Raw genomic sequence first — 41,504 nt, forward strand, 5'->3', positions numbered from 1 at the left:
GAGGTAACTTTGATATATCAGGTACAGGTCAGTGGGCTTATTTTACTGACATGAAAAACTATTAAAAAATTGTTCCCCACCTAGGCTTATTGAGGACAGTTTGTTCTTGGGGGCTGCCCTTTTTGTCCTCAAGACGCCTTATTGAGGACAATTTGTTCTTTGCGGCTACCACTTTTGTCCTCAAGACGCCTTATTGAGGACAATTTGTTCTTGGCGGCTACCACTTTGTCTTCAAGACGCCTTATTGAGGACAATTTGCTCGTTGTGGTTACCCTTATTGTCCTCAAGACATCTCGCTATAAAACTGACTAGTCGGTTAAAAAATATCCAAATAAAATAACCCACTCTCTCCAGCTACTTTGCCACCCTCTTCAATGGCGTAGCCTCATTCTTCCCCTCAGTTTGCAGGGTATATCCAATTCCCCAGACCGTTTTGATCATCAAGTCGATATGATACTGCTTGAACTTTTTTCGGATCCGGTTGAGATGAGTGTCAATCATTCGGTCGTCTTCCAGATGAGCATAGCTCCATACGCCTTTGATTAAATCTTCGCGCGAGACTACAGATCCCTGTTTTTCAGCCAAATACCAAAGAATAGAAAATTCTTTTTTGGTAAAACCAAGTTCCTTATCTTCGTATTCAACCTTAAAGTTCTCCTTGCGCAAAACGAGTTCACCAACTCGATACTCGCCGGCTTCATCAATTTTATGATGGGATTCTAGATTTAACATAACATTGATTTTACAGTGTAAAATGGCATAATTCAGCTGGTTCCCCAGATAAACATCATTTGCACCAGCTCGATAGTATTTAACGATATCCTCATCGCCCAAATCATCACCGACGATGATAATAATAGTATTCAGCTGTTGACGGATCGAGCGGCATAATTCCAGGCTATTCACATTCAACAAAGAATGGTTAATCACAACAACACTTGGTCGCAATTCGACTGCACTAATTAGTCCTTGCAAACCATTGGTGTGTAAATCAATCATGAAATATGGTTCAAAAAACTGCAAGAATTTCTTGCAGTTTTGCCTATTTTCGTCGATTAGTACAATACCTTTTTTCATAAAATCTTACCTCCTAAACTACTATGATAGAGGGAAATGACAGGCCACATACTGACCGCTGCCAGTTTTCGCAAATTCAGGTGCAACTTCACGGCACTTCGGCTGCGCATATGGACAGCGCGTGTGGAAATAGCAGCCAGATGGTGGATTAATCGGACTCGGAACATCACCTTGTAAGATGATTTTCGGCTTATCGCGTAATCTTGGATTGGCAATTGGATTGGCCGAAATTAAAGCTTGAGTGTATGGGTGCTTTGGTGCCTCAAATAACGTATCTGAATCGGCTAGCTCAACCATTTTTCCTAAATACATTACGCCTACCCGGTCGCTTATATGACGAACAATGTTGAGACCATGTGATACGAATAGGTAAGTTAACCCTAATTGTTCCTGGAGATCCTCCAATAAATTGACAACCTGTGATTGGATGGAAACGTCTAGTGCCGAAACTGGTTCATCCAAGACGATAAGCTTCGGATTTAACACCAATGCTCGAGCGATTCCAATCCGCTGTCTTTGCCCACCGCTGAATTCGTGCGGATAACGTCTAGCATGGAAAGCGCTAAGACCAACTAGCTCAAGTATTTCTTTAATTCGCTGCTCCCGTTCAACCTTTGTGCCTAGGCCATGAATTTTTAAAACACGATCTAAAGTTTCCCCAACGCTTAATCGCGGATTCAAGGAAGAAAATGGATCCTGGAAAATCAGTTGCATTTCCCGTCTTGCTGCCCGTAACTCTGCAGAAGTTAATTTGTATATATCCTTGTCATCAAAGGTCACACTACCGCTAGTTGCTTCTAAAAGACGGAGCAAAGTTCGACCAGTTGTCGATTTTCCACAGCCACTTTCGCCCACTAACCCTAATGTTTCACCTTTGAAAATATCGAAACTTACCCCGTCGACCGCTTTTACATGGCCAACCGTTCGGCCTAACAGCCCGCCTTTGATTGGAAAGTGCATTTTGATATTTTGAACACTTAGCAAAACTTCTTTTTCATTGATTACTTTTTTGGTTTCTTCTCGTTCTAATACTGCCATGGCCATTTCCTACGCCTCCCACCGGTCTGTGTATTTCCAACAACGGACAACTTCTTCATTTGCTAATTCTTGAATTTCCGGCATTTCCTGATGGCAAAGAGCTGTTGCGTATTCACATCGATCAGCGAATCGGCAACCGACTGGTAGGTTTAAAGGGTTAGGAACGACTCCATCAATCGCGTAAAGTTTACCGATACGTTTTTCAGCACTTGGCATCGATTTTAATAGGCCTTCAGTGTATGGGTGTTTTGGATTTTCGAAGATGGTAAAAACATCACCTTGTTCGACCACTTGGCCGGAATACATCACCACGACTCGATCGGCCATTTCGGCAACAACTCCAAGATCATGGGTAATTAGCATAATCGACATATTTGATTTTGTTTTTAACGTTCTCATTAATTGCAGGATTTGATTTTGGATGGTTACATCCAAGGCTGTCGTTGGCTCATCGGCAATTAATAGCTCTGGACGACAGGCAAGGGCAATTGCAATCATGACACGTTGGCGCATTCCACCGCTTAGTTCATGTGGATATTGCGAAATACGACGTTCAGGCTCGGGAATTCCTACTAAATTTAGAAGGTTAATAGCCTCCGTCAATGCCTCCGCTCTCGATTTCTTTTGATGAAGCATGATCGACTCACAAATTTGGTCACCTACCTTGAATACTGGGTTTAAGGAGGTCATAGGCTCCTGGAAAATCATTGAGATACGGTTTCCACGAATATTGCGCATTTCCCGTTCTGATTTAGCTAGTAAACTCTCACCGTTAAACTTAATGTCCCCTGCTAAAATTTTACCAGGAGGAGAAGGGATTAGACGCATGATTGAGAGTGAGGTTACACTCTTGCCGCTCCCTGATTCTCCAACAATAGCGAGCGTTTCGCCTTTTTTCACGGAAAAGCTGACCCCGTCGATTGCAGGAACGGTACCATCTTCGGTATAAAAATAGGTCTTTAAATTTTCTACAGAAACGAGTGTCTCGGTTTTCGTTTTGGTTGTTGACATAAATGGTTCCTCCTATTCTTTCATTCTAGGGTCAAGGGCATCACGCAAGCCATCCCCGATAAAATTGACTGCAAGTACAGTTAGGACAATAAATGCTCCCGGAAAAATAACAATCCATAAATAATCCATAACCGTCGTTAATTCTTGGGCTGATGTTAGCATATTTCCCCAGCTCGGTGTTGGTGGTTGAATGCCGAGACCTAAAAAGCTTAGTGACGATTCGGCAAGAATGTTATTCGCGATGTCTAAGGTTGCAATGACAGTAATTGGTGCAATCGCATTTGGTAAAACGTGATGAAGAATCGTCGCTCCTTTTGTTTCACCTGTTGCAATCGCAGCTTCAACAAAGTCACGTTTCTTTAATGATAGAATTTCCCCGCGGACAATCCTGGCCATCCCCGTCCAACCAAAGACACTAAGAACTAGTACTGTCGACCATAAGGATGGAGTGATAATAGCCGCAACAATTAATAATAGAAAGAAAGTCGGGATCGATTGGATGGCGTCTACAATACGCATCATGACATTATCGACCCAGCCACCGAAGAATCCGGAGACTGCACCGTAGATAATACCGACACTAACCGTACATATCATGGCCAGCAGGGCAACACTTAGCGAGATTCTGGCACCGAAGACGATCCGTGTCCAAATGTCACCACCCATAGAATCTGTCCCCATGATGTATTTTTTACTTGGAGGTAAGTAGTTGTCAAAAACCTCGTAAACGTCTGGGCGATATACCGTGAGCATTGGTGCAAAAATCGCCATTAGACAAACAAGGATAAAAAAGGCTAAACCAGCAACAGCTAGCTTGTTCTTGCGAAAACGACGCCAAACGACGGTCGATTTTCTCTCAATTTTGACATCTCTGTCGGTATTTGATTTTGCCGGTTTTAATGATAAGGATGGATTAGGAACCCCCATTTTGTTCTCTCCTCTCTAGTTCTTGCCTAGTTGGATACGAGGATCCACTAATGCATAAAGTATATCAGCGATTAAATTGGAAGCTACAACTGTGACAGCGGCAATCATTGTTGTTCCCATGATGACTTGGTAGTCTCGCATAAAGATAGCGTTGATGGATAGTCTGCCCATTCCCGGCCAAGCAAAGAGCTGCTCGATAAATAATGCACCGCCAAACAAGTTTGGTAGCTGTAACGCCAAAATGGTGATGATTGGGATTAAGCCATTACGTAAAGCATGTTTAAAAATAACGACTTTTTCAGACAATCCTTTTGCTCTAGCGGTTCTAACAAAATCCTGTCTAATAACATCCAGCATGCTAGAACGCATAAAGCGTGACATTGAAGCAATTAACCCAAAGGCTAAAGTTAGTGACGGTAGAATCAAGTGATAAATACGATCCCATAAATTAAACGTTTCGAAATCGGAACGGAGGCCAGAGGCCGGGAACCACTCTAGTTTTAAAGCAAAAACTAGTATGACTACTAAAGCAATAAAGAAAGATGGAACAGCAATTCCTAGGAAACTATTAAAAGTAAAGATGTAGTCCATGATTGAATACTTTTTTACAGCCGAATAGACGCCAATTGGAATTGCAAGGATTACCGTGATTAAGATGGCTGTTCCCATTAATGTCAATGTGGCAGGAAGACGGCTAAGAATTTTCTCCAAAACCGGCATTCCATCTTGGAAGGAATAGCCCATGTTTCCTTCTAATACTAAAAGCTTTAGCCATTTATAATATTGAACATAGATGGGGTCGTCGACGCCAAGCTGTTCTCTAATGGCAGATAAATCCTGTTCGGCACCTGCCTCTGGGTCTTCATACATCGCAGTGGGGTCACCCGGAGCAAGAGTCATGAGTAGGAATGAAATGATGGAGATAATAAATAATAGCGGAATCGCTTGTAATACTCTTCGAATAATATATTTCGTCATAAAACTCACCACTTTCTAATAATAACGGCGGTGTGAGCGGAGCAAGGCTACACCGGCTTTTTACATCTAATAAAATCCTAAATTCAATCTAACTCTTTAAATAAATCACTTCGTCGCAGCTTTAGCCCTGTGCCAATAAAGAGCCGTTACGACACTCGTCGCAACGGCCGTCACAAAATTACTTTTTTCGTTTTTGGGCAGATCCCCAGTACCAATCTTCCAAATTAAACATGGCTGTTGACAATGATGTTTTAATACCTTTAAGGTCTTTATCATGCCCCATGTTTTTCATTGGATGGACAGTCCAAATTAAAGTAGCATTATCCGCCATGTATTTATGCATATCTTGATAAATCTTAATACGCTTGTTTCGATCTTCCTCAACTAAGTAATCGTCTAGGAATTTATCAATTTTTGGATCATCTATGCGGTTGCGGTTGTTACCTGGCTTATTTTTAGCTGGATCAGGAATTGCTTCACTATGGAAAAATCCTTTGTGTTCAACGTTTCCATCATATCCACCCCAACCAAGTGCATAAGTATCTAGCTCACCAGCAGCATATTTATCAAGGAAAATGGACCACTCTAAGCTACGAACAGTTACTTTTACACCAAGTTTTGCCCAGTTTTGTTGAGCAAGAAGGGCAATTTTTTCACGAACCTTGCTTCCATTATTAAAGTAGAAATCAAATTCCAATTTCTTACCGTTCTTTGTACGAACTCCGTTTTGCAATTTCCAGCCTGCATCATCTAATAAATCATTTGCCTTCTTTACATCAAAAGCTAATGGTTTAACTGATTTATTATATTGTGGAATTAATGGATGAAACGGACCTGATGCAATGTATGCTTTACCCAAATAAAGTTTCGATACGATCGATTGACGGTCTAATCCGTATGTTAAGGCTAAACGAACATTTTTGTCGTTAAATGGCTCTTTTTTAAAATTAAATCCGACAAAGTCAAATTGACCGTAATCCCATTTCGTTATTTTTAAGTCCTTATCCTTGGCAACCTGGGCAATCGTGGCAGGAGTCAACGCTTCAATCCAGTCTACATCCCCTTTAATTAAGTTGATCGCTTCAACATTTGAGTCAGGAAGGATACGTGTCACAACTTGGTCCATATATGGACGGCCATTCCAGTAATCTTTATTAGCTTCGACGACGATACGCTCATCGGCTTTCCACTCTTTAAATTTGAATGGACCAGTTCCAATTGGGTTACGGTGAAGTTTATTATTAGTGTTATAATCGTCTACACCCTTTGGAAATTTATGCTTTGGCATAATGTTTGTTGTAAACACGTTTGCGACAACTAGGGCATCTTTTTGCTTCAATTGAATTTTTACTTGATAATCATTAACCTTTGTTACACTCTTAATTGTTTTAAAGTCACTAATGTAGCTGTTAATGGACTTCGGATTCATGTAAGTATTATAAGAAAAAATGACATCATCAGCTGTAAAAGGTTTGCCATCGTGCCATTTTACACCTTTACGTAGGTCAAATGTATAGGTCATTGACTTTTGGTCATAAGTCCATTTTGTTGCTAAGCCTGGAATGGGCTCACCCTTTTGGTTAGCACTTAATAGTCCATCATAAATCATTCCCATAATACGATTAGATGGTGCATCAGCCGTGGTTAGTGGGACTAAACGAACTGCGTCAGAAAATGATGTTAAAACGACTTTTCCTCCAACCTTTTTCGGATCAAAGCCCGGACGTGCTGCATCTGCTTTGTCTGCACCTAGGAAAGAGAATCCACTTAGAGCAACACTTGAAGCAAGTGTTGTTGTTAATAATTTCTGTTTGAAATTTTTCATCCTATTCATTCCTCCAATTTATTTTTTTTCTGGGTCTTTCGCTGTAAATTCCATTGAAGTAGCTAATGCATCCGCGCCCGCTACCAATGTAGCCTTAATTTCTTTTCCTGCTGCTTGCAAGCTGAGAACATCAGTAAGCTTTACTTCTGTCTTCTTGTCACCTTCGACTAAAATGAATTTTGCATCATCAGCAAAAGAAAGGCTTTGGCTCTTTAAGGCAACATCTGAGAAATCAAAAACAGCCTTGTTATTTTGAATTTTCACTACACGATTAGATATCTTCGCAATATACGGCTCCAAAATCGTAATTTCATCCGTAACAGTATCGCTGTACATTCCACCGGCAAAGCTTACGCCTGCCTTAGCTGCATAGTTACTAAACTCAGTAAATGTTAATGGAACATCAGGACTATTTGGAAGACTAGTAACCAAACCATTTAGTAACCAGTTTTTTGGTACGCCATTTAAGGTAAGATTTCCATTGATATAGTTTAAATTTCCATCTAGCATATCAAGGGAATTTCCCTCAGCGTAGGCTACTTCGCCTTTTTTATTTAAGGTCAAATGAATTTTTGTTCCTTTTGCAATCCCTTCTAGTGACCCATTCTGTTCATCCAGATAAATCGAAGCTTTCGAGTTAAATTTATAGGATGACAACCCACTGCCTGTGCTAATCTGGATGGTGTTTCCGTTAATTTGATTAACAACACCTGTCATCGTTTTATAGAAGTCTTTAGCCTGCAAAAATTTATCAATTGCTACTACTGCCTCTTCTCTTGTTACAATAGCATCTAAATCAGTGTCGATAGTTAGTACTCCTTTTCGTTCCAAGAAATAAAAATGGTCGACTGGTCGGTTTGACCAAGAGCTTTTAAAACCAAGCCCGTAAGCTAACGTTCTTGCTAAATCAGTGTAGGTTACCGCGTTCTTTGGCTTGAATTGCCCTTTTGTATTAACGGTAAGAATTCCTGCATTAACTGCATTATTTACAGCAGCATTATTTTTCACATCGGTGATCTTAATTGATTTCGTCCCTTTTAAGGTCATAATTCTGCTAGCAATTTCAGCAAACTCTTGTCTGGATAATCCCTTATCAGGATTGAAACTAGCAGCATTGTTTACGACAATCCCTAATGAAACTAACTTACTAATGGATGCCTCATTTGAACTTACATCATCAAAACTTACCGCCATTGCAGAAATACTAGTAAATGTAAGTGTGGTCGCTATTGCGCCAGTAACGATAAATTTACGCCAATTTAACATAATCTAATTTTTACCCCCTTAATGTTTTGGAAAGAAAATGAAAAAATAGGTAAAATACCCTCCTTTTCTAGTTTTTATAAAATTGAGATATGTCTGTAAATATTTATAACATAAAAGGTTGGGAGAAAAACTGACAATTTACTAAATAAAAATCAACAAATTTCTAAACTGACTAGTCGGTATGTTAATAAATAAACCGACTGGTCATAATGATGAGATTGTCACAAACATCTATATTCTTCGGTTTACCAAGTTTTTTTGCAAACAAAAAGCCCTAAGAAACTCTTAGGGTCAATAAGAATCAATCTATTCAGTTAAACTAGTACCTTTTGATAATACATTTCTCTCATCTCTTTAAGCACTTGATTAAAAGGGTAATCCTTATAGACAATTTGAAAGACCAATCCATCTACCATGGACCAAAACATTTCAGCATGAACTTTTGCATCAATATCAGGTTTAACTTCTCCAGCTTCTTGACCATCTTTTAAAACCTGTATCATATAGCCTAAAAAAAACTTGTGACGTCGTTTTGTTAGAAATTCGTTGATTTCTGGATACCGAAATGAGCGAATCTTAAACTCCGCACCGACAAGCATATCACCAACGCTTTCTAATTCAAATGGAAATGGTCTATCATAAATAGAAAATAAATAGTCTAATTTTTCAACAGTCGTTTGAAACTGATCCAAAGCGTTCCTTGTCAGCTCGAAGGCTTGCTCCGTTTTTTGACTGACCAGCTCTAAATAAATTTCATCTTTACTCTTAAAATAATTATAAATAGCTCCCTTGCTAACTCCGGATTCAGCGCAGATTTCATCAACCGTAGTAGGTTCAAATCCCTTGCGACCAAAGCATTTTAACGCACTATCAAGTATTTCCTGTTTTTTTTGTTCTTTATAACTATTCGAGACAACTGGCGCCATAATAACCTCCTACCGAACTTTTGGACATTCGATTTAAAACCAATATCATCATTTAATCATAAATAGAATGATGTTTCAATGAGTTTTGCCACACCGTTACCTCTGATTTTCCCCAAAAAAAATAGGACCTTTCCTAGAAAGTCCTTTGAAAATCTGCCTATTCATTATGAAAACATTGGGAATGGACGTGGTAACGGTTTTGGTTTTTCTTCCTTATCATTTGTATGAATAGGTGCTTTTGTGATGAACATCATGATCTTTTCCCCCTCTAATTTAATTTATTTTTATCACTGTGTTGAAATAAATAATATTCATAAAATTTAGATATTTTGTTTTATGACTTTTTTTCATTTCAACTTTATTATAAATGTCTAAAAATAAGACGCAGACTTTGGGTAAAAAGTTCCAAAGTTGGGAAAAAAACTTAAGGATTGACAAATTTTTTTTGAAATTAACAAAAAAACACGAGGCATTGTGCTCCCGTGCTCCTTTAATTCAAAATTTCGAGCTTTGCTTCTACATCATTTAGTTGCTTAGCCATATGGCCTTTACCCCAAGTACTCATCGCTGTTAATAGTGGTGTTAAGCTTTGTCCGTAGTCCGTTAGCGAATATTCCACCCTGAGAATTTTTTCGTTATAAACATCCCTCTGAATAAGATCGTCCCTCTCCAACTCCCGTAAAACCTGAGTTAGCATTTTTTTCGAAATTTCCGGAATCAATCGCATGAAATCACCGTACCGGTAATGACGATGACTTAAATGCCAAAGGATTCTTGACTTCCATTTCCCGCCTATGGCATCGATAGTAGCCTCTACTGGACAATAATATCGTTTTTCATTCAAAATCATCCCCCCTTAAATCTTTAACTGGATACAAAAAAGTGCCTAATTGTTATAAGGTTCTTTTCCCCCTAAGATGAAAATGGAAAGGGGATAAAGAAAATGTTTAAAAAACTTCAATTTAGGTTATCTGTTAAATTTATTTTACTATGGAATATTTTGTTTTGTCTTGGCTTAAGTGCTTATACGGTTCTTTTTAATTTATATTTAAAAGAAGTAGTTTCGATTACTGATATTGGAACTGTCGTTGGAATTAGCTATCTTGTATATGGAGGATTTTCCTTACTATCTGGATTCTTGTCTGACCGTTTTGGACCGAAAAAGGTTCTCCATATTGGGGTTCTGGTCCTATTTTTGGGGATTGTCGGCAGTATTTTTACCCAATCCATTGTCTCTCTGTATATGTGGGCAGTTGTCACCGGGGTGGGGTTATCGCTGACCAACGTCATGTTTGTTCCGCTTCTAACGGAATACTCTACGAGTGCTGAACGAACGAAGCTTTTTAGTATCGCGTTCGGGACTGGTAATTTATTTATGTTTTTTGGAACAATGGGGGCAGGATTTATTGCTGATTTTCTTTCCTCCCATTATCGAATTGGTGCCGTGGCCAGCTTTAGAGGGGTTATTTTCTCTGCAGCGCTAGTCATTGTACTAAGTTCGCTACCTTTACTTTTAATAAAAGGAGAAAAACGCACTCCCATTGCAAAAACTGGAGCCTTGGGCAATCGATTAAATAAAAGGGTTGTTTCCTACGGCGTCGTTAAACTTCTTGAAGGGATAGGGATTGGTCTGTCCGTTCCATTTTTAAACCTCTTTTTATCAGGTCGATTTGATTTAACCGCAGGAAAAATTAGCTTGATCTTGTCAAGTGCAACCCTTTTTACCGTAGCGATGATTTTTAGCAATCCATTTATTAGTAAACGCTTGGGGGAAGCACAATCCCTTGTTGTTTACCAACTGATTGGCTTGCCTTGCTTATTATTATTGGGCTGGATGGAACATATTTGGATAACCGCACTTTGCCTGTTAGGATTCCGCGCCTTCTTTTATGCGATGATGCCTATTCAATCAAAGTTGTTAATGGAAAAAACGCCAGAAAACATTCGTGGCTTTACCAATAGTGTTGGATCGATGAATTTAATGCTAGGGACAGGTGCGGCTGGTTTGGTAAGCATGCGAATTGTTAATCATTTAGGAGAGTATTGGGGGTTTCTTACCTTATTTACCCTATCTGCATTATGCATTTCTGTTTCGGTTATGATTTTCTATTTCCAGTTTAAAAGTAGTTCTGTTGTCACTCGAACGAAAATGGAGCAAGTTTCCTAGATTCCCTATCATTAAATAGTCCTATCCGCAAATACTTTTCTAGTCATTTAGAAGGAGATTTTTCCAAAGAGGGAGAATTTTTTAAGATATGGAAATTCTGTATCTCTTGGGGAGGCTTCCTTTTGTTTCAGTTTTTTGGTCATTTTATTTATCATGTCTTAGTTGTCTTATTTCCAATCTTTTTTTATCATCTTTATTTATATGAAGATTTGTATCAACGAAAAAAAATGAGTGCAAAATTCACTCTTATTACCTTGGTGATGCTTTTTTGCACTATGTCTTTTCCAGTGGAATACCAACACGGCTATTTCTATGATTTTCGGGTGATTCCGATTATGATTTCGTTTTTATATGGAGGGATTTTACAAGGTGCCGTCACGTTGGCCACTATGTTAATCTATCGACTTGCCATTGGTGGTCCAGGTTTTTACGTTACGCTCATTAGTTATGTGGTGCTGTTTGGGCTTTTATTAGTAACCTACCGAAAATTTGCTTGTTTTCACATCAAAACGAAAATGTTTGTGATAAGTCTCTTATATTGGTTTATTGCCTTTACAAGAGGTGTTACCTTAATCAAGACCGGTCAAATGGATCAAATTTCATTTATGTTAACCTTTAGCTTAATGACCTGGTTAACGCTGATTACGGTGTTTTTTGTCATTGAAAATTTAGATCAGCAAATGAGAATCCAGAACCAGCTGCAACGTGCCGATAAGCTAAATGTGATTAGTCAATTGGCCGCCTCGGTCGCACATGAAGTTCGAAATCCAATGACCAGTGTGCGCGGTTTTTTACAATTGATGACCAAGGATGAGAATTTAAATGATAAACAAAAGAAGTACATCGACATTAGCTTGAAGGAATTAGAGCATGCTCAATTAATTATTAACGACTATCTGTCTCTTGCTAAACCGAATGATAAAAGTCCTTCATTAATTAATCTCTCTTCCGAAATTGAAAATACGATTGAGTTGATGACCTCTTATACCAATATTAGTAATGTTACGATTGAATCTTCAATAGAAGAAAACCTATTTGTGAAAGGGTTAAAGGATGAAATTAAACAAGTTCTCGTAAATATTATGAAAAATGGCATTGAGTCGGTTGGCCTAAATGGAATGATTTTAGTAAAAGCATACCGTCAGCAGAACCAGATTATCGTAGAAATTGAGGATAACGGTAAAGGGATGACAAAAAAGCAGCTTCGCCATATAGGTACCCCATTTTATTCAACGAAGGAAAAAGGAACTGGCGTTGGGCTGACCGTTTCCTATCAGATTATCCACTCGATGAAGGGAAAGGTTCATGTGGAGAGTTCTGAGGGGGTTGGCACGAAGTTCATCATTCAGTTTCCGGGTTAATTAGAAACACGGAAACAACCGTTTCATTCACGACTTGCCAGGAACTTAACAATACTAATGGCTGTTCCTCCTAGAATAGAGAAACAGCCATTTTTTTATGCTCTAATAACCAAGTAGTCTCCTGATTTCATTTTTACGACCTCTGCTTTCAGTGATTTCGCAATATCCACCGTTAATTCTTCGGCCTCTTGGCAATTCTTTGCTAAAAGTGAAAGCTGTTTGCCACCTAATAGTTTGTCTTTATCGGTGGTAATAAAGGCTAGAATATCATAGTTTGGTTTTTGATTTGATTCCTTCCCCATCCTATTCCCTCCCCGTTAGGTTTGTTTTCATCACCGCGTGGGTTTTCTTCACACTCTCGAGTAATGGTGTATTTTTGATGGTTTCAATTAGCCGATTCCGATCTTGAATAATTGGGACAAGAGCAATAACAATTCGACCTTCATCAAAGTCCTTCCGGGTAAAATGGTAGCGTTTAACGCCAATCGATCTCGTTGCTTCAAATAACATCGCTTGTCTCTGTCCAAAGTTATCAAGGGTAATCCGGAAGTCTTGTTCTCGTGGGTGAACGACAACGGCAATCCCTTCTTTTTGGAACATGGCCATAGCCCTTTCGGTACCTAGCTGATTGGTCACAAAAATTCCATCAACAAATAATTCGGAATTCTTGATTTCAATTTTACCAAGCTTTACGTCAGCGATATCGCCCACCGTCTTTCCTTTAGAAAAGCGTTTTAAGATATACCAAACGATGAATCCAGCTAGAGCTCCAAAAAGTATATTGATCCACATCTGATGGCTGTTTACTAATTGAATGGTTAGGGCAGAGGCGAAGGCCACTACTAGCGCAAAATAATTACGTGCTTCAAAGGTTTTGGCAATCCCGTCGATATAGGCGTCGCCTCGATTGGTAAATTCGGTGTTTTCCAGGTCCTTTAAGCTCTCGCGCTCAGCTTTGCGAACATCACGAAACTGTTGAATCGCTAATGAAAGGAACGTTACAGCAACAAAATTTTTGGTCATTAATGCCGGAATCGCTACCGCACCCAGGGCAGCAGCAATAAATCCAGTCACTAGATGAATCAAAAAACCATTTGGATAACTTGGATACTGCCGGTAATCTTCCTTTAATGTCAGCACGCGGGCAAGTGTTCCAACAATTATAGATGTCACAATCAGCACAATATGATCAGTGGAAAGAATATCACCCTTCAACCTAATCACCTTCCCTCTTTATCATCACTTAAAAGGATGGTCAAAAAGAGTGGGCTATAAACTTGAAAAGCCCCAATCTTATTTCGATTAGGGCTTTTTTCGCTATTCCATGTTAGTGGTGCTGGCCATTTCAAGTTCGCCTAAGAGGAGGGTCGCGTCGCTACTTGGAAGTTCTTCGACCGTTCTTAATTTCCTTTCGATAGCACGGCCACGTCTAGCAGCATTTTCTATTGTATTGCTCGCCTCTTGAAGTTTCTTTTGGGTTTTATCAAGAATATCGCCAAACTTACCAAATTCAGTTTTGACGGCACCTAATAATTCCCATACTTCACTGGAACGCTTTTGAATCGCCAAAGTTCGGAAACCCATTTGCAGGCTATTAAGAAGTGCCGCTAATGTTGTTGGACCAGTAATAATCACGCGGTACTCGCGCTGCAGTGTATCCCAGAGTCCTGGTCGACGTAGCACTTCAGCATATAGTCCCTCTAATGGAAGGAACATAATGGCAAAATCAGTCGTCGCTGGCGGATTAATATATTTATCGCGAATACTTTTCGCTTCGGCTTTAATCCGGAATTCAATTTGTTTCGCTGCATCATTGGCTTTCTGGCTGTCACCCGTGTCCTGCGCTTCGAGTAATCGTTGATAATCCTCAAGCGGAAACTTCGAGTCAATTGGGATATAAATACTCCCTCCTTTTTCTTCTTTAGAAGGTAGTTTAACGGCAAATTCCACCCTCTCACTTGAACCTTTTTTAGTAGCCACATTGGCTTCATACTGGTCATACGATAATATTTGCTCCAGCAAACTTCCAAGCTGAATTTCCCCCAATGTCCCCCTTGCCTTAACATTCGTAAGAACACGCTTTAAGTCGCCGACTCCATTGGCTAGATTTTGCATTTCTCCTAAGCCTTTGTGCACTAGCTCTAGGCGATCACTTACTTGTTTAAAAGATTCACCAAGGCGTTGTTCTAGCGTTGCGTGAAGTTTTTCATCAACCGTTTGTCGCATTTGCTCTAATTTTTTGTTGTTATCGTCCTGTAAGGAAGAGAGTTTTTGTTCAACGGTGCTGCGGAGATGTTCCAGCTTCTGCTCATTTATGGTTGTTAATTCTGTCAATTGCTTGGTAAAACTATCGAGCACGTTTTTTTGCTGATTGGCCATTTGGCCAATTGTCGCCATAATGGATTGATTGACGGTATGTAAAATTTGCGTCAGTTCCTCCCGGTTTTGCTTTCCGGAACCGCCAATTTCCTGGCGAATTTGTCCCATATCTTCACGGAAACTTCTTTCTAATTTTTCCTGAGATTTTTCAATTGCTAAAAGTTCTGTTCTGCCTTGTCCTTTTCCGCTTTTTTGAAAAATGATTAAGACAAAGATGAGAATGATTAAATTAATTAATATAGATACTATGCTTATAATCTCTAACAATACTTCCTCCCCCTATCAGATGTGCTTAGTTCTATTATATCAAACGTACGTTCTTAATTGAAAGCATGGTCATTATTTTTTTGGTGCAAGCCCAATAGGGTAAGAGCATATCTTTAAGTAAGACAGGATTATTTTACAGAAATGAGTGGTGTACATGGAGGCCATTACCTTCAAAGCCGTTGCGATTACCCATGAAATTGATTTGAACAAAATTGCCATTCACTGTGGAATCCCCAAAAGATTCACCTGGGAAGAGCCACTAATTTTAAAAGGAGAGATTTTAAAATCTATTCTTCGGAAAGACGTAGATGATTCTCAGAAGGTACTCGTTTTTTCGTTTGGTAGCATTGTTTTTATCAATGGTTCTGGGCCCGATGAGAGGGTTGATTTTTTAAACTTTATTAGGACCTTCGAACCGGACATTGATATGAAAAAGGTTGATCGATACTTTGATGATTACACCCTTTTGATTGGGGAAACGAAAAAGATTGAATTTACTGATGAATATGTGGTGGTTCCTGAGTTTGAGGTCTTTTATCCAGAATTAATCTCGACTGTACTTGCGAAGTCTGTTGCGCTTGAAAAAACCGAGGAACAGCTAGGAAAAATTCTTGATAAATTGGAAACGATGATTGACCGGTTGGAGAAAGGGAAAATGAGAGTTGGTAACAAGGAACTTGCGCGTACGATGTCAAAAATCGTCCGCCATGAGTACAACACGATTGCCTATATTATGATTCTAGATAAACCTGATGTTACATGGACTAGCACCGTAGCGAGGGACTTTTATGATCAAATGATGGAGTTTTTCGAACTGAACGACCGCTACAAAATTTTGAAAAGTAAAACCGAGATTCTTTATAACATCATGGATGGATTCTCCACCATTAGCCATTCCATCCGCGGACTATTCGTCGAATGGATCATCGTCATCCTTATCCTATTCGAAATCATCCTCACCTTACTGGGAATAGCAGGTCTCCTTCCATAAAGGATAGACCCAAAACGTAAAATGCACTTTAACGCTTTAAAAGATGTGAAATTTTTAATTCACCAAACGCACTTTAGTGCTTTAGTGCTTTAAAAAATTCGGGGACAGTCCCCACATACTTTAAAGCGTTAAAGTGCTTCAATTTTGCTTTTTTTTCTATATGGTTGGAGGTTGCATGCCTATTTGGCTCCATTCTTCTCTGGCTGGTCCGTAGACTCCTGGAACCTTTAATCCTGCTTGGCGCATGAGTACGGTCATTTGGCCACGGTGATGGATGAGATGCTTAATAAACATGGAAAGTGCTACCGCTTTTGGTAGGTCCATTCCGAAAACATTTTTCATTTCAGTGAGGCTTTGGTCAGTCCATTGTTGTTGAATAGCAGTTGTATTCTCCACGCTTACCTTACGAAATGTATCAGCAATTTCCTTTCCCGCGGTTGGTACGGTATTTGAATTGGCCACCGTTTCAACATTTATTCCAAATTCATTAAACATTTCAGGTGCGCTTGTTACTGTGTGCCAAGCTATTGCACCTAAAGTACGGCCCTCAGCTGACACTTTTTGGCTAAGTGATTGGTCAGTTAGTACATCTAATAATTTTTGTGTAGTAGCCGCCTCTTGATTCCATTCGGCCACGAATTCTTGAATAGAAGTATACATATAAAAGCCCCTCCCGTTAGATAATGATAAGCACCATTGTCATTATTAACGGAAGGTTTTTTTTTCATACATTTTCTTTCTGGTCGATTAGGAAGGTTGTAAGGAAAAAAACATTTAGACAAACATGATTTCTTGGTAAAATAGATAGCATTAGGAGGGAAATATTTTGAAAATACTTGGTTTAATGTTCGGAGGACTTGCACTCGTTTTAATGGTTCTTGTTTTATTCTTTATCGTAATTAGCTTAGTTAAAGTGAATAGACCCAAGCTGTTTCATTGTCCGCACTGCATGGAACTAATTCCTCAAGAATTAGTCGTTTGCAGATTTTGTGGAAAAAATGTCAACACCTTTTACGGGTCTGAGAACTACGACCAACCGTCCAACCATTCGATAGCGGTTAAACTACGTACCTATATAAACAACCTTAACATGGAAAATATCAAACTCATGACCTTCGTCATGCTACTAGCAAGCCTAATCCTATACTACATCAGCACCCTACTTACCTACTAAAAAGAAAACACTTTAGCGCTTTAAAGCAAGTGGGGACTGTCCCCACTTGCTTTAAAGTGTTAAAGTGTTTTTATTTTGGGGTTGTGGTGATATTATGGGTAGAGGTGAATGAATGATGAGAGAGCAGTGTTTGATTTTTTTTGATATTGATGGGACTTTGCTCGATTTCGAGAAAAAGTTACCTACTTCTACGAAAGAAGCTATTTTTAGGTTAAAGGAGCTTGGTCATTTTGTGGCTATTGCGACGGGACGGGCTCCATTTATGTTTGAAGATATACGTGAAGAATTACATATTGATACGTTTGTTAGTTTTAACGGGCAGTATGTTGTCTTAAATGGGGATTCCATTTATAAGAATCCATTGAATATCGCTTCAATGGAGAAATTAACTGAGGTGGCCCTTCGCCATAATCACCCAGTTGTCTATATGGACCATGAAGATATGAAGGCAAACGTACCTGAGCATGATTATATTAAAGTTAGTATTGAAACGTTAAAAATACGTCACTTCCCTAGCTTTGATCCTCACTATTATGTGGGCCGCGACCTGTATCAAACGTTGCTATTTTGTCCGGAGGATGCCGAGAAACAATATGTTTCCGAGTTTAGCGACTTTGATTTTGTCAGATGGCATCCTGTATCTGTAGATGTTCTCCCAAAAGGCGGTTCAAAGGCTATAGGGATTGAAAAAATTGCTAGCAAACTTGGAATTCCACTAGAACGTATATATGCCTTTGGCGATGGATTGAATGATATAGAGATGCTTTCAACAGTGAAAAATAGTATCGCAATGGGGAATGCGGAGGAGAAGGTAAAACAAGTGTCAAGGTTTGTCACACGATCCGTTGAAGAAGACGGCATCTTGTTCGGGCTACAGATGGTGGGGCTATTATAATAAAACGCTGGACAGAATCTGGTCTCTTCAGAGTAATTCTGTCCAGCAAACTCTACTTTAATGAAATTTAGCATTCGTCGTATTAATGACAACTGCATGGCGTAGGTTTTTTACACCATTAATAATGAACCAAACCGGAATGACCGTTACCCCCCTAAGCCAATCCCTGCTACCACAAATGGTTGAAATCCAATGATGTTCCCTACCACAGTTAAAATGAGGCAGAACCCTGCATCCACACCCAAATATCCCATTTTTTTGATAAACCGTTAGTCATGCCGGCGATGCTAAGGGCCATTATCCACAGACCGACTCCGCCAAAGTCCATCACACCATCGGGACTTAATTCGACTAGCCCTGCCCAGCCAATGATTGTACTATCCAAAACAGCGCCACCATGGTGGACGGCATTATGTGCTAGCTCATGATCGATTCCAATTTGCCTAAAATTATTGATGAACATAATGTTGATTTCCTGTTTGAGGATAGTTATAAAGATGTGAACTGGGGGTTGCTATCTATTGAGTTTTTACTATATAACGTGAGAAATGAACAAATGCAAAAGCGGAACGAGACAAAGTATGAAAATTGGCAAAAGTTTATTGAGGAAATCATTCGTTGGGGACAAAACAATAATCAATTAAGCAAAGAGATAGATATATCGAAAACTGTTTCAGCTGTGTTCGCCCTTTATGATGGATTTTTCATTCATTCGGCATTGTATCCCGATAAGATAAAAAAAGAAGATGTTACCTCCGGACTCCTAAAATTGTTAGGATTATAAGTTAGTCTCACTCCCTTTTTCTACCGTCAGTTGAAAACGACAATTCAACCACTAGTTGATAGGCACTCATAGTGGGTTATGCTACGATAAATGTAGGCAGTGCGCGCTGAACTTTTACCTCAAGGGGGCAAAACAATGTTAGATACACGAAAAATTGGGGCTTATATTTCGAAGCTCCGTAAGGAACAGGACATGACACAAATGGAACTTGCTGAGCAATTGAATGTCAGCCACCAAGCGATTTCCAAATGGGAACGCGGCGAATCACTTCCGGATATCGGGACGATGCCGTTACTTGCCAATGTTTTCGATATTACGATTGATGACCTAATGAATGCTGGAGAAACGGCCGGTCAACGGCGGTTTCATCATGTTGGAAAAATCGTTGTAAATATTTCTGAAAATCAACCGGAAAAAGTTGCTGAATTAATTAATTCTGGAGAGGCTGACATGAGTGAGCTTGTCGATGTAGCCCCACTCATGAAAACGAGTAGCCTAAACAAAGTCTCTGAGAAATTGGATAAAGATCATATTACGTTAAATACCATTAGAAGTCTCGCACCATACCTAAGTTCAACGGCTCTTGATCAAATCGTACGTGAGTCCATTGACGGCAACTTCGAATGGGAAGTTATCTCAGAAATTGTCCCATTTTTAAGTAATGAAACATTAGGATATCTCGTGAACAAAACCATCGATGGCACACTGAAAGCCGAATCTCTGATTACTTTAGCACCGTTTCTGACATCTGTACAATTAGATAAACTTGTTCTGGCCACCGAAGCAGGTAGCATAAATTGGAGTATAGCTAAAAAATTAACACCATTTTTAAGTAGTCAAACATTGGAACGTCTTGTTGAACAAGCAATGAGCGAAAAAATTGATGGTGATGAGCTCGTTCACTTTGCTCCGTTTCTTGGCGGAAAGTCACTCGAAAAATTACTATTTCAAGCTGAAGAAGGGAGCATTGACTGGGGGATAGTTGAAAAGCTAGCACCGTTTTTAAGCTCAGAAACATTAGACCGACTAGTTAATCAAGTCATTGAAGGAAAACTAGATATAAACCAAGTTCTTAAACTTGCTCCTTTTTTAAGTGGGGACAGTATTCGGCAATTAGTGTTCAAATTAGATGTTGAAAATCTAAATCCAAGTGCCCTTTCTAGACTCGCTCCGTTTATGGATAGCGAAACACTAGGTAAATTGCTGGCAACCCTTTTAACAAAATTAAAATAATCCAAAAAAAGCCGTCATTTCCAGTTGGACCTGACGGCTTTTTTCTTTACCTAACTCTGAAACAATGATTGCCTTCATCGTTTTCCTCCTAGTCTAAGCGTTTCTCAAGAATCAACTGTTTTATTTCTTATAACCTTCAATACTGGCTATGAAAAATCCTTTTTAGGCAAAAAAAAAAGAGATGGTATCCCCCATCTCTTTTTACCTATTTAATTTGGATTAACTCCTTTTCCAATTAACCTCTTCCTTAGAGAAAACACTGGTTGCAATATGACAATACCACCCAAAACGAAGGCTAACATTTGAAAACTTATATGGATGTTAAACCATTGAGCAAAGTATCCAAATAATAAACCTATCCCAATACTCAAACCGTTGTGAACAAAGGAGGATACAGAGCTAATGGTTACCCTTAATTCATCAGGCGCGTCATCCTGAAGGTAACCTGAGTATACAACCGTTATCGCTTCGAGCAGACCAATTGCAAGCATGAGGAACAAGACACCCCACCACCCGTCTACTGAGCCAAATAGGAAGATTGAAATACTCGGAACAAGAAATACCAAAAGATTTTGATAAGGATTTTTCATCATTTGTTTCAAACGTTCGGTTAAAAATCCCGAGAAGGCAGCGGTTACCATTATCCCTATACTAACTATCCCAAAATATTTGACGCTAATCCCCAAATCCGGATAGAGCAGCATGCTCATCTCATGAAGTTGTCCGTATAAAACGGCCCCAACGATTCCACTAATTAGGATGACATTCCTTAGGTGATGGTTTTTCCAAGTTAGATTTAGTCCTGCTTTCATGTGCATGAACAGGGAAGTAGCTTTGGTCTCTTTTAGGTTAAAAGGTCCTATATTTGGCTCGTGTAAACACAAAATGAAGATAATCGCGACTGGATAGCCAATTAGTGATAGCCAGTAGTTCATTTCATAGCCATATTGATCTGCGATATATCCACCAATTATGGCAACAGCCCCTGCCACCAAATATTTTACAAATTTTAATTGACCGGTTACCTTAACATAGTCTGATTCTTGGCTATCTTCCTTTAAGGTTTGGTACAAAATGGCTTCCATCGTTCCCGACCTTAAAGAACCACCCAATGCAGCAGCGAAATAGACGAGACTGAACATCGGAAAGCTGTAGGAAAAAATGCTGATGAAAAATTCAAACCAACAAAAGGCTAAACCTAGCGCCAATGTGTATTTCTTTTTCCAAAAGTCGGCAACCACACCGGCAGGAATTTCAAAAATGATGCTAAATACGGAATATAAAATTAATAGGTATTGCATGTCAAGCACCGAAAGATTCCTTGACTCAGCGAATACCCTTTCGATGACATAGGCGAAAATCAGTGATTGAAAAATGGTAATGATAAAAATTAACACAACATTATATTTAGACCTGCTCATTCGAGCTCCTCCTTTAAATGGACCTAGTTTTTTGAAAACTAGTCAAGCCTGGAGGAGGTCGCGGCCATCGAGATCAAGATCAACAGCTACCTTTGTTAAAAAACATTTGCCATTCGCTCCTTTTGCGTACTGTTATTAAATTCCATTATATGATAAGAAGAGAATTATTTTCCACTCATATGCAGCAGATGAAAATTACTATTTAAATAATCAGAAAATACCGTTATTATATATTTAGGGAAACGAAATTGTTTAGAGAGAAGTGTTTAAAATGGACCTAAGTGCTACAGCAAGAAGAAACTTGGTAGTTATGTGGTTTGCAAACTTTTTTATTTCGGGCAGCATGACGATGGTTTTGCCGTTTTTATCCCTTTATATTGAGACGTTTGGTGATTTTTCGGATAAGTATGTCCAGCAATGGTCAGGCTGGACATTTGGAATTACCTTTGTGACTGCGTTTCTGTTTTCGCCAATTTGGGGACGGATTGGCGATCGGATTGGCCGGAAGAAAATTCTTCTGTTTTCTTCAGTAGGAATGGGGCTTTCGATTTTTACGATGGGATTTGTCGATTCCGTTTGGCAGCTGTTTGTTTTGCGTTTGTTTATGGGAATCTTCTCGGGATTCATTTCGATTTCTCAAGCGTTTATCTCAACTCAAACACCAAAAGAAGTCGCTGGTCGTGTACTGGGCACCCTACAGACTGGAGGAATTACCGGTTCATTGGTTGGACCTTTGCTTGGTGGAGTATTGGCTGACACCATTGGCTATTCGACTACCTTTCAATGGACGTCGGTGTCGATTTTTTTAACGGCAGTTTTAGTATTTTTTACTCGAGAGTATAAGGTATCTGAAGGTAAAAAAGGTGGAAAAACCTCTTATTCTAGTAAAGAGGTGTTGGCACATATCGTGAAGCACCCGGTGTTACTTACTGTTTTGCTAATTTCGACAATCATTCAAATGGCGCATTTTAGTGTTCAACCGATTTTGTCGTTATATGTAAATGAAATTCATGGACATGAAAATTTAGCACTTTATTCGGGAATTGCTTTTTCGGCTGCCGGTCTTGGCAATCTCATGATGGCCCGACAATGGGGGAAAATGGCTGACCGAATAGGTTATATCAAAATTTTAATTTCTCTACTATTTATCGCTGCAATTATTTATTTGCCGGGCGGCTTTGTCACAAATATATGGCAATTGGTGTTGATCCGATTCTTGTTGGGGATTGCGATTGGCGGGATCATTCCGGTTCGGGTCGCTTATATTCGCCAAGAGGCACCAATCTCCATGCAAGGTGAGGTTCTCGGCTATAACACGAGTCTACGCTTTTTAGGAAATTTGATTGGACCAATGATGGGTGGTATGGTTTCCGGTTCCTTCGGATTCACTGCCGTGTTTATGATTACTAGTGTATTATTGTTGGTAAGCGGCCTTGTTTTGTTTATTTCGGAACAACGTCATCCACATTATAAATTGGAGGGAAGATCTTGAAAAAGAAGCTTGTCATTACACAAAATTTAGATTCAGTTTACTATGATCAATTGAAGGAAATTGTCCCAGATTGGGAGATTTATATTGGAAAGGACGCAACGGTTTGGGGCGAGCATTTGAATGATGCCGAAATCGTTGCGGGCTGGAAGAAGGAAGTTGGTGAACAGTGCTTCGAAGATGAATCGCGGTTGAAATGGCTGCAGTCTTGGAGCGCAGGGGTTAATAGCATGCCGCTACGTGAGTTGGAGGCTAGAGGTGTTTCACTTACAAGCGCTAGCGGTGTTCATGCTTTTCCTATCTCGGAAACCATTTTTGGGCTGATGTTAGCGTTAACCCGGAAAATCCATACATATGTAAAAAATCAGCAATCAAAGACCTGGCATCATGCCCATATGAATCTAGAAATACATGGAAAAACGATTGGGATCATTGGCGTTGGAGCAATTGGTAAAGAAACGGCGAAGATTGCCAAGGCGTTTGGCATGAGGGTGATTGGAGTACGGCACTCTGGCTTGCCGGAAGAATATGTTGATGAAATGTACAAGCCTAGTGATTTGAATGATGTGTTGCCTGTTTGTGATTATGTGGTGATTACGCTACCGCTTACAGAGGAAACCCGCGGGTTACTAGGTGCTGAGCAATTTAAGTTGATGAAATCATCAGCGTTTTTGATTAATATCGGCCGGGGGGAAATTGTAGATGAAGTAGCGCTTGTGAATGCACTTGCGACCGCTGAAATTGCTGGTGCCGGCTTGGATGTATTTGTAGTTGAACCATTGCCTGCGGAAAATCGATTATGGAAATTAGATAATGTGATTATCACTCCACATACCGCAGGATCTACCGAGCATTATAACAAACGGGTAATGGAGGATATTTTTATTCCGAATTTACGAGAATATGTGAATCGTGGCGTGCCATTGATTAATTTGGTGGATTATCGGAAGGGGTATTAGAGGATTTGGGCTTGATGAGGGTATCATCGGGCTTTTGAAGGACAAATTGACGTATGTTTTATCTTGTTTTGTCTCAGAGACCTCTCTGAGACATTTTTTATCCAATTTACACCTCTTTACCTCAGAACTACCTTTCCCAACAAACACCAACATTTATAATAAAATAAATTTGCAACCATCGGCGTTCTGCTCCGTCTATAGATTGAAAGGGTGTGGCAGATGTTAAGTGAGGAAATCGAAATCAATCAATTAAATAATGAAGATACGATTGAGTGGCTGATGAATGAGTATGGAAGAAGCGTGGTGCGGTTGGCGTTTACTTTTCTAAAAAAAGAGCAGTTGGCCGAGGATGTTGCACAGGAAGTGTTTATGAAGTGTTATGAGAAGCTGGACACATTTCGTCATGAATCTTCCTACAAAACGTGGGTGTATCGGATTACCGTTAATTTGTGCAAAGACCGTTTGCGGAGCTGGAGTTTTCGGAACCTCGTGTTGACGGAAATTTTTTCAAAGAACAGCATTTACCAAAAAACGCCCGAAACCGAATTAATGAACTTGGAACAAAAGGAGGAGCTTTCTAAAAAAGTGCTAGCGCTCCCTATAAAATATCGTGAAGTGATTATTTTGTATTATTACGAGGAACTTCCGTATAGCCAAATGGCTGAGTTGTTGGATTTAAGCATTCCCACGATCAAATCAAGACTGCATCGGGCACGCATTTTACTAAAAAGAATGATTGAAGGAGGCCGAAACGATGGATGATCGCTTAAATCAACTAAAGGAGAGTATGGATGACACAGTTCTAAAAAATCTCGACTTCCGCGCTAAAAATAAAGCTGAGGTGAGGATGTCCATCCATCGACCTAAAAAATCAAATCGATTTACCATGTTAATACCTAGAATGCTAAGTATTGGGTTTACTAGTTTGTTATTGTTTGGGATAGGTTATTTTGCCTTAGAAAATTCAGGTCTTCTTTCTCAAGAAGAAACGCAACAGCCAAACATGGCTGACCAGAAAGAACCTAATTTAAGCACTAAAAACGACAGGGTTTATACTCCGCCTAGTCAAGCAGAAAACCAACTTGAAATGACCAAGGAGGAGGTTTTGAACCTACTCTTAAATTCGGTGGATTACTTCGAAACAGTTTCGGGAAAGTTTGAAACGTATGATGTTTATTATGATCGCTCAACAAGTGGATCAATTATTGAATACACCATTAGTAATAAAGGTATCATTGGTGGTTATGAAAAACTGACTAGCATCCCTGATGAAAAGGTGCCAGGTGCAAAGGCTCAATCCCTCGAAATGTTTTATAATGACCAGGTTGTTTGGCGATTAGAAAACAATACAAAATCCTTTACAGCGATGGAATATGAATCAGAAACAAAACGAGGGCAAGTCAAACCAAATGATGTGTTCTCCATTCGTATTAGTAAAATTTATGATTCACCTAATCACTTTAGGGAAAGACCTCCGGTTGGGAGTGCACATTCTTCGTTATTTCCTTATGAGTTTACGGCTAAATACTTACGATTTACCGATGATTGGATAATTGAAAATCAAAATGAAGAATTGCTTGGCCATAATACAGTAGTTTTATCAGGTAGCATCGATAAAAGCCTCGTTAATATGATGCAACCGGAGGAACAACACTTCCGTCTTTGGATTGATAAAGATACCGGTATTTTGCTAAAGAAAGAGGTTTATAAAGCAGATGGTGAAATAGTCAGCTACTTACATCCGGAACGTTTAGAGGTCAATATTCCGGTTGATTCCACCCTATTCATTCCTGACTTAGCCGATTATCAGGAAAGAATAATAGAAGGACCTTCGTACGAGGACCCGCGTGAAGCAGAGATTGAAGTAGTCGAGCATGCTGATCTTGTCAAAGATGCTGTTGAAGAAGTCGTAACAATTTTACGCGACCAGGTTCCATTCCTATACGAATTTTCTCACACAGATTTGCAGCCATATTCTGCGAGTTTGGAAAAGTATCATGAATTCACTCAAGCATATTTAACTTATAGCTTTAAAAAACCGCCACAAGAACGAGGTTCCGGCTCACAATTGTTGTATGTAAGAATGTATCATAAAGATTCCGTAGTCCGATCCTTTACCGATTTTGATACGGAAAAAGGCGAAGAACTCGGCAATTTCACTGTAAATGGCATCAATTGGAAAGCATTTGAAATCAAAAGCAATCCAAATACCCATTTTATCGGAACTCATGGGGACTATATATATGAAGTGGTCACCCAGGAAGTATCATTTGATGAGGCTAAAAACTTATTAAACTCTTTTAACAGGAGTACAACGAGACCATAATTCCAATAGGAAAAGGTGATGTCTAAGGGGACATCACCTTTTCTCTTCCGGAATTTTAAATCTGATTACTCCCAACAACCATAGAACCCTTGGTAGTTTCTATCTCCGGATGGACCCTTCGAATTACCGTTGGTCTTAATAAGAACAGAACGACACTAACTAGAAGTCCCGCCGATAGGAGTAATATCCACTCACCTGGGAATATATCATAAAGAAAGCCATAAAGGACCATTCCGATTGGCATCAGAGCCATTGCCATTGTTTCTAATAAGGAAAACACGCGACCTTTATATTCATCTGCAATTGTCTTTTGGAGCATAACCTGTAAAGGAGTATTGATGACGATAACCATTGACCCGAAACAAAACATCAGAATCATATAGTAGATAAATATTTGCCAATAGTTAAGCGAAATAAGTAATGGCAGTGAAATACACCCCATAATGATACCGAACATAACGATTCCCCGTTTAGACACTAAGAGCGGGAAGCGCACTTCTTTTCTTATCGAAAATAAAATTGACATTAATAACATCCCTGCTGAAAAGGCTCCCTGCGTGAATCCAAAATGCTGCGACTTTATTTTCATTTGATCAATCAGAATGTACGAATAACCAACCTCAAACGCTCCCATTAAAAAGTTAATAAGTAAAGCGACCCACATCATAGCTAGGATGATTGGCTGTAATTTTAAATATTGAAGGCCAGCCTTAATACTATGCAACATCGTTTCTTTTGACTCACCTTCTACCGTTTCTTTCTGCTTGCTAAATAGTTTGAAATTCATCGTTGATTCCAACAGAATTGCTATGCTCGAAGCGGTTATATAGAGGATGAGAAATACCGGTATTGAAACGGCACCATATAACACCCCTCCTACCGCAGGACTTCCAATCGCTGCAAACGAAACGGACATTTGATTTAACGACATCGCCTTTTGAATTCGCTCCTTATCAATCAATCCCGTTATCGAAGACGAGAAGGCTATCCCTGAAAAACTTGAAGCAATCGCTAAAATACTAGTGGTTGTATATATCGCAACAAGTGACAACCCCGATACAAGGGTAACAATTAAAAGCCCGCATATTGCTAAAGTTGTTACGATTTGAGCAGAAATAACAATCGCTTTTCTTGAGTATTTGTCTGTAATTGCCCCGGCAAATGGTGCAATAAGAGTTCGCGGTAATATATTGCAAATAAGATTCATGGCAAAACTTGTAGCCGACCCTGTTAATTGCAATATATAAAAACTAATCGCAAACGCATACACCTGTGCACCAAATGTGGAAATCATTTTACTAATGGTAAACGTAAATAGGTGGTAGGTTGCCTTTTTTAATTTCAATTCATCACTCATCGAATATCACACCTTCAAAAGTTTAATTTGATTAAACAAATCATAACACATCCTCCTCTTTCTTTTCAAGAGAAAGTTTAATATAATTAAACTAAATAATAAAATGGAGGGCTCATGGACTATGCTAGGAGAACGAATACGAAAAATTAGAAAACAGAAAAAGATGACACTTGAGACCCTAGCTGGAAAAGAATTGACCAAAGGGATGCTCAGTCTAATCGAAAATAATAAAGCGAAACCGTCAATGGAGAGCCTATCCTATATAGCCGAACAGCTTGAGGTTGATGTTACGGAACTATTGGGTGTTATCGATTCGCAGGAGCTTAGGGATTTGCTTGAACAGGCGGAGAAACTTTATCATGCGGAAAGACTTTATCGTCAAGAAAAGGGTGGGAGTTCAGAAAGAAATCAGCAAATCATCACATTGATTGAACCATATGTCGAACATTTAACTCAGGGTTACGAGGCGGCACGTCTTTTAGAGATATACGGTTATTCCCTTTACTTTGAAAAAAGTCCGGAATGGCGTAGTTATATTGACCGTGCCGCTAATATGTATGATCAGATGAATATTACCTCGAAACGTGCAAAAATTGGGATATTTCGATCGACAAATGAATTTTCCGATGGGGATTATGCAAGGTCATTAGTGAATTTTTTAGCAGAACGAAAGGAAATTGAGACTCATCACGCGTACATTGATCCAATGACGAGGCTAGACCTTGATTATAACGAGGCGGTAGCCCATTTTGCTGTCGGAAATTCCGAATTGGCCTCTCAAGTGATGGAAAGGGCTTTTCAATTTTCAAAGAAGGAAAAAATTTTTTATCGAATTGATGATTTATATCGCCTTGCTGCAGCCCATGCCGTGATGTCCAATCATGAACGTCAAACGGAATATTATATTAGAAAATTACAACAGTACGGAGAATTTGCCGAATATAGACCAGCCATCATCTTTTGCAGATTATTATCGACCATGTTGCTCATTTCTGTAAAACGTGAATATTCCAAAGCCATAGAGGAAATCAATGATTTTTTTAGTGAACCCGATAAAATGGATGGGTTCGAGCCGTGGTTTTATTTAGAGAAAGGGAAAGCCCTCTATTATTTGGGTCACTACGGAGAGGCCCTTGAGACCTTTGATATGGTAGAGATTCCTGTTCTCTACCATCCATACGATCTGTCGATTTTTTTCGTTATGTTTGCCTATAAGGCTCTTGTCTTCCATAAACTTGGGAAATGTGACGAAGCCCGGGAATGGGCCACTAAGGCTGTTGAGAAATTTGCCCCCCTTCCAGAAACATCTTTTAAAATATTCAGCTTGGATGCTTACCGTGAAATGATGAAAGGTTAATTTTATTTAGACTAGCACATAATTTCAAAATTGGCGTAGAGAAGCCTTCTCCACGCCAATTTTTATGACTATCTTTTCCTCAAAACATAGATCATTTGTTGGCTTTCTTCTGTTAATGGGTTTTCCTGCCAATCCCGGTATACATGTAAGATTTCGAAACCAGTTTCGTGCAGCAGTCTTTCCATTTCCTTCGGGAACACATAGCGAAGTCGGATATTCGTTCGATTCTCGTCCACCATACTGCCCTTTTCATCAAAAAATTTTCGAATCGTTTCATAGTGTTGGATTTGCGTTAGGGCATCATAGCGGCTAATTGTATAGAGATCGACTTTCAGCCTGTCCTTCGAATAAGATTTCCAATATTCTTCTATGCTCGGCTGCAGCAATTCTTCTAAACTTGGAAAACGAGTGCCAAAGATAAAAATGCCTCCGTCTGTTAATTGTCTATTCACGGAAGTCAATAGTCCATTTTGATCCTCATTACTGAGAAAATGCTGAAAAGAGTTGCCAACCATATAAATAAGGGAACTTTTAACACTTAATTGAAGATTGCTACAGTCCTGTTCCACCCATTCGATGGGCAGACCGGCTTGACTAGACTTCTGACGTGCATGATTTAGCATTCCTTGATGAACATCCACTCCAATTAATGGATGCCCTGCTTTTGCAAGCGGTATCGTTACCCTACCGGTTCCACAGGCTAAGTCGATAATGGGTCCCTCCACTTTTGCAGCCCATTTTAATAAAAAGGGAATGTCATCCGTAAACGGATTGTTCTCCTCATCATAAGCAATGGGATCTTCGTATTCTTCAAAATTAGTCATTCTGCCTTCCTCCTATAGATGGCTTAGGCGCATTTTTTGTGTATCAAATTGATATAACATGGATTGCATGTCATCCAACTTCTGGATGAATAGAGTAGATCCATTCCAGAATGAGGTATGCGCACCGTCAACCTTCTCTATTTGCTTTACATTTTTCAAATCAAAGATGATAACACTTGGGGAACTTTCTCCCATTTGACTATCGACAGCCACATATTGTCCGGTTGAATCTATCGATAGTTGGTAAATGGCAACACCCTCTGTTTGGCTATTCATTTTTGAAAGCATGCTGAACGTTTCTGATTTGCGATCGAATACTAAGAGGGATACACTTGGATGTTTTCCAACTAATTCATATTCCTGCAAAGTAAAGATGATATTTTTTCCATCTGGGTCTTCAATTGCAGAGCCAATACGGGTATTCTTTTCAGTTATATATTCTTTTGGGATATCATTGATTGTCATAAGGGTTTCCAGCTTACTTCCCTCGAACAGTTGAATCTCATTTCGTTCATTACCGATAAGTTCTCTCTTCGATAGTTCTCTTACTTCTCGAATGATATAAAGACCATCCTTTTGGAATAAATCAAATTGATACGTCGTTATTCCGTAATACGGATTTGCCGTAGTCGTTCGGTAGACATTTGCTTTAACCACAGCTGAATCTCCATTTTCGGTTGTTGATAAAATTTGATAACCGGATTGGTGAGGACTCGAGTAGGTGAGAAAATCAGGAGGATTTTCCATCATGCTTTTCGCATAGTCATCGTCCCGATTGACTAAAGCTTGCAGATACCCTTCGATCGTATCGACTGCCGATACACTCTCATCGCTTAATGAGATTTTCATGATCCTTGACGGCTGCTCTTCTTCCCCTTTCAAAACAAAAATTTCATTTTTCTCGGAATGCCAAATCGGTGTCTTGTATTGATATAATCCCTTGTTAGTGTGTATTCTTCCTACTGGATTGGTCGTGATTTGCTTTTTCGTTTTGCCATTTAGGTCGGCAATCCAAACGTTTTCAAACTGGCCTTGTTTTTTTACATATGCAACATAAGAGCCATGATAAGAAATGGAAGGCTCCTTCCCCTCATCAATTTTCTTCTCTTTACCACTCTTTAAATCCTTTACGATAATCTGCCCATCCCGTTCGAAAACGGATTCATTCTCATGGATGGTATTTGGTGAAAAATCGATCTTCTTGGCTACTTCTTCGCTCACAGGTTGGAAACCTTGATTGTTGTAACGATAGATTCCTTTGTTTTTTATCGAAACGTATAGATCACCTTTATGATGCGTGTAAGCAGTAAACTCGCCACTACCGATATCAAAGAAGGAAATGGCATTCGTAATATTCAATGAACTAGCACTTACCTGGTTCGGTTGGAAATTGCTTAGAAATAGACCGATGAATACCGCTGCGGCAAGCAAGCCGCTTATCCATGCATTTTTCTTTATCTTCTGCTTTCGGGAATAATAGTTTCGCAGTTTCTGCTTTAATGCTTGATCAATGTAGATATGGTTACGTAATTCTTGTAGCGATCTTTCCACTTTTTCCTGTTCCATTACGTTTCCCCCAGACATTTTTTTACTAAAATACCGACCTTTTTTGTAATCCGACTTGATTTAACGCGCAGAAAATCTTCGGTTTTTTTTAAAACCGCAGCCATCTCTTTAAATTTCAGATCAGCAAAATATCGTAAATTGGTAACCTCTAAATCTTCTGCTGACAAATGGGCTAAGCTCTTTTTCAAGCAATCTAGTTCACTAGATTGCTCAAATGGGTCTTCAAAGGGGAGGGGTGGAAAATACACGTCTAGATCCTCTCCAATCGAGAGGTTTTTCTTTTTTCGGTAGTAATCTATCACTGAATTCCTAGCAATGGTAAACAGCCAGGCCTTTGGATTTGAAACATCTTTTAGCGCTTGTTGCTTTTCGTAGGCCTTGCGGAAGGTATCACTGACGATATCCTCTGCATCCCACTTGTTGCTTGTTTTTACATACACATACCGGTACACATCATCAAAAAATTGATCATAAAGCTCTATAAACGAAATATTCACTGTAAACCTCCTCCCACTTTAAGAAACGATACAAATCAAAAAACGTAACAGCTATTTTCAGGAAATTTTTTCTCTTTTTATGATAACCCGAAATATGGCGAAGGGACAGGAATATTATCCCAAAAAACTTCAAAAATATCCCTATCACCAAATTAAGATTTCCTAAAAGCACGCTTCATCAAGCTGATAAGAAAGAGCAAGGGAATATAGCCAAACAGTAGAGAAATTCCTAAATATGGAGTCAGAATTTTAATGACCATACCAAAGGAAATATCCTCCAAAAGAATGTTAAAACAAAAGATTAGAGCAAGGATTCCGATTAATGATTTTGTTGGGGTGAAGTTAAAATTCACTTTCAAAATTCTTGTGGCTGACCATAAGTAAATGCAAGCACTCGAAGTAATCACGATGAGATAAACGAAAATAAAGATGAATTCAAAACTTTCCATGAACGAAAAGGAAACAATTTTGATCATCGTTAAAGTTGGCCATAAAAAATGGTTTAGTTTTCCCTGTGTGTAATATAGAAATGTAAAAATCGCCAACACAACATAAATGAAAACGGATGCAAGATGTCCAAAATGAGCCCACTTTAGTGATTTTTGGCCATTTTTGATAAACGGTAAGTAGATGAATAAACACTCTAAACCTACAAAGACATAGACACTTTCTCTAGCAGAAACGAGGTAATCCTTCCAGCCATGATTGAAAAACGGCATGATATTTCGCAGTTCTAGATATGGAAACAAGGCTGTAAAGAATATTAACAGAAAGACTGGAATCACTACTCCCCAAAACGCCAAACCAGTGACAACTCGAAAGCCTCCAGATACGATATAGTAGCACACAACACAAAATGCCAAGGTAATTTCCCAAAGTGGAACCCGATCAAATGCTAAAGTTTGAAGTAAATCGATATAAATATATAAAGTCGAGAAACCTATAAAGGAAAAATAAAGGACCAAAAGAATATTTAGAAGGCTGCCAACATATTTTCCAAAAAGGTCTGTATGAAAGGAAATGAGGTCACCTTGACTTGATGATCTTACAACAAAGAAGATCATCCACAAAATCACAAATAACACAAGACCAACGCCAAGAACCGATAGCCAGGCATCTTGCTCTGCTCCCTTTATAATGCGCGTTTGAAAATTTAGCAATCCAACTCCAATTTGGGAACCATTAACAAGAAAAAATAAAAAGAACGGTGAAACCATTGAACTTTCTTTTACTGGGGCTTTTTGCAAAACGATCACCTATTTTCTTAATCCGGATTGAATAATCTTTACATCAGTTTTCACTTTCACCTTTAGTTGGTCATACGATTGCTCGTAAAATACTTTTTCGTTCCAGTTGCGTGAATGGGCTCTAATGATATCACCCAATCCTAGTGGATCAACCTTGTTTTTTTGAAATAGTTTAATAAGCTCCGTTATTTCTTTATTTAGATTCTTTTCAATGGCTCGCTTTATTAACGCTATGTCTGCTTCGCTTTGTAAGTGAATCCAGGTTGGGAACTCCATGATTCGGGTGGAGATTTTTAGATGTAGTGTAAGTTCAGGTTGATCACCCAGTTTGCTGACTTTCCATTTTGACTTGTTTTTCAGATTGCGATGAACAAAATGACCTTTTTTCGATTGTTTTTGGATAGGCACTTCAGCAAATCCTTGATGGCTATAGGTGTCCATTAATCCAAACAAGTATGCTTGCTTATTATTGAGGGATAGCTTAAATTGATCATCTTTCCAAATGGCTAAGCCATTTATCTTTACTTTTTTTTCTGTCCCAAGTCCTAAAATTGGAGTGTAAGGGTCCCTTCCTTTTCCATAGTAGTCATTTAAAAAAATATGAGAATTCGTTTTTGGCATAAAGAACTGTTCATAGTTTTGAGTAACCGTATCGGCAATGCTAAGGGTCTTATCTTTTTTAACTGCATCCATAAAATCTCTTGCCGATGGTATACCAACAACTATCTGAACATTTGTACCAACGAGCGGGTTATTCACAAGCGGGTTAATTACTTCCTTTACCCCTTTTTTGGCTAGTTCTTCACCAAAGACAATGACAAGCGTTTTTGAGAGCTCAATTTGATTTTTCGTTTGCTCATTTGTTTTTTGAAAAATCGTACTCGATGTATCTCCTGACACTTTTCGAACTTCAAGACTTTCCGAGTTTTTACTTTTGGTAAAGTCAGGATAGAGAAGGGTTCCAACTAATTCCCCTTCCTCATTTTTGTCGTAACCTATCACATGAATAATACTAATTTGATCAATAATTTTTGTTCGTGTGCAGCCAATCAGTAAAATCATGCACATGCAACATACAATTAATCTCATGTTAAGTGCCCCTTAGGATCATTTTTTCATTCTGTATCGAGGTTTTTTTCACGATCTTGATGTTGTTGGGAGGAATATTTTTTTATCCCCAATGTTCTTAAAAACGATGGGCGAATATTCTTCACCGCATAGGAAGGACGAATAAACGTATCTGACAAGCCATGTTTTCTCAAGGGATACAACGGGACCATATAAGGAGCTCCTAAAGACTTCAGTCTCATTAGATGTCCTAATAATAAAATAACGCCAATCGCTAATCCAAAACCTCCCCAAATTGCTGCCAATAGGATGAACAGAAAGCGTAGCATCCTTACCGTAATGGACATTTTGTAAATAGGAGTGGTAAACGATGCAAGGGCAGAAAGAGCGACAATGATTAATAAAATGTTACTTGTGAGCGCCGCATCAACCGTTGCTTGTCCAATAACGATTCCTCCAACAATCCCGAGTGTTTGCCCAATTTTGGTAGGCAGCCTTGAGCCCCCCTCTCTTAAAAGTTCAATCGTCAATTCCAGAAACAGTACCTCTATTACAGGAGGGAATGGTACATTGGCTCGTGAAAAAATGATTGGCCCTAATAAGTCATTCGGAATAATTTCATAATGATAAGTCAGAATAGCTACATATATTGAGGTGGCAAAGATCGAAAAGATAACCCCCATTATTCGAATTAGCCGGAAAAAGGAGCCTTGCATCCAGCTTAAATAATAATCCTCACCTGCTGAGAAAAAATTCATCAGATTAGCTGGGCCAAGAAGGACGTAAGGGGACCCCTCGGAAATAATCGCAAGGTTTCCCGTTAATAACGAGTCGACAACCCGATCGACTCTTTCTGTAGAAACAAGCATTGGAAATGGAGATGTTGAATTATCTGAGATATGTTCCTCTAACCGTGTATTATCCATTAAAACATCAATGTCAATCGATTGGATTCGTTGCCTGGCAGTTTTGACGTATTCGGGATTTGTCATACCATCCAAATAGGCAATGATAATACTTGTTACAGTTTCATTTCCTACTTTTATTTCTTCAAATAGCAAGTTAGTGCTGTTTAACTTTTGCCTTAGCAAATGTAAATTCACGCCTAAGTCCTCGACAAAGCCGACTTTAGGTCCAATCACACTAAATTCATTTTCGGTATCATTATTGGGGCGGCGCCCGAGATTAGAGTCAAGTAGTTTCACTAACAAACAGTCAGTGTCTGTTTCTTTAAATTGGATAACGGCATATCCCTTCGTTAATTTCACTTCGACTTCGGAAGCATCATTGGTAATCTGCTTTTTCTCGACGGGAATGACATTTTTTATATCCTTGATGTTTTGAATATGAGTACTATTTTCCTGGATTGGCGATATAACTAGCTGGTGAAGAAGCGCGGATTCAATCACCGTGGAGTAAAAACTGATTTTTATCGGCACATTTTCTAGCGGTGAAAAGCTAAAAAAGTCACTTGATTTCTTAGCTCGAGTGAAAACTTCTTGAATGTTTTTTCCGCCACTCGTTTGATTTTTCTCCGCCAATTTTGCTCTTTTTTTAAACATATAACCATCACCATTCTTCATATTAACTTGAAGGCTAAGCTATAGTATTGTTCATTGGAAATAAAAGTATGTATAAAAAAAGAGTTGAAAATTTCCGTTAGAAAATCCCCAACTCTTGTTAAATTATGAAATGGACAAAGGCAAGGAATGATTTTTCATTTGATGAACCTTTCGTCCCCAAGCATAAAAGAAAAGACTGGCCACAGAAAACAAACCCATCGTCAAAAACATGACTTCTCCTCCAAACGAAACAAGCAAAATTCCCCCAAACCATGGACCGATAAAATTCCCGATTTCGCTGAATCCTTGCGCTCCATAATACATCCCCCTCATCTCGGATGTGGTAATTTCGTCAATTTGGGCATACTCCGATGGGATAATAAGAATTTCACCAAAAGTGAAGATAACCATCGAAAGGATAAAACCCGACCAACTATCGGAAAAAGCAAAGCCAATTTCCCCAACAGCAAATAGCAGGCTTCCCATGACAAGACGATGAAATAGACCGAACCGCTCTGACCATCTGGTGATAAAAACCTGAGTCGTGATGACAGTGATTCCGTTGATACTCATAAGATAGCCGAATAATTTAATGCCATCTGCAATGTTTTTTTCCAAATATTGTGAAAGTGTAGCTGACATTTCACCATGGACGGTTGTTAATAGTACGCTGCCAATGATAAACAACAATAATGCTTTATCTTTACGAAAAACTCCCCAAGCTTCTGAGATTCGGACTGGAGTTTCATTATTGGTTGTTTGCGTTTTGAGGCCTTTGACCATCATCGCCAACGTAAGAAAATAGATGAAATAGATGAGGGCACTTGCGATAAAAGCGATACTATTTCCTGCAACTCCAAATATCGTTCCGATAATGGGACCTATTGAAAAACCGATATTACCAGCTAAATAGCGATTTGAAAATACTCGGAATCGCCTTTCTTTTGGCGTTAAGTCAGCGATAAGGGCTTTGGAAACCGTTGTAAAAAACGAGCTAAACAAACCACGAATAATATTGATTAGCATTAGTAATATTGGAGTTTTAATGAAAAGAAATCCTATAAAAACAATAGACATAACGAGTAAACTAATCAACAGGAGTCTATTTCTACCTATAAAATCTGATAAGGTTCCGCCGACAAATCCACCTATCGTCGCAGTCAGTGCACCAGCGCCAACAATGACGCCAACGTTTATCGGATCGATATGATAGGTGGATAGTAGATAAATCGGCAAATAGACAAGACTCATGGCGTTCGTTAGGCTAATGAGAATCGTACCTAGCATCATCAGATGAATGAAGGGGTGATGGGCTTTCCAAGCGGTTATTAACCTGTCAAACATCATGGAACATTCACCACAAATGGTACAGTAAATACTTTGCCATCTTTTTGGAACTGTCCCCAAATTTTATAAATGCCATTCGTAGGAAACGTTGTTTCAAAAAGGGCATCTGGCCCGCTTCCCTGACCTTCGATAGCATGAACATGGAGGTAGCGTTCGGCATCCTCGGAAAAAACGACAACATGGCCAATTGATCCTAAGTATGGTTCAAGATTAGAAATGGGTTCACCAGTGGTTTCATCCTGCAAACTGAATTTGAGTGTCAGCTCTTGTCCCGCCTCAGGCTGCGGTTCAATATACAAAGTAATTTTTTTACCATCGACTCGTTTTTCAAGCGTACGATCAACCGTAACGGCCATTGGTTGCGCTTCTTCTTCACCTTCAACTGTAATCCAAGCCATTTTACTCATTGGGCTGCCCTTAGTTGGTTTGAAATCGGCGACCATTCGGTAGTCGCCACCGGTAGGGAAATCATTGGTGATTTCAAAAACCCCATCCCCTTTGTATTCCGGATGAACATGATTAAAATAGGATAAATCCTTGCTTACTATGATTAAATGTAGTAATTTTTCGTGATTAATTTCGAATTGATCGATCGGTTCATCTCCGTTGGTTATTTTTAGACGAACCAAGGTTTCGGAAGCTTGCCGGTCAGCAAGCTCCCATTCCACCTTGACGTCATCCTTATCAATCCGATCACTTACTTCGATCGTGGTCTCTTCTTCCTCCCAGGAGGTATTTGTTCCACAAGCGGTTAAAAACAACATCAGTGCGCTTAGTAGGAAAAATCGTTTATTCATATCGCAATGCCTCGTTTAATGGAGTTTTGGCTGCTCTTTTTGCTGGTGAGAAACTTGAAATTAAGCTGATTATGATGCCAAACAAAAAGATGATTGTCATAATAAGCGGTGAAACACCGAAATCAAATGTTAAGGAATTAATCTCGACAAAACCTGAAGTGATATAGATTAACAGTGTTCCAAACAAAAGACCGATAACCGTAGCTGAGAGACCAATACCGAAACCTTCAAGTAAGATCATTGAGATAATTTGCCCCCGTGTTACCCCCACCGCACGCATCATCGCAATTTCACGAATCCGCTCCATGATATTAATCAACAGTGTATTCGTTATGCCAATACCGGAGACGATGATACCGAGGACAACTAGCCCGTTTACAATGCTAAATGAGCCGGTAATGGTACCACCGATAACGCTCACCCAATCTTCTGGACCCCACATCTCCTCGACCCGTTCCCCAAATTGGTCGTAGATGTTTTCTCTTAGTTGCAGTGGACTTGTTTGATTATCCTTGATGACAAGGGCATTGCGTTCATATTTAACACCAAAGTTTTCTTTAAAATGCTCACTGCTCATGAAAGCACCGTAACCGCTGTTTTTCATCGTGTTTACAACTTTAACAACCTTGAAAGCTTTTTCGCCGGCTAGAGTATCTAATGTAATCGTTTCACCGATTTTCCCTCCCCAAACTCCGTAGGAAACTTCATCTAAAATAATTTCGTCATACGCTAATCCCTCAATCAATTTGCTATGTGAATTTTTTTGCCCAGTGAACAATGGGAAGCGGTCAATCCAATCTGAACCTACTCCATAGACCGGGAGCATTCGCTTTTCACCCTTTAATTTCCAAACGATTCCTTGTAAAGAATAGGTGGTGGCATCAGCGACACCTTCTGTTCGCTTGATGACATCTAAATCATCTTTTTCAATATGATGGAACATGATATCAAGATTACCACCATATGATTGATGAATTAGTTTTTCGTAAGTTTGTAATAAAGCCGAATTCAATGAACTCATTAACACGATCATCGCAATGCCTAAACATAGAATGACAGATGTCATGGAAGTACGGCTGATGTTGCGGTTAAGATTTCGAATCGCGACATCTCCTGAGAATCGAAATAAGAATCGGTACAATCCTTTTAAAATAAAGCTAAACAGTTTAAATAAATACGGGAATAGTAAAGCAATTCCAATCAAAAGCGGCAAGACAAGTGCCAAATGTTTGATGAAAAAACTTAGTCCAATCAGCAGGATGCCGATGATACCTAACCACTTATTTTTACTACTTGAATTTGTTTTATTTTCTTTTAAAATTTCAATGACACTAACCTTTCCAACCTGATGTAATGGATACCAAGAGGCAAGCAATGGAACAAGCATACCAGCAAGGACAGATACGGTTAATCCAGTTGTTACTATCATTGCACTGTTACTTAGTACACCAAATAGCATGAATATAAGGGTTTTTAGTCCGATTGCTAGCCCAAATCCTAGTAACAAGCCAATTACTGTTCCGATGATGGCCAGTAGTAAAACTTCAGCAAGAACCATGGCTTGTAATTGGTTTGGTGTATAGCCGATTGTTTTTAGCACGGCGAATTCATTTCTTCTTTCCTTTATGCTGACGTATAAAGAGTTAAAAATAATAAAGGCACTAAGCGCGATACCAAGGAATCCAGCGATATAAAGGGCTAAGAAGAATGTTTGTAAATCTTTATATTGGACATCAAAGTCGAGGACAACAGGCTGCAGGTAGATGCCAGAATTACTTTTTACCAAATGGTCCAACTCATGTTCTACCTCTTTCAGATTGTTAGGGTTTGATGCTTTAACCGAAATGCCTTGGATTTTACCTTTATGGTTGAACCAATCTTGGACTACTGGCAGTGGCAGAGCAACAGCCCAGTGGTGGTATTTGGCCATGTTCCAACTGGACGGTCCCATTAGGTCTTTCGTGTACTTAATGATTCCCGAGACTTTGACTTTTTTCACACCATTATCCGTATCAAAGGTAATCGTATCCCCAACCTTGGAGCCCCATACCTTAGCCGTTCGGTCAGTGATCACTGCTCCATCTGAGTTTAACTTGCCGTCGACGAGCTTGAAGCCTGTTACAGGCGTATCAAACTGGCTATAGCCGGTGATGACAACGCGTTTTTGGATAGAGGAAATCCCTTTTTCCTTTGTGACAAGTTTCGTATTTTCCTTCAAAATGGCAACCGATGTATAGTTACTGATATTGGCCATCTGCTGATGGATGTCTTCAGAAAAATAAGCTTTGGTTCCAGCGATATTGAAGTCCGCTTTGGCGAAGGCTTCCTTTAAATAGATAGGAAAGGCTTTTTCAGCGGTATCTACAGCCGCGATTACCCCAAAAGTTGAGGCAACCCCAATAATGATGGACATCATCGTTAAAAACGTCCGCATTTTGCGGCGCATTAAATTACGCCATGCGATTTGCCATTGTTTCATCCCGGTAGCCTCCTTTTATACGGCTTTCATTGACGATCAGGCCGTCTCTTACCACGATGATTCGGTCTGCTGTTTGAGCCGCCTGTTGATCGTGTGTAACCATCACTACGGTTATGTTTTCTTCTTTATTCAGTTTTGCTAGGAGCTTGAGTATGTCATTACCGTTTTTCTGGTCAAGGTTTCCGGTTGGCTCGTCAGCTAAAATGAGTTTTGGTTTCATTGCTAATGCTCTTGCAATGGCAACTCTTTGCTGTTGACCGCCACTTAATTGCGAGGGGAATTGGTTTTCTTTTCCCTGCAAGTTGACCTCTTCTAACAATTTTTGAACCGTTTGTTTAATGATTGCTTTTGATGCATTGTTAGCAGATAAGGCTAGGGCGATATTTTCGCCAACGGTCATCATCGGTAATAGCTGATAGTTTTGGAACACGAAACCTACTTTTGTGCGACGAAATAAGGTACGTTCCTTTTCATTTAATTGGCTTAACTGGACGTTATCAACTTGAATATTTCCAGATGTAGGGGTATCGAGTCCACCAAGCAGTTGAAGTAACGTGCTTTTTCCGGATCCGCTCGGACCCATGATTGCGACAAATTCGCCCTTTTTAATGTGGATGTCGTTATTTTTTAAGGCGTAAAAATCTCCTGACTCAAGCTTGTAAATTTTAGAAACATCTGAAACTGTAATCATCTCTTTACCTCCAATTGTGGTTTTGGTTTTCTTCATTTGTTCTACATTCACATTCTACTAAGTTAAGACCCTAACCAAACCGCATAGTTATAGGAGGACGCCGCATTGTTTCAGAGTACCACCACAAGATTTTGCGGTAGTCCCGAAAAGGAAATGGAAACACCCTTTAGCGCTTTAAAGCATGTGGGGACAGTCCCCACATGCTTTAAAGCGCTAAA

The 41,504-nt window shown here is 39.3% G+C and carries 39 protein-coding genes (1 of these 39 only partly in view); 13 read left to right on the forward strand and 26 right to left on the reverse strand.

Annotated features, from left to right (window positions below):
* Positions 1-65: the 3' end of a nuclease-related domain-containing protein gene (locus tag ACX9YW_RS15235; protein WP_460347875.1), read on the forward strand. 865 nt of this gene lie to the left of the window's left edge; the window shows 65 of its 930 coding nt (coding positions 866-930); the start codon falls outside the window, past its left edge; its stop codon occupies positions 63-65.
* Between the two features lie 289 nt (positions 66-354).
* Here ACX9YW_RS15235 and ACX9YW_RS15240 read toward each other — a convergent pair whose 3' ends face one another.
* The 9 genes from ACX9YW_RS15240 to ACX9YW_RS15280 all read right to left on the reverse strand — a co-directional run bounded on the left by ACX9YW_RS15240 (position 355) and on the right by ACX9YW_RS15280 (position 9,898).
* A complete protein-coding gene (locus ACX9YW_RS15240) occupies positions 355-1,077 on the reverse strand; it encodes a response regulator transcription factor (protein WP_460347877.1) in 723 nt (240 codons plus the stop codon).
* A 21-nt stretch (positions 1,078-1,098) separates the two neighbouring features.
* Positions 1,099-2,121: an ABC transporter ATP-binding protein gene (locus tag ACX9YW_RS15245; RefSeq protein WP_460347879.1), complete on the reverse strand. Its 1,023-nt coding sequence runs from the start codon at positions 2,119-2,121 to the stop codon at positions 1,099-1,101.
* A 3-nt stretch (positions 2,122-2,124) separates the two neighbouring features.
* The gene (locus ACX9YW_RS15250; protein WP_460347881.1) at positions 2,125-3,126 is read right to left on the reverse strand and encodes an ABC transporter ATP-binding protein; all 1,002 of its coding nucleotides are present in this window, start codon (positions 3,124-3,126) and stop codon (positions 2,125-2,127) included.
* 12 nt (positions 3,127-3,138) lie between these two features.
* On the reverse strand, positions 3,139-4,053 hold the full coding sequence (locus ACX9YW_RS15255) for an ABC transporter permease (protein WP_460347883.1): 915 nt from the start codon (positions 4,051-4,053) through the stop codon (positions 3,139-3,141).
* Between the two features lie 15 nt (positions 4,054-4,068).
* Complete coding sequence (locus tag ACX9YW_RS15260; protein ID WP_460347885.1) at positions 4,069-5,031, reverse strand: ABC transporter permease; 963 nt, start codon at positions 5,029-5,031, stop codon at positions 4,069-4,071.
* Between the two features lie 178 nt (positions 5,032-5,209).
* Positions 5,210-6,856 (reverse strand): ABC transporter substrate-binding protein, encoded by a 1,647-nt coding sequence (locus ACX9YW_RS15265; protein ID WP_460347887.1) that lies wholly within the window; start codon positions 6,854-6,856, stop codon positions 5,210-5,212.
* An 18-nt stretch (positions 6,857-6,874) separates the two neighbouring features.
* A complete protein-coding gene (locus tag ACX9YW_RS15270; protein WP_460347889.1) occupies positions 6,875-8,122 on the reverse strand; it encodes an S-layer homology domain-containing protein in 1,248 nt (415 codons plus the stop codon).
* Positions 8,123-8,436: 314 nt separating this feature from the next.
* Positions 8,437-9,048: a TetR/AcrR family transcriptional regulator gene (locus tag ACX9YW_RS15275; RefSeq protein WP_460347891.1), complete on the reverse strand. Its 612-nt coding sequence runs from the start codon at positions 9,046-9,048 to the stop codon at positions 8,437-8,439.
* A 490-nt stretch (positions 9,049-9,538) separates the two neighbouring features.
* Complete coding sequence (locus tag ACX9YW_RS15280) at positions 9,539-9,898, reverse strand: winged helix-turn-helix transcriptional regulator (protein WP_460347893.1); 360 nt, start codon at positions 9,896-9,898, stop codon at positions 9,539-9,541.
* A gap of 93 nt (positions 9,899-9,991) precedes the next feature.
* Between ACX9YW_RS15280 and ACX9YW_RS15285 the strand changes: the two genes are divergently transcribed.
* Together ACX9YW_RS15285 and ACX9YW_RS15290 are read left to right on the forward strand one after the other, a co-directional pair.
* Positions 9,992-11,215, forward strand: a complete 1,224-nt coding sequence (locus ACX9YW_RS15285; RefSeq protein ID WP_460347895.1) for an MFS transporter — start codon at positions 9,992-9,994, stop codon at positions 11,213-11,215.
* A gap of 122 nt (positions 11,216-11,337) precedes the next feature.
* The gene (locus tag ACX9YW_RS15290; RefSeq protein ID WP_460347897.1) at positions 11,338-12,576 is read left to right on the forward strand and encodes an ATP-binding protein; all 1,239 of its coding nucleotides are present in this window, start codon (positions 11,338-11,340) and stop codon (positions 12,574-12,576) included.
* A 95-nt stretch (positions 12,577-12,671) separates the two neighbouring features.
* Here ACX9YW_RS15290 and ACX9YW_RS15295 read toward each other — a convergent pair whose 3' ends face one another.
* The 3 genes from ACX9YW_RS15295 to ACX9YW_RS15305 all read right to left on the reverse strand — a co-directional run bounded on the left by ACX9YW_RS15295 (position 12,672) and on the right by ACX9YW_RS15305 (position 15,222).
* Entirely contained in the window at positions 12,672-12,878 is a 207-nt protein-coding gene (locus ACX9YW_RS15295; RefSeq protein ID WP_460347899.1) for a capping complex subunit for YIEGIA, read from the reverse strand.
* A gap of 1 nt (position 12,879) precedes the next feature.
* The gene (locus ACX9YW_RS15300) at positions 12,880-13,800 is read right to left on the reverse strand and encodes a YIEGIA family protein (protein ID WP_460347901.1); all 921 of its coding nucleotides are present in this window, start codon (positions 13,798-13,800) and stop codon (positions 12,880-12,882) included.
* Positions 13,801-13,893: 93 nt separating this feature from the next.
* The gene (locus ACX9YW_RS15305) at positions 13,894-15,222 is read right to left on the reverse strand and encodes a DNA recombination protein RmuC (protein WP_460347903.1); all 1,329 of its coding nucleotides are present in this window, start codon (positions 15,220-15,222) and stop codon (positions 13,894-13,896) included.
* Positions 15,223-15,376: 154 nt separating this feature from the next.
* Here ACX9YW_RS15305 and ACX9YW_RS15310 point away from each other — a divergent pair, with 154 nt between their 5' ends.
* Positions 15,377-16,213, forward strand: coding sequence for an RMD1 family protein (locus ACX9YW_RS15310; RefSeq protein WP_460347905.1), 837 nt, complete (start codon positions 15,377-15,379; stop codon positions 16,211-16,213).
* Positions 16,214-16,369: 156 nt separating this feature from the next.
* On the opposite strand, the gene ACX9YW_RS15315 is transcribed toward ACX9YW_RS15310, so the two are convergent.
* The gene (locus ACX9YW_RS15315; protein WP_460347907.1) at positions 16,370-16,873 is read right to left on the reverse strand and encodes a DinB family protein; all 504 of its coding nucleotides are present in this window, start codon (positions 16,871-16,873) and stop codon (positions 16,370-16,372) included.
* 166 nt (positions 16,874-17,039) lie between these two features.
* Between ACX9YW_RS15315 and ACX9YW_RS15320 the strand changes: the two genes are divergently transcribed.
* Positions 17,040-17,387 carry a hypothetical protein gene (locus tag ACX9YW_RS15320; protein WP_460347909.1) on the forward strand — a complete coding sequence of 116 codons (348 nt, stop codon included), beginning with the start codon at positions 17,040-17,042 and terminating at the stop codon, positions 17,385-17,387.
* Between the two features lie 115 nt (positions 17,388-17,502).
* On the forward strand, positions 17,503-18,282 hold the full coding sequence (locus tag ACX9YW_RS15325; RefSeq protein WP_460347953.1) for a Cof-type HAD-IIB family hydrolase: 780 nt from the start codon (positions 17,503-17,505) through the stop codon (positions 18,280-18,282).
* A gap of 211 nt (positions 18,283-18,493) precedes the next feature.
* Here ACX9YW_RS15325 and ACX9YW_RS15330 read toward each other — a convergent pair whose 3' ends face one another.
* Complete coding sequence (locus ACX9YW_RS15330; RefSeq protein WP_460347911.1) at positions 18,494-18,667, reverse strand: hypothetical protein; 174 nt, start codon at positions 18,665-18,667, stop codon at positions 18,494-18,496.
* A gap of 39 nt (positions 18,668-18,706) precedes the next feature.
* Between ACX9YW_RS15330 and ACX9YW_RS15335 the strand changes: the two genes are divergently transcribed.
* Together ACX9YW_RS15335 and ACX9YW_RS15340 are read left to right on the forward strand one after the other, a co-directional pair.
* A complete protein-coding gene (locus ACX9YW_RS15335; protein ID WP_460347913.1) occupies positions 18,707-19,066 on the forward strand; it encodes a TetR family transcriptional regulator C-terminal domain-containing protein in 360 nt (119 codons plus the stop codon).
* A 135-nt stretch (positions 19,067-19,201) separates the two neighbouring features.
* On the forward strand, positions 19,202-20,299 hold the full coding sequence (locus tag ACX9YW_RS15340; protein WP_460347915.1) for a helix-turn-helix domain-containing protein: 1,098 nt from the start codon (positions 19,202-19,204) through the stop codon (positions 20,297-20,299).
* A gap of 209 nt (positions 20,300-20,508) precedes the next feature.
* Here the strand turns inward: ACX9YW_RS15340 and ACX9YW_RS15345 are convergent, their stop codons facing one another.
* Entirely contained in the window at positions 20,509-21,720 is a 1,212-nt protein-coding gene (locus tag ACX9YW_RS15345; protein WP_460347917.1) for an MFS transporter, read from the reverse strand.
* A 271-nt stretch (positions 21,721-21,991) separates the two neighbouring features.
* Here ACX9YW_RS15345 and ACX9YW_RS15350 point away from each other — a divergent pair, with 271 nt between their 5' ends.
* The 4 genes from ACX9YW_RS15350 (at position 21,992) to ACX9YW_RS15365 (ending at position 26,494) form a co-directional block, all read left to right on the forward strand.
* A complete protein-coding gene (locus ACX9YW_RS15350; protein ID WP_460347919.1) occupies positions 21,992-23,212 on the forward strand; it encodes an MFS transporter in 1,221 nt (406 codons plus the stop codon).
* Entirely contained in the window at positions 23,206-24,168 is a 963-nt protein-coding gene (locus ACX9YW_RS15355) for a D-2-hydroxyacid dehydrogenase (RefSeq protein WP_460347955.1), read from the forward strand. Before ACX9YW_RS15350 ends, ACX9YW_RS15355 begins: the two co-directional genes overlap by 7 nt.
* 219 nt (positions 24,169-24,387) lie before the next feature.
* Positions 24,388-24,930, forward strand: a complete 543-nt coding sequence (locus ACX9YW_RS15360) for a sigma-70 family RNA polymerase sigma factor (protein WP_460347921.1) — start codon at positions 24,388-24,390, stop codon at positions 24,928-24,930.
* Complete coding sequence (locus ACX9YW_RS15365) at positions 24,923-26,494, forward strand: hypothetical protein (RefSeq protein ID WP_460347923.1); 1,572 nt, start codon at positions 24,923-24,925, stop codon at positions 26,492-26,494. The genes ACX9YW_RS15360 and ACX9YW_RS15365 overlap by 8 nt, the downstream gene beginning before the upstream one ends.
* Before the next feature lie 55 nt (positions 26,495-26,549).
* On the opposite strand, the gene ACX9YW_RS15370 is transcribed toward ACX9YW_RS15365, so the two are convergent.
* The gene (locus ACX9YW_RS15370) at positions 26,550-27,851 is read right to left on the reverse strand and encodes an MFS transporter (RefSeq protein ID WP_460347925.1); all 1,302 of its coding nucleotides are present in this window, start codon (positions 27,849-27,851) and stop codon (positions 26,550-26,552) included.
* Between the two features lie 121 nt (positions 27,852-27,972).
* Between ACX9YW_RS15370 and ACX9YW_RS15375 the strand changes: the two genes are divergently transcribed.
* On the forward strand, positions 27,973-29,208 hold the full coding sequence (locus ACX9YW_RS15375) for a helix-turn-helix domain-containing protein (protein ID WP_460347927.1): 1,236 nt from the start codon (positions 27,973-27,975) through the stop codon (positions 29,206-29,208).
* 68 nt (positions 29,209-29,276) lie between these two features.
* Here ACX9YW_RS15375 and ACX9YW_RS15380 read toward each other — a convergent pair whose 3' ends face one another.
* From ACX9YW_RS15380 to ACX9YW_RS15425, 10 genes are all read right to left on the reverse strand, one after another.
* Complete coding sequence (locus ACX9YW_RS15380) at positions 29,277-30,032, reverse strand: class I SAM-dependent methyltransferase (protein WP_460347929.1); 756 nt, start codon at positions 30,030-30,032, stop codon at positions 29,277-29,279.
* 12 nt (positions 30,033-30,044) lie between these two features.
* Positions 30,045-31,598: a TolB-like translocation protein gene (locus tag ACX9YW_RS15385; protein WP_460347931.1), complete on the reverse strand. Its 1,554-nt coding sequence runs from the start codon at positions 31,596-31,598 to the stop codon at positions 30,045-30,047.
* Positions 31,598-32,095, reverse strand: a complete 498-nt coding sequence (locus ACX9YW_RS15390) for an RNA polymerase sigma factor (RefSeq protein WP_460347933.1) — start codon at positions 32,093-32,095, stop codon at positions 31,598-31,600. Before ACX9YW_RS15390 ends, ACX9YW_RS15385 begins: the two co-directional genes overlap by 1 nt.
* Before the next feature lie 152 nt (positions 32,096-32,247).
* Complete coding sequence (locus tag ACX9YW_RS15395; protein WP_460347935.1) at positions 32,248-33,342, reverse strand: GerAB/ArcD/ProY family transporter; 1,095 nt, start codon at positions 33,340-33,342, stop codon at positions 32,248-32,250.
* A gap of 9 nt (positions 33,343-33,351) precedes the next feature.
* Positions 33,352-34,431, reverse strand: coding sequence for a Ger(x)C family spore germination protein (locus ACX9YW_RS15400; protein ID WP_460347937.1), 1,080 nt, complete (start codon positions 34,429-34,431; stop codon positions 33,352-33,354).
* Between the two features lie 26 nt (positions 34,432-34,457).
* Entirely contained in the window at positions 34,458-35,972 is a 1,515-nt protein-coding gene (locus ACX9YW_RS15405; protein WP_460347939.1) for a spore germination protein, read from the reverse strand.
* A gap of 123 nt (positions 35,973-36,095) precedes the next feature.
* Complete coding sequence (locus ACX9YW_RS15410) at positions 36,096-37,319, reverse strand: MDR family MFS transporter (RefSeq protein ID WP_460347941.1); 1,224 nt, start codon at positions 37,317-37,319, stop codon at positions 36,096-36,098.
* Complete coding sequence (locus ACX9YW_RS15415; RefSeq protein WP_460347943.1) at positions 37,316-38,116, reverse strand: DUF8832 domain-containing protein; 801 nt, start codon at positions 38,114-38,116, stop codon at positions 37,316-37,318. Before ACX9YW_RS15415 ends, ACX9YW_RS15410 begins: the two co-directional genes overlap by 4 nt.
* Positions 38,109-40,595, reverse strand: a complete 2,487-nt coding sequence (locus tag ACX9YW_RS15420) for an FtsX-like permease family protein (RefSeq protein WP_460347945.1) — start codon at positions 40,593-40,595, stop codon at positions 38,109-38,111. The genes ACX9YW_RS15415 and ACX9YW_RS15420 overlap by 8 nt, the downstream gene beginning before the upstream one ends.
* Positions 40,567-41,286: an ABC transporter ATP-binding protein gene (locus tag ACX9YW_RS15425; RefSeq protein ID WP_460347947.1), complete on the reverse strand. Its 720-nt coding sequence runs from the start codon at positions 41,284-41,286 to the stop codon at positions 40,567-40,569. Before ACX9YW_RS15425 ends, ACX9YW_RS15420 begins: the two co-directional genes overlap by 29 nt.
* Positions 41,287-41,504: the final 218 nt, after the last annotated feature.

This window comes from Pseudoneobacillus rhizolycopersici (assembly GCF_054786815.1).

Coding starts and splice junctions, on each gene's coding strand:
- ACX9YW_RS15270 (WP_460347889.1), bottom strand. CDS start 8,122: ATGTTAAATTGGCGTAAATTTATCGTTACTGGCGCAATAGCGACCACA.
- ACX9YW_RS15370 (WP_460347925.1), bottom strand. CDS start 27,851: ATGAGTGATGAATTGAAATTAAAAAAGGCAACCTACCACCTATTTACG.
- ACX9YW_RS15285 (WP_460347895.1), top strand. CDS start 9,992: ATGTTTAAAAAACTTCAATTTAGGTTATCTGTTAAATTTATTTTACTA.
- ACX9YW_RS15410 (WP_460347941.1), bottom strand. CDS start 37,319: ATGATGTTTGACAGGTTAATAACCGCTTGGAAAGCCCATCACCCCTTC.
- ACX9YW_RS15405 (WP_460347939.1), bottom strand. CDS start 35,972: ATGTTTAAAAAAAGAGCAAAATTGGCGGAGAAAAATCAAACGAGTGGC.
- ACX9YW_RS15375 (WP_460347927.1), top strand. CDS start 27,973: ATGCTAGGAGAACGAATACGAAAAATTAGAAAACAGAAAAAGATGACA.
- ACX9YW_RS15365 (WP_460347923.1), top strand. CDS start 24,923: ATGGATGATCGCTTAAATCAACTAAAGGAGAGTATGGATGACACAGTT.
- ACX9YW_RS15415 (WP_460347943.1), bottom strand. CDS start 38,116: ATGAATAAACGATTTTTCCTACTAAGCGCACTGATGTTGTTTTTAACC.
- ACX9YW_RS15315 (WP_460347907.1), bottom strand. CDS start 16,873: ATGTATACTTCTATTCAAGAATTCGTGGCCGAATGGAATCAAGAGGCG.
- ACX9YW_RS15275 (WP_460347891.1), bottom strand. CDS start 9,048: ATGGCGCCAGTTGTCTCGAATAGTTATAAAGAACAAAAAAAACAGGAA.
- ACX9YW_RS15240 (WP_460347877.1), bottom strand. CDS start 1,077: ATGAAAAAAGGTATTGTACTAATCGACGAAAATAGGCAAAACTGCAAG.
- ACX9YW_RS15425 (WP_460347947.1), bottom strand. CDS start 41,286: ATGATTACAGTTTCAGATGTTTCTAAAATTTACAAGCTTGAGTCAGGA.
- ACX9YW_RS15335 (WP_460347913.1), top strand. CDS start 18,707: ATGATCGATTCCAATTTGCCTAAAATTATTGATGAACATAATGTTGAT.
- ACX9YW_RS15350 (WP_460347919.1), top strand. CDS start 21,992: ATGGACCTAAGTGCTACAGCAAGAAGAAACTTGGTAGTTATGTGGTTT.
- ACX9YW_RS15310 (WP_460347905.1), top strand. CDS start 15,377: ATGGAGGCCATTACCTTCAAAGCCGTTGCGATTACCCATGAAATTGAT.
- ACX9YW_RS15380 (WP_460347929.1), bottom strand. CDS start 30,032: ATGACTAATTTTGAAGAATACGAAGATCCCATTGCTTATGATGAGGAG.
- ACX9YW_RS15345 (WP_460347917.1), bottom strand. CDS start 21,720: ATGAGCAGGTCTAAATATAATGTTGTGTTAATTTTTATCATTACCATT.
- ACX9YW_RS15400 (WP_460347937.1), bottom strand. CDS start 34,431: ATGAGATTAATTGTATGTTGCATGTGCATGATTTTACTGATTGGCTGC.
- ACX9YW_RS15255 (WP_460347883.1), bottom strand. CDS start 4,053: ATGGGGGTTCCTAATCCATCCTTATCATTAAAACCGGCAAAATCAAAT.
- ACX9YW_RS15250 (WP_460347881.1), bottom strand. CDS start 3,126: ATGTCAACAACCAAAACGAAAACCGAGACACTCGTTTCTGTAGAAAAT.
- ACX9YW_RS15265 (WP_460347887.1), bottom strand. CDS start 6,856: ATGAAAAATTTCAAACAGAAATTATTAACAACAACACTTGCTTCAAGT.
- ACX9YW_RS15325 (WP_460347953.1), top strand. CDS start 17,503: ATGAGAGAGCAGTGTTTGATTTTTTTTGATATTGATGGGACTTTGCTC.
- ACX9YW_RS15385 (WP_460347931.1), bottom strand. CDS start 31,598: ATGGAACAGGAAAAAGTGGAAAGATCGCTACAAGAATTACGTAACCAT.
- ACX9YW_RS15280 (WP_460347893.1), bottom strand. CDS start 9,898: ATGATTTTGAATGAAAAACGATATTATTGTCCAGTAGAGGCTACTATC.
- ACX9YW_RS15245 (WP_460347879.1), bottom strand. CDS start 2,121: ATGGCCATGGCAGTATTAGAACGAGAAGAAACCAAAAAAGTAATCAAT.
- ACX9YW_RS15360 (WP_460347921.1), top strand. CDS start 24,388: ATGTTAAGTGAGGAAATCGAAATCAATCAATTAAATAATGAAGATACG.
- ACX9YW_RS15260 (WP_460347885.1), bottom strand. CDS start 5,031: ATGACGAAATATATTATTCGAAGAGTATTACAAGCGATTCCGCTATTA.
- ACX9YW_RS15295 (WP_460347899.1), bottom strand. CDS start 12,878: ATGGGGAAGGAATCAAATCAAAAACCAAACTATGATATTCTAGCCTTT.
- ACX9YW_RS15340 (WP_460347915.1), top strand. CDS start 19,202: ATGTTAGATACACGAAAAATTGGGGCTTATATTTCGAAGCTCCGTAAG.
- ACX9YW_RS15420 (WP_460347945.1), bottom strand. CDS start 40,595: ATGAAACAATGGCAAATCGCATGGCGTAATTTAATGCGCCGCAAAATG.